The following is a 57671-nucleotide window of genomic DNA, read 5'->3' on the forward strand; positions in this document are numbered from 1 at the left end:
CAAGATCGCCTGGCGAACATCGTCGTTAGTGGTGAAATGGCGTTCACCGGTCAATACCAGCCTTGAGAGCGGCAGACGGCTGGCATCTTGCATCCAACCCACCACTACCCAGCCGCACCACAGGATGGTGCCTAGCACCATCAGCAGGAAAATCATCCCTGCCAGTTGGGTGCCATTGCTGCGACGTGGGCCGTTATCCGCCTCGCGCTCGCGTGCATTCAGAGCCGCTTGCGACATCTCAGTCAGCCAACGCCAGAATGCCCGCAACCAACTGCGAGAAAGTTAATCCGGACTGCCGGGCCGCCATCGGGACCAGACTGTGGCTGGTCATGCCCGGCGAGGTATTCGCCTCCAGCAGGTAGAAGCTGCCATCACTGTCTTGCATGACATCAACACGCCCCCAGCCGCTGCAATCCAGCCCACGGTAAGCCCGCAGTGCCAGCGCAGCCATAGCGGCTTCCTGCTGTGCATCCAGGCCGCTCGGGCAAAAATACTGCGTATCGTCGGAAATATATTTGGCCTGGTAATCGTAAAACACGCCAGCGGGCTGAATACGGATGGAAGGCAGCACCTGATCGCCCAGGATCGCCACGGTGTATTCCGGGCCGCTGAGCCATTTCTCTACCAGCACATCCTCATCATGACGGAAAGCCTCTTCCAGCGCCCCTTCCAGGGCTGCGCGTTCGGTCACTTTGCTCATGCCAACGCTGGAGCCTTCGCGGCTTGGCTTCACAATCAGTGGCAATCCCAAAGCTTCAATGGCGGCCAGCTGGCTTTGCCGATCGTCGCCCAGATACTGACGGCGGCTCAACGCCACGTAAGGTGCCACCGGCAGCCCCATCGACTGCCATACCATTTTGCTGCGCCATTTATCCATGGTCAGCGCCGAGGCCATCACGCCGCTGCCGGTATAAGGCAACTGCAAAAACTCCAGCAGACCTTGCAATGTACCATCTTCACCGCCACGCCCGTGCAGCGCAATGAACACTTTGGTGAACCCCTGCGCTTTCAGCTCGGTGACAGGGAAGTCACGGGTATCGATGCCATGAGCATCAATGCCCGCTTCTCGCAACCCGGCCAGCACGGCCGCGCCAGATTGCAGTGAAACTTCACGTTCTGCGGAGGTACCACCCAGCAATACGGCGACTTTATCAGCCATGATGATCCTCCTCTTTGATCTGTGGTTGCAGTTTTAGTTCAGCCAGCCGGCGCGCGATTTTACCGACATTGCCAGCCCCTTGCACCAGCACCAGGTCGTCGCCTTGCAACAGCTGCGCCAACAGCGTTGGCACGGTATCCGCATCGGACACCAGGATCGGATCCAGTTTGCCGCGATTGCGAATGGTACGGCACAGGCTACGGCTATCAGCGCCAGGGATCGGAGCTTCACCCGCCGGATAGACATCCAGCATCAGCAACACATCAACCTGCGACAACACGTTGGCGAAATCGTCATACAGATCGCGAGTACGGGTATAGCGGTGCGGCTGGAAGATCATCACCACCCGCTTGGTTGGCCAACCGGCACGCGCGGCCTTGATGGTCGCATCCACTTCCGTTGGGTGGTGGCCATAATCGTCCACCAACATGGCACTACCCTGTTTTTCGTTCACCGCCGCCAATGGGAACTCCCCCAGGAAATCGAAGCGACGCCCCGTTCCCTGGAAACCGGCCAGCGCACGCAGAATGGCTTCGTCGGCAATGCCTTCTTCCGTCGCCACGGCAACCGCCGCCGCCGCGTTCAAGGCGTTATGGCGGCCCGGTGCATTCAGGGTGACCGTCATCAACGGCTTATCCTGACGGCTCAGGGTAAAGTGCCCCTGCGGCCCGATCTGGCTATAGCTCTCGATACGCACATCCGCATCCTCGCTAAAGCCGTAAGTGGTGATATGGCGACCCACGCGCGGCAACAACTCACGCACGACCGGATCGTCAATGCACATTACCGCACGACCATAGAACGGCAGGTTATGCAGGAAGGTGATAAACGTCTGCTTCAAATTCTCGAAGTCGCCATGGTATGTATCCATATGGTCGGCTTCGATGTTGGTGACAATCGCCACCATCGGTTGCAAATGCAGGAACGACGCGTCGCTCTCATCCGCTTCCGCAATCAGGTAACGGCTAGAGCCCAAACGCGCGTGGGTACCCGCCGCTTTCACCAGCCCACCGTTAACAAACGTTGGGTCAAGACCGGCTTCGGCGTAAATACTGGACACCATCGCCGTGGTAGTGGTTTTACCGTGCGTACCGGCGATGGCAATGCCATGGCGATAGCGCATCAGCTCGGCCAGCATTTCTGCCCGCTGGATCACCGGAATGCGCGCCTCGCGGGCTGCGACGATCTCCGGGTTGTCTGCCGGGATAGCGGTCGAAACCACTACCACGCTGGCATCCAGCACGTTTTCTGGGCGGTGATGGAAGTAAATCGTTGCCCCAAGCTCACTCAACTGCTGGGTGACCGGGTTCGGCGCCAGGTCGGAACCGCTGATCTGATAACCCTCGTTGGCCAACACCTCGGCGATACCACCCATGCCGGCACCACCGATGCCAACAAAGTGAATGTGCCGGACGCGTCGCATCTCGGGCACGAAAGTACGTAGTTTCGCCAATTGTTGTGTATTCATCACTTCTCTATCTATCAGGTTCGATTTAGCTCAACAGGGGTAACCCCGACGGCCTTACAGGGCTGCACGAATAATTTCTGCCGCCACGCGTTCTGTTGCATCCGGGATCGCCACCGCACGGGCCTTTTCGGCCATCTTCAACAGCGTTGGGCGATCCCAGCTTGCCAGCAGTTCCGCCACGACATCGGCAGTAAACTGCGGTTGTTCGATAATTTTGGCCGCACCGGCCTCTTCCAGAGGGCGCGCGTTCCAGTATTGCTGACGATCTTTGTGCTGGAACGGCACAAAAATGGCCGGTAATCCCGCCGCCGCCACTTCGCTGACGGTCAGCGCGCCAGAACGGCACACCACCACGTCCGCCCAGGCGTAGGCCTCTGCCATATCATCAATAAACTCGGTCACCTTGTGCCCGGTCTGCCCTACCCTCTCGTAGTCCTGCAGTACCGTTGGCAATGCGCCCTTACCTACCTGATGCCAGAGGACTATTCTATCGCCCAGCAGCGCGGCGACTTCAGGAACTGTCTGATTCAGCACGCGCGCACCTTGGCTACCGCCGATAATCAGCACACGGATTGGCCCTTCACGCCCGTTCAGACGCTCGGCAGGTAGCGGCAGCGCCAACACATCGGTACGTACCGGGTTACCCACGACGTCCGCATTCGGAAACGCCCCTGGGAACGCCTGTAACACTTTCTTGGCAATCCTTGAGAGCCAGCGGTTAGTCAGGCCCGCAATGCCGTTCTGCTCATGCAGCACTACCGGGATACCACACTGCCAGGCAGCCAAACCGCCAGGGCCGGAAACGTAACCGCCCATCCCCAGCACCACGTCCGGCTGATAACTACGCATGATCGCCTTAGCCTGACGCACCGCCTGCCAGATACGCACCGGTGCGGTCAACTGAGCCTTTAGGCCTTTGCCACGCAGCCCGGAGATGCGGATAAAATCAATCTCGATCCCGTGCTTTGGCACCAGATCGGCTTCCATTCGGTCTGCGGTGCCGAGCCAGCGAACCTGCCAGCCCTGCGCCATCAGATGATGCGCGACCGCCAGCCCCGGAAACACGTGCCCGCCGGTACCGCCTGCCATCACCATTAAACGCTTAGCTTTACCGCTCATCCGCTACCTCTTCACAAACGCCTGCGCTTTGGTCAGGCGCGTTTCATAATCAATTCGCAGCAACAGCACGATCGCCGTCGACATAATGATCAGGCTCGAGCCGCCGTAACTTATCAGTGGCAAGGTCAAGCCTTTGGTTGGCAACATCCCCGCTGCCGCACCGACGTTCACCAATGCCTGGAAACTGAACCAGACACCGATCGAACATGCCAGAAAACCGGAAAATCGCTGGTCTATCTCCAACGCCCTGCGGCCTATCGACATCGCGCGAAAAGCGACGAAGAATACCATTAACAGGGCCAAAACCACACCGATATAGCCCAGTTCTTCGCCCAAAATGGAGAAGATAAAGTCGGTATGCGCCTCGGGTAAATACTCGAGTTTCTGTACCGAGTTGCCCAGCCCTTGCCCCCAGAACTCGCCGCGGCCAAACGCCATCAGCGACTGGGTTAGCTGGTAACCACTGCCAAACGGATCGGCCCATGGGTTCCAGAACGAAGTCACACGGCGCATACGGTAAGGTTCCGCGATAATCAGCAGCCCCACGGCAAACACGCCCGATCCGATGATCGCCAGGAACTGCCACATCTTTGCCCCGGCCAGAAACAGCATCGCCAGCGTGGTGATAAACAGCACCACCACCGTCCCCAAATCCGGCTGGGCCAGCAGCAGCACCGCTAGCACCACCATCACACCCATTGGCTTACAGAAGCCCCAAAAGTTGCTGCGGACTTCCTCTACCTTGCGCACCAGATAGCTCGCCAGGTAGCAAAACAGCGACAACTTGGATAATTCAGCGGGCTGGATACGCAACGGACCCAGTGAAATCCAGCGTGAAGCCCCGTTTACCGAGCTACCAACCACCAGCACCACCAGCAACAAGACTATCGATAACAGCAGCATGACGTTGCTATAACGCTGCCAAACGGCCATCGGGATACGCAGTGTTACCAACGACAGGCCGAACGCCAGGCCAAGGTAAAGTGCATCACGCTTGGCAAACAGGAACGGATCCTCTGCCAGGCGTTGGCCGATAGGCATCGAGGCCGACGTCACCATCACAAAACCAACAATCGCCAGGCCAAAGGTCAGCCACAGCAGGGTACGGTCATACAGCACCATGCTGCTCGTATCGCTTTCACGCGATCCCATCACCCAGTCTTTCAGCTTGTTGGTCAGGCCGAACGTCGGCACCCGTAGTCTCATCCGCCCAGCTCCTGTGCCAGACGGGCAAACTCGTTGCCACGCACTTCAAAATTACGGAACTGATCCAGGCTGGCACAGGCCGGTGACAACAGCACCATATCGCCTGATGTCACCTGGCGGGCAATGGCTTGCATCGCCTGCTCCATCGTTTCTGTCTGCGTGGCGACTTCCGGACGCAGCTGTGCCAGCTGTGCGCCATCGCGGCCAAAGCAGTACAAGCGCACGTTGTCACCTTGCAGATAGCGCGCCAGCGGCGAGAAGTCCGCAGACTTGCCATCACCGCCCAACAGCAGATGCAGCGTGCCCTTAACCTGCAGGCCGTTCAGCGCCGCCTCGGTGCTGCCGACGTTGGTGGCTTTGGAATCGTTAATCCAGCGCACGCCATTGTGTTCCCACACCAGTTGGAAACGGTGCTCCAGGCCGGTAAAGGTCGTCAGCGCTTTCAGGCTGGACGCACGCGGCAGCTTGACGGCATCGGCCAGGGCCAGGGCCGCCAACGCATTGGTAAAGTTATGGCGACCGGTGAGCTTCATCTCGCTGGTATTGAGGACTTTCTCACCATTCACCCGCAGCCAGATTTCGCCCTGCTGGCGGTTGAGGTGGTAGTCCCCTACGTCGGCACCAAAGCTGACACAGCGCTCATCAGCACCGCGCACCGGCATGGTCAGCGCGTCGTCCGCATTCACTACACAGACTTGGGCATTTTCATAGACGCGCAATTTGGCGGCACGGTATTGCTGCAGGCCAAATGGATAGCGATCCATATGATCTTCGGTCACGTTCAAAATGGTTGCCGCTGCGGCATGCAGGCTGTGAGTGGTTTCCAATTGGAAGCTCGACAGCTCCAGCACGTACAGTTGGCACTCCTGACGCAGCAGGCTCAGCGCTGGCAGGCCGATATTGCCCCCAACGCCCACGGCCCAACCAGCGGCCTTGGCCATTTCGCCCACCAGCGTGGTGACGGTGCTCTTGCCGTTGGAACCGGTGATCGCCACAATTGGCGACTGGGCTTCACGGCAGAACAGCTCAACGTCACCGACGATCTCAACCCCGGCATCGGCGGCAGCGCTCAAAGCCGGAGTCGCTAATGCCATGCCTGGGCTAGCCACAATCAAATCCGCAGACAACAACCATTCCTGGTTCAGAGAACCCAGATGACGTTCAACGCTCTCGGGCAGTTGATCCAGGCCCGGTGGCGAAATACGGGTATCCATAACCCGCGGCGTCACGCCACGGGTCATAAAGAAATCAACGCAGGAAAGGCCGGTAAGGCCCAACCCGATGATGACCACTTTTTTACCCTGATAATCCACCATAATCAGCGCACCTTCAGCGTCGCCAGGCCAATCAGCACCAGCATCAGCGAAATAATCCAGAAGCGCACGATCACCCGTGGTTCTGGCCAGCCTTTCAATTCATAGTGATGGTGGATCGGCGCCATGCGGAAAATACGTTGCCCGCGCAGCTTGAACGATCCCACCTGCAGGATCACCGACAGCGTTTCAACCACGAACACGCCGCCCATGATCAGCAACAAGAACTCCTGGCGCAGCAGCACGGCGATGGTGCCCAACGCGCCGCCCAGTGCCAGTGAACCCACATCACCCATAAACACCTGAGCCGGGTAGGTGTTAAACCACAAGAAACCTAAACCGGCCCCGACGATCGCGGTGCAGACGATGACCAACTCACCGGCATGACGCAGATACGGAATATGCAGGTAGTTGGCGAAGTTCATGTTACCGGTCGCCCAGGCCACCAGCGCAAAGCCCGCCGCTACAAACACGGTTGGCATGATCGCCAGGCCATCCAGCCCATCGGTCAGGTTGACCGCGTTGCTGGTGCCGACAATCACGAAGTAGGCCAACGCCACGTACAGCAAGCCCAACTGCGGCATGATGTCCTTAAAGAACGGCACAACCAGCTCGGTGGCTGGCGTGTCTTTTCCTACGGCATACATGGCAAAGGCCACGACCAGGGCAATCACCGACTGCCAGAAATATTTCCAGCGGGCAATCAACCCCCGAGTATCTTTGCGCACCACTTTGCGATAGTCATCGACAAAGCCGACGATGCCGTAACCCACCAGTACGAACAGCACGCACCACACGTAAGGGTTGGACGGATAGGCCCACATCAGCACCGAAATGGTGATGGAGGTCAGGATCATGATGCCGCCCATGGTCGGCGTGCCGCGCTTGCTAAAGTGCGATTCTGGCCCATCGTTACGCACTACCTGACCAAAGGACATTTCCTGCAGGCGTTTGATCACCTTCGGCCCCATCCACAGGGAAAGGAACAGCGCGGTCAGCAGGCTGACAATGGCCCGGAACGTCAGATAAGAAAAGACGTTGAAGCCTGAGTAATATTTGACCAAATGTTCGGCCAGCCAAACTAACATGGTGCTTTCTCCTGTAACGCGCGTACTACCTGCTCCATTGCGGCACTACGTGAACCTTTGATTAACACGGTAATTACCGCATGTGCTGAGAGTAGTTCCGCTACGCGCGCGGTCACTGCTGTTTTATCCTGATAATGTTCACCGTTACCGGCGGCAGAGCTCAATACCTGGCTCAGCCCACCCACGCTGATGACTTTATCAATACCGGCCAGACGGGCAGCTTCACCCACCTGGCGATGACACTCTTCGGCCTCTGCGCCCAACTCAGCCATATCGCCAACGACCATCACGCGATAACCTGGCATTTCTGCCAACACCTGCGCCGCTGCCGTCATGGAGCCGACGTTGGCGTTGTAGCTGTCATCGAGCAACAGCTTGCCTTGCGCCAAGGCGATCGGGAACAAGCGCCCAGGCACCGCCTGAAGCTGTTGCAAGCCTGCACTCACGGCGGCCAGCGTAGCGCCAACCGACATCGCCAGTGCTGCTGCCGCCAACGCATTCGCCACGTTATGGCGGCCCGGCAATGGCAACTCAATCGCCACCGTGCCGAACGGGCTGTGCAGGGTGAAGTGAGTCACGCTCCCTTTCACCTGGATATCGCTGGCAAAGAAATCCACAGATTCCGCAGCCTGGGGAGAGAAACGCCAGACTGTCTTGCCCTGTAACTGCGCCTGCCAATGCGGCCAGTCGTTGCTATCGGCGTTGAGGATCGCCACGCCATCCGCCGGCAAACCGGCAAAGATTTCGCCCTTGGCCTGCGCAACGCCTGCCAGTGAACCAAAACCTTCCAGATGGGCAGCGGCCAGATTATTCACCAGCGCGCTCTGCGGTTGCGCCAAAGCGGTGGTATAGGCAATCTCACCGATATGGTTGGCACCCAGTTCAACCACCGCAAAATCATGCTGCGGCTCTAAACGCAACAGCGTTAGCGGCACGCCGATCTCGTTATTGTAATTCCCGGCGGTATGCAGCACTTCGCCACATTCACGTAAAATGGCCGCGGTCATCTCTTTCACCGAGGTCTTGCCCGATGAACCGGTCAGCGCCACCACTTTGGCTGGCACCTGCTGACGTACCCAGGCGGCAAACTGCCCCAGTGCCAGACTGGTATCTTTCACCACCAGTTGCGGAGCCTCCACCAATAAGCGCTTACTTACCAGCAAAGCGCCTGCGCCAGCGGCGACAGCATCGGCGGCAAAGTCGTGAGCATCGAAACGCTCGCCTTTCAGGGCCACAAACAGGCAACCTGCAGTGACCTGACGAGTATCCCTCGTCACTTCGGTAATGATGCAGTCGGTGCCGATCAGCTCGGCATCCAATACCGCCGCCAGCGTCTGAAGCGAGACCGGGATCATGCCAGCACCCCCAGCAAACGTGCGACGGTGGTGCGATCGGAGTAATCCAGACGACGGTTACCCACCAGTTGGTAATCCTCGTGACCTTTACCCGCCACCAGTACCACATCCTGCTCTTTGGCTTGCATGATGGCGCTGGTCACGGCTTCGGCGCGCCCGTGGATCACCTGTACATGCCCGGCATCCAGCAGCCCGGCCAGAATATCCTTGATGATGGCCTGCGGTTCTTCGGTGCGCGGATTGTCATCCGTTATCACCACCCGGTCGGCAAACTGTTCGGCAATGCCCCCCATAAGTGGGCGCTTACCTCTATCACGGTCGCCACCGCAGCCAAACACGCACCACAGTTGCCCTTGGCAATGCAGGCGAGCGGCTTCCAGCGCTTTTTCCAGCGCATCCGGAGTGTGGGCATAATCCACCACCACCGTCGGCTTGCCTGGCGCATTGAAGACTTCCATCCGGCCACAGACCGGCTGCAGCTGATTGGCCGTGTTAACCAGTTTCTCAAACGGGTAACCGAGTGACAGCAGCGTTGCCAATGCCAGGATCAGGTTACTGACGTTGAAGGCCCCCATCAGGCGGCTTTCGATCTCGCCGTTGCCCCAGCTTGAGCTGAAGTGGATGGTGGCACCGTTATCGTGATACTCCACCGCGGTGGTTTTCAGCCAGCGGCCATGACAGCCAGGCTGCAAATTGTCCTGCATGGTGACGGCCACCGCGTCTGGCAGTTTGGCCAGCCAACGCTGCCCGACTTCATCGTCGGCGTTGATGATCGCCTGACCAACGTCGTGGCCAGCAAACAGTGACCATTTGGCCGCTTCGTAGCTGGCCATATCGCCGTGATAATCCAGGTGATCGCGGCTCAGGTTGGTGAATACGGCTGCGGCAAAGGGTAAAGCCGCCACGCGGTGTTGCACCAGGCCATGAGAGGAGACTTCCATAGCGGCCAAGGTGGCCCCTTGCTGCGCCAGATCGTTAAGCACGTGCTGCACATCGACCGCAGAACCGGTGGTATTTTCCGTTGGGCAAACCTGGCCTAACAAACCGTTGCCCACGGTGCCCATCACGGCGGCAGTTTCGCCCAACAGTTGGCTCCACTGGGCTAACAGTTGGGTGGTGGTAGTTTTACCGTTGGTCCCCGTCACGCCAATCAAGCGCAGACGTTCGGCAGGCTGATGATAGAAACGCCCGGCTAACGCCGACAGGCGCTGGCCAAGTTGGCTCAGGTAAATCACCGGCACGCCGTGCATTTCGCAAATTTTACCGTCTTCAGCTTCGCCTTCCGCTTCGGCGATAACGGCGGCAACCCCTTGGGCGATGGCTTGCGGAATATAGCGGCGTCCATCCGTTTGATGGCCAACTACGGCGACAAACAGATCCCCGGCAGCCGCAATACGGCTGTCTAATATCATTTCCCGCAGCGCGCGCTCGGGTGCCGTTGGCACCCACGGAGCGAGTAAATCGCGCAAATTACGATCGGCCACCTGAACCCTCTTTGTTATTAATCACTAATTCGCTTTTGTCACCGGTGGGCAACGCATCTGGCTGAACGTTCATGATCCGCAGCGCGCCCCCCATGATGGCACCAAACACCGGCGCGGAAATCGCACCACCGTAGTATTTCCCACCCTGTGGGTCGTTGATGACCACCACCAGAGCAAAACGAGGCTGGCTAGCTGGCGCCACCCCCGCGGTATAAGCGATATATCGGTTGACGTATTTACCATCCGGCCCGACCTTTTTAGCGGTACCGGTTTTAATGGCAATACGATAACCCTTGATGGCGGCTTTCACCCCACCACCGCCCGGCAAGGCGACGCTTTCCATCATGTGCACTACCGTACGCACGGTAGCCTCAGGGAAGACGCGTTCACCGGCAACCGGAGGATCAACCTTGGTGATCGACAATGGGCGATAAACGCCCAGGCTGCCGATCGTGGCATAGACTCGCGCTAACTGTAACGGGGTTACCATTAGCCCGTAGCCGAAAGAGAAGGTGGCCCTCTCTATGTCAGACCACCGTTGTTTTTTTGGGTATAAGCCACTGCTTTCTCCGACCAGCCCCAAATTGGTCGCTTTTCCCAGCCCAAAACGTGAGTAAGTATCTACTAACGCTGAGGACGGCATCGCTAACGCCAGCTTTGAAACACCGACGTTACTCGACTTCTGCAAGATCCCGGTCATGGTCAGTTCCGAATAACGCGCCACATCTTTGATTTCATGGCCGTTAATGCGGTAAGGAACGGTATTGAGCACGCTATTTTCTTTCACTACGCCGCGCTGCAACGCCGTCATTACCACCATCGGTTTCACGGTAGAACCAGGTTCAAAAATATCGGTAATGGCACGGTTACGCATGGTGTCTTTCGGCGTATCGGCCATATTGTTCGGGTTGTACGATGGGCTGTTGGCCATCGCCAATACTTCGCCGGTGTTCACGTCCACCAGCACTGCGGTACCAGACTCCGCTTTGTTGAAGGCGACGGCGTTATTCAATTCACGGTAAACCAGCGCCTGCAGGCGTTCATCGATGCTCAATGCCAGATTGTGCGCCGCCTGGCTGTCTACCGAGGAGATGTCCTCGATCACTCGGCCATAGCGGTCTTTACGTACTGTTCTTTCGCCCGGTTGGCCGGTCAGCCAGCGATCAAAGCTCTTTTCGACTCCTTCGATCCCTTCGCCGTCAATGTTGGTCACGCCGATGATATGAGAAGTAACCTGGCCAGACGGGTAGTAGCGGCGCGATTCCTGGCGCAGGTAGATGCCAGGCAATTTCAGCTTGTGGATGTAATCACCAATCGCCGGGTTAACCTGCCGGGCCAGATAGACAAAACGCCCCTTCGGATTGGCATTGATACGATTGGAGAGCTGATCGAGCGGAATTTGCAACGCGTCGGACAGCGCTTTCCAGCGCGAATCCAGCGTAATACCCCCGCGTTCGTTCAACTCTTTCGGATCGGCCCACACGGCATTCACCGGCACGCTCACCGCCAGCGGTCGGCCATAGCGGTCGCTAATCATGCCGCGAGCGGTGGGAACCGACTGCACGCGTAACGAACGCATGTCGCCTTCTTTCACCAACCGATCCGGATTGATCACCTGCAAATAAGCCACACGCAGCATCAGTCCAACCAGCGCCAACAGAATACAGCCGCACAGCAACGCAAAACGCCAGCTGACAAAGCTGGCCTGATCTTCCTGGCGTTTCAACTTCTTACCGGGACGTACTGCTTTCATGCGTTAGCTAATTGCTCCGTATCGTGACTTCGGCTAAACCACTCATGGCTTGACAATAATAATTTCCTGCGATGGATCAACGTGTTGCATCTGCAGTTTTTCGGTGGCGATACGCTCTACGCGGCTGTGATCGCCAAGGGCATTCTCTTCCAGGATCAGGTTGCGCCATTCGATATCCAGCGCATCTCTCTCCAGCACCAACTGTTCGCGCTCGGCGGTCAGCAGGCGGGTACGGTGCGCGGTGGTCACCACAAACACGGCGGAAACCAGCGCGGCAATCATCAAAATCAGCGGGATCTTGGCGTTACGCAGCAGATCGCCTCCGATGACGCCAACTAAACCGTGGCGCTCATTACCAATCACGCAGGCATCCTCTCGGCAATACGCAGTACGGAACTGCGCGCCCGTGGGTTTTCCGCCACTTCAACATCACCTGGCTTCATTTTGCCCAAGGCTTTCAGCGTACGGCCGCCCATTTCACGCAACTGCGCTTCGGTTAGCGGAATTCCTGCCGGAACCTGGGCACCACGGCTGTGGTGGCGCATAAAGCTTTTGACGATACGGTCTTCCAACGAATGGAAGCTGATGATCGACAGGCGGCCTTCTGGTGCCAACACGGCTAATGCACCGTCCAGCGCACGCTCGATCTCTTCCAGCTCGCTGTTGATGTAGATACGGATCGCCTGGAAACTGCGGGTTGCCGGGTGTTTATGCTTATCACGGAACGGGCTGGCATGGGCGATCAGCTCGGCCAGTTCCTTGGTACGGGTCATCGGCTCTACGCGGTTTCTTTCTACGATGGCGCGGGCGATGCGTTTGGCGAAGCGCTCTTCACCGAAGGTTTTCAGCACCCAGGCAATATCGTCGGCTTCCGCTTTCATCAACCATTCGGCGGCGGATTGGCCGCTTGAAGGGTCCATACGCATATCCAGCGGGCCGTCACGCATAAAGGAAAATCCGCGTTCTGCGTCATCCAACTGAGGGGAAGAAACACCCAAGTCGAGCAATACGCCGTCGATCTTGCCCACCAGTTCCCGTTGCTGCACATAGTCAGCCAAATCGGAAAACGGTCCGTGGATGATAGTAAAACGTGGGTCTGCAATAGATTGAGCTGCGGCAATTGCCTGCGGATCGCGATCGATAGCCAACAAGCGCCCTTCCGGCCCCAGTTGGGACAAGATCAGACGAGAATGACCACCGCGACCAAAAGTACCGTCGATGTAGATGCCGTTACTGCGAATATTGAGACCCTTCACGGCCTCATCCAGCAATACGGTCGTATGTTTATAATTTTCCAGCATGCTTATAGTGACAAGTCCTGTAGCCGCTCAGACAACGGTTCCTGAGTGGATTGTTCCGCGTCAATATCATCCTTGACTTGTTGATACCAGGTCTGTTCATCCCACAGTTCAAACTTGTTGAACTGCCCGACCAGCATCACTTCTTTAGTAAGCCCGGCATGTTGGCGTAGCGTATTGGCTAACAGCAACCGGCCGGCATTATCCATCTGACACTCGCTGGCATGGCCCAACAGCAAGCGCTGGACGCGGCGCTCGGCGGGATTCATGCTCGACAGACGGGACAACTTTTGCTCGATGATTTCCCATTGAGGTAATGGATAAAGCAGCAGGCAGGGCTGATGGAGGTCAATGGTGCAAACCATTTGGCCTTGCGATTCCTCATTCAGTAAATCCCGATAACGGGTTGGTACGGCGAGCCGTCCTTTACTGTCGAGGTTGACCAGCGTTGCCCCACGAAACATACCTGAGCTACCCCCTCGTGACCCTTTTCACCACTTTACACCACAAATTCCCACATAAGGGAGTTTACGGAGGGTATGAAAACCTTGTCAAGCCAGAGCAAGAGCGGTTTGGCAATATTTATAGGCATATTCTGGAGGCTGGCTCACGAAAGGAACGCTATTTATTGCATGAATATAAATTAACATCATGATTAAAGAGGAGAATTTTCTAAGCGGAAAGAGTGTGATTAAAATAAACACAAATTGACGATTAAATAACTCATTATGTCCTTCTGCAATCCAGGTCTCACTTTTCAACATCGCTCTCGGCGGGGACAACCCCACCGCATCCCGCATCGGTCAAGGCTTGGCCGCAAGCCACCTGCCAGCTGGGAAATGCGATAAGCCCTTGAGTTAATAACACTCAGCGAGTATTTCGCTGCCAACGGCGCGCTATTTTACTTCAATTATTCCGTCAAAGAACAACCCAAAGATAAAATAAATGGCGAAGCACTGGCTCAAGCCGCTAATTATGATTCAAATCAAAATGGTAAGATTATTCTCAAAACACCTATTTACAATTCATCTGGATTTTTTTGCCACTTTAGGAATATACGTAAATTTAGTGAGCCTATCGCTAAATCAGCCGCAAAGCCGTCATCTCACCGTCGCCACATAATCATAACGCACTGTTAATAATGATAATTTCTACAACTGCAATTTTAAATTCCTGCTTTACTCACTTTCCCCCCTGTTGTCAGGATAAAAATCACCCAAATGTTAAAAATAAAAATTTTAAGCCACTTATAACAATCAATACAGTCAAGTAGACTACTAAATAGCATAAAGGTCAGTTAATAACACCTAATTAACATTAACAACCAACATATTAACCGATAAATTCAGGGATCGTGTCATGTCTAGAGCCGTTTCACCATGGCGCAGCGCTGCCGCCGATACTTTTGCGCTGGTGGTGTACTGTTTTATCGTCGGGATGGCGATTGAAATACTGATTTCGGGCATGAGCTTTAGCCAATCGCTCTCCTCCCGGGTGGTATCGATCCCCGTCAATATCCTGATCGCCTGGCCCTACGGCCGCTACCGCGATTTCTTTATCGCCACCGCACGCCGCAGCCCACGCGGGCAGTTTTTGCTGCGTAACCTGGCCGATCTGTTGGCTTATGTCAGTTTCCAATCGCCAGTTTACGCAGCCATTCTGTGGAGCGTGGGTGCTGACGGCCAGCAGATCCTGGCCGCGGTGACCAGTAATGCGGTGATCTCAATGGCGATGGGCGTGGTGTACGGCTATTTTCTGGAATATTGCCGCAGGCTGTTTCGCGTGGTGGGTTACGTTTAGGGGCCGAATGACGGCCCCTTGAAGATTACTTGCGGCTCAGGCTACCGCGGCGGAACAGGTTACGGCGAATGCGCGTCATACCCGGCTTGGGTTTACGCGGTTCATCCAGGCTGGCAAGCACCAGTTCCAGCACCCGCTCGGCAACATCACGGTGCCGCTGGGCCACGGCAAGCACTGGGCACTCCAGGAAATCCAATAGCTCATGATCACCAAAGGTGGCAATTGCCAGATCCGCCGGTAAACGCCCACGCTGTTTCAGCGTTACGTCCATCACGCCCTGCAACAGCGAGAATGAGGTGGTAAACAACGCCTGTGGCATCGGATGGGTTTTCAACCATTCAGCGAACAGTACGCCAGCTGCTTCACGTTCATAGCTGTTGGCATACAGATAATCTACCTGCCGCTCATCATCCTGCCAGGCCTGACGGAAACCCTGCTCACGCAAGAAGCTGACCGAAAGCTCAGGCAAAGCCCCCAGATACAACACCGACTTGGCGGGGAAAGTGCGTAACTCCTGCGCCAGGGCAAAGGCGTCTTCCTGATCGGCCCCCACCACGCTGATAAAGTGTTCACGATCCAGAGCGCGATCCAATGCAATAATCGGGAAAGGATCGTTAGCCCAGCGTTGATAGAAAGGATGCTCCGGCGGTAACGCCGTGGAGACGATGATCGCATCGACCTGGCGTTGCAGCAGGTGCTCAATACAGCGCATTTCATTATCCGGCTGATCTTCCGAGCAGGCGATCAACAGTTGATAACCGCGCTGACGCGCCTGGCGTTCCAGGTAGTTGGCGATGCGGGTATAGCTGGTATTTTCCAGATCCGGGATCACCAGGCCGATAGAACGAGTGCGGCCTGCACGCAGCCCTGCCGCTACGGCATTCGGGTGATAATTGTGCTCCCTGACCACGGCCATCACTTTTTCGACGGTTTTATCGCTGACACGATACTGCTTCGCCTTGCCGTTGATGACATAACTGGCCGTAGTGCGCGAAACGCCTGCGAGACGCGCGATTTCATCCAGTTTCACGTTAACCCCTTTAAATGACTCTCAAAATGACAATGGATCCTGTGGCGTTGTTTACCCCACGCTTTCAATGTACGGCTAAGCATGCAGCGAACCGAAAGCGGAAGGGTAATGAGTAACCATGATAGTCACTATGGTTATTCAACCCGTAATGGCGATCTAACAGCAGAAAACACGGCCGAGCAACCGCTTTCGCCCAAAGGTGCCAGCAAATGGGCAAAAAATTAAAAAGAAAGGGCGCAGCAAACCTGCCACGCCCCGGATACAGTGCAGAAAACCCGCTATCAGCGCATAATCTTGTCGCCGCGCGACACGCCAACAATCCCCGAGCGGGCCACTTCGACGATTTCCGCCACTTCACGTACGGCGTTGAGGAAGGCGTCCAGCTTGTCGCTGGTCCCCGCCAACTGCACGGTGTAAAGCGACGAGGTGACATCCACAATCTGGCCACGGAAGATATCCGTGCTGCGTTTCACCTCTTCACGACCGTAGCCGCTAGCCTGCAGCTTCACCAGCATGATTTCACGCTCAACGTGAGCCCCTTGCACCAGCTCACTGACGCGTAAAACGTCAACCAGCTTATGCAACTGCTTCTCTATCTGCTCCAGTACCTTTTCATCACCCACCGTCTGGATCGTCATGCGCGACAAGGTTGGATCATCGGTAGGAGCAACCGTCAGGCTTTCGATGTTGTAGCCACGCTGAGAGAACAGCCCGACGACGCGCGACAACGCACCGGATTCGTTTTCCAGTAATACCGATAAGATACGGCGCTTCATCAGGTTCTCTCCGTTTTGCTTAGCCACATTTCGTCCATGCTTCCACCGCGGATCTGCATTGGATAAACATGTTCAGTCTCGTCGACGGTCACATCGACAAACACCAGACGTTCTTTTTCAGCCAGCGCCTGCGCCAGCTTGCTTTCCAGCTCATCCGGGGTACGAATGGCGATGCCGACATGGCCATAGGCTTCTGCCAGCTTGACGAAGTCCGGCAAGGAATCCATATAGGACTGCGAATGGCGGCCAGAATAGATCATGTCCTGCCACTGCTTCACCATACCCAGGTAGCGGTTATTGAGGTTGACCACCACCACCGGCAGATTGTACTGCAGAGCCGTGGACAGCTCCTGGATATTCATCTGAATGCTGCCGTCACCGGTGACGCACACTACCGTTTCGTCTGGCAGTGCAAGTTTCACCCCAAGGGCGGCTGGCAAACCAAAGCCCATAGTGCCCAGCCCACCAGAGTTGATCCAACGGCGCGGTTTATCGAACGGATAATAGAGTGCGGCAAACATCTGGTGCTGGCCAACGTCGGAGGTGACATAGGCATCGCCCTTGGTCAGGCGGTGCAGCGTTTCGATCACCGCCTGAGGTTTGATGGTGCCACTGTCTTTGTTGTAGCCCAGGCAATCGCGCGCGCGCCACTGCTCAATGGACTGCCACCAGTCACGCAGCGCATCGAAATCCTGCGCTTTGTCTTCATGCGCCAGCAGTTCCAGCATCTGCGTCAGCACCTGTTTGGCATCGCCAACGATAGGAATATCGGCATCCACCGTTTTGGAAATGGAGGTCGGGTCGATATCGATATGCAGCACCGTGGCATCCGGGCAGTATTTGGCCAGGTTGTTGGTAGTGCGATCGTCAAAGCGCACCCCAACGGCAAAAATCACGTCGGAATGATGCATGGTCTTGTTGGCTTCATAGGTGCCGTGCATGCCCAGCATACCGACGCTTTGGCGGTGAGTCCCTGGGAACGCCCCCAACCCCATCAGCGTACAGGTGACCGGCAGGTTCAGCTTTTCCGCCAGTTGCAGCAACTCTTCATGGCACTCCGAATTGATGGCACCGCCGCCCACGTACATGATCGGCTTTTTTGCCGCCAGAATGGTCTGTAGGGCGCGTTTGATCTGCCCGCGGTGGCCTTGCACCGTCGGGTTGTAGGAACGCATGCTGACGTCCTGCGGATACGCGTAAGGCATTCTTACCGCCGGGCCAACGATATCCTTCGGCAGATCGACCACCACAGGGCCAGGGCGGCCGGTAGAAGCCAGGTAAAACGCCTTTTTCAGCACGGAGGGTATGTCTTCGGTACGCTTGACCAGGAAGCTGTGTTTTACCACCGGGCGGGAGATGCCCACCATGTCGCACTCCTGGAAGGCATCGTAGCCAATCAGCGAGCTCGGCACCTGGCCAGATAGCACCACCATCGGGATGGAATCCATATAGGCGGTGGCGATACCGGTAATGGCGTTGGTGGCCCCAGGGCCGGAAGTGACCAGCACTACGCCCACTTCACCAGTCGCTCGTGCATAGCCATCGGCCATATGCACCGCCCCTTGCTCGTGACGCACCAGAATATGATCGATGCCCCCCACCGTGTGCAGGGCATCATAGATATCGAGTACCGCCCCGCCCGGATAGCCGAATACATGCTTAACGCCCTGATCGATCAGCGATCGGACGACCATCTCGGCTCCTGACAATATTTCCATGGGTTTGCCTCCAGGCTTACATAGCTTGTTCTTGTCTGACGCCGGAACGTAGCGCCTGTCCTGTCTGGGGCATGGCCCCAAAAATCTTATGGACGTTTTGGACTCTTAACATAGCGTCAGAATATGGGGCAGGCAAACGGCAAAATGGCTTATCGTGGGCAAGGGTATTGCCATCAGGCTGGAGATGCGCGGCTTGGCAAAACTATGCACTAGCTGAGTGGTTATTCAGCTAGGCATTGTTTTGAGGGTTGAGGTAATTACAGAACTATATCAGGCAAGGGAGACTGCGGATTTTTCGTCCACCTGCGCCCCCTATCATCATTTTTCCTGATACATGGACTCAATTTCATGCTGGTAACGCTGTAGGATCACCTTGCGACGCAGCTTAAGCGTCGGGGTCAGCTCCCCCAACTCCATCGAGAAGGCCGCCGGCAGTAGGGTAAATTTCTTCACCTGTTCAAACAGGGCCAACTCTTTTTGCATCTCCCGCAGACGCTTTTCGAACATTTCGATGATATGGCTGTTGCGCAGCAGCTCGAGCCGATCCTGATATTTCAGATTGACCGATTTGGCATACTCTTCCAACGACTCGAAGCTCGGAACGATCAACGCCGAGACAAATTTGCGTGCATCGGCAACGATCGCGACCTGTTCAATAAACCGGTCCTGCGCCAGGGTCCCTTCCAGCATCTGTGGCGCAATGTATTTGCCGCCGGAGGTCTTCATCAGATCCTTCAGCCGCTCGGTAATAAACAGGTTGCCGCCATCATCGATCATGCCGGCATCGCCGGTTTTCAGCCAGCCGTCAGCGGTAAAGCTATCGGCCGTCTCCAGCGGTTTATTGAAATAGCCGCGCATCACTATTGGCCCACGCACCTGAATTTCATTTTCATCGCCAATGCGCACTTCCACGCCGGGCAGTGGCTTGCCGATCGAACCAAAGCGGAAGTTGTTTTCTTCCCAGCAGGAGACCGTGGCACAGGTTTCCGTCATGCCATAGCCGTATTTGATGTTAATGCCCATCGCCTGGAAGAACAGAATGACGTTGTCATCAAGCTTGGCACCGGCCGCTGGCAAGAAGCGCACCCGCCCCCCCAGGATCCCCCGCAGCTTGCTTAACACCAGCTTGTCAGCCCAGCGGTGAGAGAGGTCGAACAGCTTGCCTAACGGTTTCCCTGCCCTTTCCTGAAGGAACTTGCGTTCACCACAGACGATGGCCCAGTGGAATAAGGCACGCCGCAACCAGGGCGCACGAGCGACCTTTTCATGCACCGCACTGAAGATTTTTTCATAAAAGCGTGGCACTGCGCACATCAGGGTCGGTTTGACATCGGCCATCGCTTCCCGCACCCAGTCGGTATTGGGCAGATAAACATTCTGCGCGCCCGAATGCATGATAAAGAAGCTCCAGGCACGTTCAAACACGTGTGACAATGGCAGGAAGCTGAGGGAAACGTCATCCGCCGTCACCGTCAGGCGATCGTCATGCAGCTGCAGCTGTGCGGCCATATTGCGGTAGTCAAGCATCACGCCTTTCGGCTCCCCGGTGGTGCCTGAGGTGTAGATAAGGGTGAACAAATCCTTCAAATCGCGCTCGGCAATTCTTTGCTGACGCAGGGCATCGAAACGCTCGATATCCGCAAGACGTTCGAAATGATGAAGGTGTTGGGCAATCTCACAGCCGCGCAAATCGGCTGAAGCATCAAAGACAATAATGTGGGTCAGTTGCGGGCATACGCCACGCAGCGCAATCGCGGCATCCAGCTGTGCTTGCTCGCCGACAAACAGAATGCGGATATCGGCATCGTTAATGATAAATGCCGCCTGAGCCGGGGTGTTGGTGGCATAAAGCGGCACGCTGACCGCCCGCAGTTCGAGGATCGCCAAATCGGCCAACGACCAGGCCATGCTGTTGTTGGCAAAAATCGCGATACGTTCCTGTACCTCAACGCCCAGTGCCAGCAAGGCGCAGCCAATATGTTGCATATGCGCCCCAACCTGCGCCCAGGTCAACCGTGTTTCTCCCTGAGGGGACCACTGACGGAAAGCCGTATGTTCTGCACGGTTAGCAATTTGATGCTGTATACGTTCAACCTGATGGTAATGCTGCAAGGTATTGGTCATAGCGCTCTATGCCTGAAATTTATCAACCAGTTAACCGCGACCGGAGCGGAAGCTCTCACATCTCAGCTTACACGTGTTTACTTTTTTTGCGCAGTCTACCTAGTCTCCGGCTGTGGGAAAAGGGATTTCAGCGTAGAAGTGTGAGCCAAAACGCGCTTGTACTCATTTCTCTTGATCTTGGACAAAAGGGAGTGCGAAAGGTTTACACCAAACAGACAAAGTGGGATCGACGACAAGAAGGGAGAAGTGACAGGTTAAAATAGTGGCAGTATCGCTTGGGGCAGAATAGCGTTTCAGTCACTCAAATTAATTAACCCTCGGGTAAATGATATTTCCTACGGAGTCATTACACGGAATAATCTTAGTTTCTCTTGAGCCTATTCTTAATTATTGTTTTGCGCTATCCATTATCAACCCGACGCACTCGAAAGCGCGCTGGGCCAATAAATCACTAATTAGCGCAATACACCCGCTTGGCTAAGAACGGACTTCATCCACTGATGGCCTTCATCACGCTCGGCGGACTCATGCCAGGAAAGATAACAGGTGGCGGTTTTTCTCTCCCAAGGCAGCGGAATTAATTTTAGCTGCAAGGCTTGTGCGTGCTGCTGGGCAAACCAACGAGGAGCGATTGCCACCATCTCGGTCATGGCGACCAGATTCAATACGCTGAACAGGTCGGTACATTGCTGGGTGACATTGCGTTGTAGGGTTTCGTCAAGATAGTAGGGTTTGCTAAAGGAACAAAAACGCTCTAATGCGATGACGGCATGCTGCTCCGCCAGCATCTGTTTCTGGCTAATGGTACCCACCAGGCGCGGGTGAGACTGTGCGGCAACCAGGGTCAATTCATCATCGAATAAGGCAATATCCTGGAACTCGGGATGTTCAAGGCGGCTATAGCCAATAACAAACTCGGTCTCCTGATAGCGTAACTGATGCTCAATGTTAGTGCTCATGTAAGACTTGGTCTGTATCTGCACGTTGGGAGCCATGCTCTTGACGTTGTTGATTATTTTGGCTGTCAGACGAATATCTAGCGGGCTGCAGATAGAAAGCACAAAGAGGCGTTCGCTGCTCAGGGCATCAAAGCCAGCGCCTGGCAGTTCATTTTGTACCAGCTGCAGTGCCTGGCGTACCGGGCCAAAAAGTTGGCGGGCGCGCATGGTAGGCTGAATGCCACGGCCGAAGCGGACAAACAGCTCGTCGTTGAACATGATCTTCAAACGCGACACGGCATTGCTGACCGCCGGCTGCGACATCCCTAAGGAATTTGCCGCCTTGGTAATATTCTGCATCTGCATAACTGCATCAAAAACAGTGAGTAAATTAAGATCCACACTGCGCAAATGAATATCACCGTTTTCTTTCCTCAAGACAGTTCCTGAATTATATTCGGACATATCCAAACTCCACTAAGTCCCATGTAGATAATCTCGCTAGCGCGCAGGGGAATAACGGGAAAAGGCACGCTACGTTATTCCCACACAGCGAAATTAGTTATCCCTTTTGACTACACTTATCAGATAGCAATCGGGCATCATCCTATAAAAATATGTCACAGCGGTGCATATTAGGCATTGTTCGTCGTTAGGTAGCCTTGGCACATCGGTTCGCAACTCGCCGATGGCATACAAACAAAATTGGCAGGCAAAACACCTGAGTTATGGATACCTGTTTGGTACCCTCAACCTCTGGATCAGACCATAAAATGCGTTAATGGACAATCATGCCGTAGCAAAATAGGTCTCTTTAGCGTCACTTAATTGATCGTAGCCGCTCAGTTCAGCGTTAAGAATACGAATTACGAATAGATCAACAACGAAAAATTGACACCATGAATATCAAGCCCGCAACATCAGCATCCCATCAAACCACGTTTGCTGGTTTTTTGCGCCAACGAAAAATTTTAACCTAGTAGTGTTGTTAATCAATGCGACAGTGCCACTTTCAAACCATTTATGCTAATAAACTCCCGATCACCTGCGGATTTAGCGCTGGCCTAGGAGGGTTTTACCGAGTTTCCAACTAGCACCATCCCCGCGGGTGCCACGCTTTTCAATACCCCTGATTTAATCAGGTGTTGACATGCCCCGGCCAATAAAGTATCAAATTAGGCAACGAAACAATTTTAGAGAAGCTGACCGCCATGATCCGTACCCACCGTCTACTAGGCCTACTACTAAACGCATCTTATGTGCGCGGTACGCTGGTGGACGGGGTTCAAAGCTGATTCAGCCCATCATCTGCAAAACCCGCGCTACTGCGCGGGTTTTTTTTTACCCGCTTAGCGTGAAACAAACACGACAAGGAACAACACGATGAGCCAACAAGTCATTATTTTCGATACCACATTGCGTGATGGTGAACAGGCGCTGCAGGCGAGCCTGAGCGTTAAAGAAAAAATCCAGATCGCCATGGCGCTGGAAAGAATGGGTGTCGATGTAATGGAAGTCGGCTTCCCAGTCTCCTCCCCTGGGGACTTCGAGTCGGTACAAACCATTGCCCGCCAGATCAAAAACAGCCGCGTTTGTGGTCTGGCACGCTGTGTTGATAACGACATTGACGTCGCTGCCGAAGCATTACGCGTGGCCGAGGCCTTCCGTATTCACGTCTTCCTGGCCACCTCCACCCTGCATATCGAATCCAAACTGAAGCGCTCTTTCGACCAGGTGCTGGAAATGGCGGTGCGCTCCGTGAAACGCGCCCGTAACTATACCGATGACGTAGAGTTCTCCTGTGAAGACGCTGGCCGAACCCCGATTGATAACCTGTGCCGCGTGGTAGAAGCCGCCATCAACGCCGGTGCCACTACCATTAATATCCCTGATACCGTTGGCTATACCACGCCAAACCAGTTCGGCGGCATCATCACTACGCTGTACGACCGCGTGCCAAATATTGATAAGGCGATTATCTCCGTCCACTGCCACGACGATTTGGGCATGGCCGTGGGTAACTCTATCGCTGCCGTCCAGGCCGGTGCCCGCCAGGTAGAAGGCACCTTGAACGGCATCGGCGAACGCGCCGGTAACTGTTCACTGGAAGAAGTGATCATGGCCATCAAGGTGCGCCAGGACTTTATGCAGGTGCATACCAATATCAATCATCAGGAAATCTACCGTACCAGCCAGTTGGTCAGCCAACTGTGCAATATGCCCATTCCAGCCAACAAGGCCATCGTCGGTTCCAACGCCTTCGCTCACTCCTCCGGTATCCACCAGGACGGCGTGCTGAAAAACCGCGAGAACTACGAAATCATGACCCCGCAGACCATCGGTCTGAAAGATGTCCAGTTGAACCTGACCTCTCGTTCCGGCCGCGCGGCGGTAAAACACCGCATGGAAGAGATGGGCTACAAGGAGCAGGATTACAATCTGGACGTGCTGTACGCAGCTTTCCTGAAGCTGGCCGACAAGAAAGGCCAGGTGTTCGACTACGATCTGGAAGCCCTGGCATTTATCAACAAGCAGCAGGAAGAGCCAGAGCATTTCAGCCTGGAATACTTCAGCGTACAGTCCGGCAGCAGCATTATGGCTACCGCCTCGGTCAAACTGAAATGTGGCGACGAAGAGAAGTCCGAAGCCGCTACGGGCAACGGCCCGGTCGATGCGGTTTACCAAGCCATCAACCGCATTACCGACTACCCGATTGAGCTGGTGAAATACCAACTGACCGCCAAAGGCCAGGGCCGCGACGCGCTGGGCCAGGTCGATATCGTGGTGTCTTACAATGGCCGCCGCTTCCATGGCGTGGGCCTGGCAACCGATATTGTGGAATCTTCTGCCAAGGCGATGATCCACGTATTGAATAATATCTGGCGCTCTCAGCAAGTAGAAAAAGAAAAGCAGCGCTTGCAGCAAACCAAACATCAAAATAATCAGGAAACGGTGTGAACATGACTAAGACTTACCACATTGCCGTCTTGCCCGGAGACGGGATCGGCCCGGAAGTAATGGCCCAGGCCCACAAAGTGTTGGATGCAGTGCGCCAACGCTTTGGTATCCGCATCACTACCAGTGAATATGACGTCGGTGGCATTGCCATCGATCGCCACAGTACCCCATTACCCGCAGCGACCGTTGCCGGCTGCGAGCAGGCCGATGCCATCCTGTTCGGTTCGGTGGGCGGCCCTAAATGGGAACACCTGCCACCGGCAGAGCAGCCGGAGCGCGGTGCGCTGCTGCCGCTGCGTAAGCACTTCAAACTGTTCAGCAACCTGCGCCCTGCCCGCCTGTACCAAGGTCTGGAAGATTTTTGCCCACTGCGTGCCGATATTGCCGCGCGTGGCTTCGACATTCTGTGCGTACGTGAGTTAACCGGCGGCATCTACTTCGGTCAACCCAAAGGCCGTGAAGGCCAGGGCATGCATGAGCGCGCCTTTGATACCGAGGTCTACCACCGCTTTGAGATCGAACGCATCGCCCGTATCGCCTTCGAGTCCGCCCGCAAGCGCCGCAACATCGTCACCTCGATTGATAAAGCCAACGTGTTGCAAAGCTCCATCCTGTGGCGTGAAGTCGTGACTCAGGTCGCCAAGGATTACCCAGATGTGTCGCTGTCGCACATGTATATCGACAACGCCACCATGCAGTTAATCAAAGATCCGTCCCAGTTCGACGTGCTGCTGTGCTCCAACCTGTTCGGCGACATCCTGTCGGACGAATGCGCCATGATCACCGGCTCGATGGGCATGCTGCCTTCCGCCAGCTTGAACGAACAGGGCTTTGGCCTGTACGAACCAGCCGGTGGTTCTGCACCTGACATCGCGGGCAAAAACATTGCCAATCCGATCGCGCAAATTCTGTCTGCCACCCTGCTGCTGCGTTACAGCCTGGGTGCCGATGAAGCTGCAGATGCGATCGAGCGCGCCATTAATCAGGCGTTGGAACAGGGCTACCGTACCGCCGATCTGGCCGGTGCTGGCAAAGCCATCGGCACCAATGAAATGGGCGATATCATTGCCCGCTTCGTGGCTGAGGGGGCGTAAATCATGGCCAAGACCTTATATCAGAAATTATACGATGCCCACGTGGTGCATGAAGCGCCAAACGAGACGCCGCTGCTGTATATCGATCGACATCTGGTGCATGAAGTGACCTCACCGCAGGCCTTCGACGGTCTGCGTGCCATGGGGCGCAAAGTGCGTCAGCCGGGCAAGACCTTTGCCACCATGGATCACAACGTGTCGACCCAGACCAAAGACATCAACGCCAGTGGCGAGATGGCCCGCATTCAGATGCAAGAGCTGATCAAGAACTGCGCAGAGTTCGGCGTCTCACTGTATGACCTGAACCATCCCTTCCAGGGCATTGTCCACGTTATCGGCCCTGAGCAAGGCATGACGCTGCCGGGCATGACCATCGTCTGTGGCGACTCCCATACCGCCACGCACGGCGCCTTTGGCTCGCTGGCGTTCGGTATCGGTACTTCGGAAGTGGAACACGTGCTGGCAACCCAAACCCTGAAGCAGGGCCGCGCCAAGACGATGAAGATTGAAGTCACCGGCGAGGCCGCAGAAGGTATCACCGCCAAAGATATCGTGCTGGCCGTGATCGGCAAAACCGGCAGCGCTGGCGGTACTGGCCACGTCGTTGAATTTTGTGGCAAAGCGATCGAAGCGTTGAGCATGGAAGGCCGCATGACGCTGTGCAACATGGCGATTGAGATGGGTGCCAAAGCTGGCCTGGTTGCGCCAGACGACACCACCTTCAATTACCTGAAAGGCCGCCAGTTCGCTCCTACCGGGGAAAACTGGGAGCAGGCCGTGGCCTACTGGCGCACCATGAAGTCCGACGCCGAAGCCAAATTCGATACCACCATCACCCTGCGGGCGGAAGATATCGCACCACAGGTGACCTGGGGCACCAACCCTGGGCAGGTTATCGCGGTCGATCAGGCGATCCCAACCCCCGATTCCTTTAGCGATCCGGTGGAACGTGCCTCAGCTGAAAAAGCGTTGGCTTATATGGATCTGAAACCCGGCATCAAGCTGACTGACGTCGCAATCGATAAAGTGTTTATCGGCTCTTGCACCAATTCACGCATCGAAGATCTGCGTGCCGCAGCCGCCATTGCCAAAGGCCGTAAAGTGGCCGCAGGCGTGCAGGCAATTGTGGTGCCAGGCTCCGGCCCGGTCAAAGCGCAGGCGGAAGAGGAAGGTCTGGACAAGATCTTTATCGAGGCTGGTTTCGAATGGCGTCTGCCAGGCTGCTCCATGTGCCTGGCGATGAACAACGACCGTCTGAACCCAGGCGAACGCTGTGCCTCAACCAGCAACCGTAACTTCGAAGGGCGTCAGGGCCGCGGTGGGCGTACCCATCTGGTCAGCCCGGCAATGGCTGCCGCTGCTGCCGTTACCGGCCATTTTGCCGACATCCGTGAATTGCATTAAGGAGCACCAGCGTGGCTAAATTTACTCAACATACCGGCTTAGTGGTGCCTCTGGACGCAGCCAACGTCGATACCGACGCCATTATCCCGAAGCAGTTTCTGCAGAAAGTCACCCGCACCGGTTTCGGCCAGCACCTGTTCAACGACTGGCGCTTCCTGGACGACGCGGGCCAGCAGCCAAACCCTGAGTTTGTGCTGAACCTTCCGCGCTATAAAGGGGCCAGCATCCTGTTAGCCCGGGAAAACTTTGGCTGTGGCTCATCCCGTGAGCACGCACCATGGGCACTGACCGATTACGGCTTCAAGGTGGTGATTGCACCAAGCTTTGCGGATATCTTCTACGGCAACTCGTTCAACAACCAGCTGCTGCCGGTCACGCTGAGCGAGCAGGATGTGGATACGCTGTTTAAGCTGGTTGCAGAGCACGAAGGCACGGAGTTCGTGGTCGATCTGGAAAACCAGACGGTGAATGCCGGAGGCAAAAGCTACCCGTTTGAGATCGACAGCTTCCGCCGCCACTGCATGATTAACGGCTTGGACAGCATTGGCCTGACGTTGCAGCACGAAGCGGAGATTTCCCGCTACGAGGCGCAGCAACCGGCGTTTCTGAACTAAACCTCAGCCTCACCTGCCGCCCGGCGGGTGAGGCTTTCATCAACATCACCAATAACCCAGCCACTTCCACCATACTCCCCCGATCAGTGCCCAGATCAGCAGGTTGACCACGCTCATGATAAAGCCGGTTTTCCACCATTCCCCCAGGGTGGCATAGCCCGACCCAAAGATGATCGGCGCGGTACCGGTGGCATAATGTGTTAACGACATCATCAGTGAAGACGAGAAGGCCAGGATCAGGCCAAGCAGAGCCGGTGGTGCACCAAGGGCAATACCTGCGGCAAAGAACGCGGCGAACATGGCGGTCACGTGCGCGGTGGTACTGGCAAAGAAGTAATGCGAATAGAGATAGACGAGCGTTAACAAAATGGTCCCCCCGACCCAGCTCATCCCCATATGATCGATACCCGAGCCTACCGTTTGTGACAGCCAGCCAATCAGACCCAGTTTGCCGAGATAGGTCGCCATCATCACCAAGGCGGCAAACCAGACCACGGTATCCCAGGCCCCTTTGTGCTTCAACACGTCGTCCCAACTGAGTACGCCGGTTGCCAGCAGGATCGCCAGACCAATTACCGCAGCCGTCGTCGGGTTAACTGCCAGTGCAGGGCCAAAAATCATCGCCGGAACCCCGGCCCACATCACCAGCAACAGAGCAAACACGCCCAGCGTGATCTTCTCTGGCAGGGTTATCCGCCCCAGAGTTTGCAGTTTATCCTGCGCAAACAGTGGCGCATCCGGGGTGCTCTTGATTTCCGGTGGATAAAGCCAATAAACCACCAGCGGCATGACGATCAGCGAACAGATTGCCGGTATCAGCGCCGCTACCGCCCACATGCCCCAGGTCAGTTCAAACTCGGAACCGGCCCCTTTGGCGATCAGATTGACAATCAGCGGGTTAGGCGCAGTTGCGGTGATAAACATCGCCGAGGTGATCGGGTTGATGTTGTAGTTCACCAGCGAGAGATAGCGGCCAATCTTGCCGGAGGTATTCAGCTCGGGCTTGGAGCCAAAACTGTCCGCTATCGATTTCATTATCGGGTGGATAATCCCGCCGCCACGGGCGGTATTGCTCGGCGTAACCGGGGCCAGCACGGTTTCCGCCAGGGTTAACGCATAAGCGATCCCCAGCGTTTTTTTGCCAAACAGCGAGATAAAGTAGTAGCCAATGCGCGATCCCAGGCCGGTTTTATTCAGGCTCAGAGAGATCATGATCGAGAAACCGATCAGCCAGATGAGTTGGTTGGAGAACCCACTCAGTGCATCGTCCAGCGCGGCCCCCGGCTTGCCAGGGTTGGTCACTCCGGTCACAGCCACCAGCGCAATGGCAATGATGGATACGGCGCCGATCGGCATCGCCTTGCCGATAATGGCAATGATGGTCCCGATAAACAGGGCCAGCAAATGCCAGGCATTCGGTGCCACCCCTTCTGGAACAGGGATCACAAACCAGATCAGCAAAGCGGCGATAACGGCACAGAGGGAGGGAACGGGTTTGAGCGGCGTTAGTTTATCCATAACATACCCACTTTTATCAACGGGATCGGCATCTTAATAGCAAGATGGATAAGAGCGTGAAGCTCACGCTCTGAGTCCGTTTATCTTAGTGAGAATGGAGCGGTTTTCTCAATGATATGTATCAACTAACCGGGTGTTACAGCTCACACTTCGCGAACTTTGGCACTCATCCACAGCGCCAGGATGGCAAGCAGAGTAATCAGGTAGTAAACCGCATAGTGCCCAAAGTTTTCTACCAGCGCGCCTTGCAGTACACCGGCCAGGATCACCCCGGTCGAAATGCTGTTGGTAAACATGGTGGTCGCGGCACCGGGCCGCCCCGGCATCAAATCCTGAAAATACAACATGCCGATCCCGGCAATAATGCCGATAAACACCGCGTTGAACAGCTGCAATATCATCAGGGCCGACTGGAACTTGAACAACACCAGCCCGGCATAAAACAGCACGCCTGCCGCCACCGCAAACAGCATCATATTGCGTTTGCCAAAGCGTTTGACGTAATAACCCGCCAGCAGCATAGCCGGGATTTCCAGCCCGGCGGCGGTGCCCATCAGCCAACCTGCCAGCCGTTCAGGCAAGCCCAAATCGGCGGTGATGTACAGCGGCATATCGATGATATACATGGTGTTGCAGGTCCACATCAGCATCGAAGCCACAAACAGCAGGCGCACATCGGGATCGCGCCAGGCGCTGATTGGCGCAATAGGCGGAGAATCTACGCTGATCTCAACGTCGGCACGGGGCACCGAAGGCAATATCAGCCACACCAGCAGCACGCTGACGGCAAAAATCAGCGCCGCAATCATAAACATCACGGTAAAGCCGTAGTTCAGTGCCAACATAAATGACAGCGGCGGGCCGATCACCCAGGCCAGTGAAAGCTGAGCACGCATCACCGAACTGAACATCACCACTTCACGTGCCGAGCTGTCCGCATACTCACGCGCCAAGGCAAAAATCTGCGGCATGGCGGTATTGGCAATCGCGGCCAGCAGCACGCCTACGGTGATCAACGTCAGATAATCACGGTTGAATGCAAACAACAGGCTATTGGCCAGCGCCATGGCACAGCACACCAGGATCAGCTTGCGCCGATCGCCACGGGTATCCGAACGCTTGGCCAACAGGAAGCTGACGATGATCCCGGCGATGGCATTCACGGTATAGAACATGCCTACCCATAGCGGCCGCACCTTTACCTCGGTGGTCAGAAACAGGCTTAGCGTGGGGGCTTGCAGCGCTCCAGCAATGCCGGTCAGGAAGGCTATTAGCAGGAAGGCGGCAAAAACGGGATTAAAACGGCGCGGTAACCAGCGTCTGAAATTCATAGCGATATCCCTATCCAGAAATAAAGAAGGCTATGCTACAGAAGGAAAATTGCCGAAGGAAGTAAAGACGGCAGATAAAAATGCCAGTGGGTAACCCCACTGGCTGGTGAAAAGCACCATTACTCAGAAACACTTTTGCGGTGAACGTCAGATACGCTCACGGTATTGCTTGTCGCTCAGCGTGGCGATGTCCCACTGGGTCAAGTGGGCCAGCATCTCCAGCCGCGCCTGTTCAGGGACCACCTGCAGCCAATCGGCCTGCTGGCGGCGGATGGCGGTGAAATAACGCTGATAAAACTGTTTAGTTAACAGAACCGTCATTTGTTATCCCTCCGCTGATTCAACTGCCCTCATTATCGGCGTAATATAGGGAAAGATAAATTGACGACTTGATGCCAGAGAGTTCCTCTTTTATGTCCACCTCACGCCTGCAACAACAGTTCATTCGCCTGTGGCAACGCTGCCATGGCCAAACCACCGAAACCACGCTGCAAGAGTTGGCAGAGGTACTCAGCTGTTCCCGCCGCCATGTTCGTTCGCTGCTGGGAGCCATGCAGCACGAGGGTTGGCTGACCTGGCAGGCCGAGTCCGGCCGGGGTAAACGTTCACAGCTCAGCTTTCACTACACCGGATTGGCACTGCAACAACAGCGCGCCGAGGAACTGCTGGAACAGGATCGCATCGACCAACTGGTCCAACTGGTGGGCGATAAAGACGTAGTACGCCAAATGCTGCTTTCCCAGCTGGGGCGCAGCTTCCGCCAGGGGAAACATATCCTGCGCGTGCTCTACTATCGTCAGCTTTACAACCTGTTACCCGGTTCGGCACTGCGTCGTTCAGAAACCCACCTGGCAAGACAGATTTTCAACGGCCTGACACGGGTAAATGAGGAAAACGGGGAACTTGAGCCCGATCTTTCACATCATTGGCAAACGCTCACCCCTTTACACTGGCGCTTTTATCTTCGCCCGGCGATCCATTTTCATCATGGCCGTGAGCTGGAAATGGAAGATGTTATCTATTCACTCAACCGCCTGATCCCACAACCGCTATTTTCACATATCGACAGGATCGTCTCACCTACGCCCTATGTCATCGATGTATATCTGCACACGCCGGACTATTGGCTGCCCTGGCTGCTGAGCAGCGTACATGCCATGATCCTGCCGCGCGAATGGCAGAACCTGCCGGATTTTGCCCGCCATCCGATTGGCACCGGCCCCTATCGGGTGATACACAACAACCAAAGCCAGATGAAAATTCATGCCTTTGACGACTACTTTGGCTATCGTGCCCTGATCGATGAGGTCAACATTTGGGTATTGCCGGAAATCACCGAAGAGCTGGCGCACTCCGGCGTACAGTTACAAGGGGATGATACCGGCAGGAACGAGCTGGAAAGCCGCCTCGAAGAAGGCTGTTATTTTCTGTTGTTCGACCAGCGTTCGGCACTGGCGGCCGATCCGGCAATCCGCAGTTGGTTAAGCGAACTGATCAACCCTATTGCTCTGCTGAGCCACGCCGGGCCGCTCTACCAACGTTACTGGGCTCCGGCCTATGGCATTCTCCCGCGCTGGTTGCATAATCGTGTGCTGGGGCAGCAGCCCAAGCCTCCGGGCTTAACCGAATTGACCCTGACCTTCTATAACGAACACTCCGAGTTCCACGCAATCAAGCAGGCTATCGCCTCTCTACTAGCCGAACAGGGTATCAAACTCAATGTGCAGGCCGTGGATTATGAAGTCTGGCATAAGGGCAAGGCGCAAAGCGATCTGTGGTTAGGCAGCGCCAACTTCACCCTGCCGCTGGAGTTTTCTCTGTTTGCCACGCTGTACGAATTACCGCTGATACAACATTGTCTGACGGAGGATATCGCGCAGGATGCCGCTCAGTGGCGGGAAAATCGCCTGTCCATGGCCGAGTTTTGCCAGCGCCTGGTCAGCAGCCATCAGTTGCATCCGTTATTCCATCACTGGCTGCAACTGCATGGTCAACGCAGCATGCGCGGGGTACGGATGAATACCCTCGGTTGGTTCGATTTTAAATCTGCGTGGTTTGCGCCACCGGAAGCATAATCGCCTTTCACCCACGCCCCTAAGCCTCTACAATAGCGCCGACTCAACGGGGTGCGGAGAACAAGCCAATTTTTGGCCAACGGTTTTCCGCTGAGAGCACACCCGTCGAACCTGATCCGGTCAATACCGGCGGAGGGATTTGAGCATGGCGCGTTAGCCTTCGTTAACCCAGCCCTCAGATACCTTTGCCCCTTTACTATTAGGAGTGCAAAGTGGTCAAAAAATACCTGCCCTGTTTATTATTGCTAGCGGCGATGCCCGTCCTGGCCAAGCCAACGCTGACGGTCTACACCTACGACTCTTTCGCTGCCGACTGGGGCCCGGGCCCAGCGGTAAAAAAAGCCTTTGAGGCCGAATGTGACTGCGAATTGAAATTCGTGGCGCTGGAAGACGGCGTATCGTTACTCAACCGCCTGAGAATGGAAGGCAAGAACAGCGCCGCCGACGTGGTTTTGGGCCTGGACAACAACCTGCTGCAAGCCGCGCAGCAAACCGATCTGTTCACCGCCAGCCAAGTCGATACTAGCAAGCTCACCGTTCCCGGTGGCTGGCACAACCAGACCTTCGTTCCCTACGACTATGGCTACTTTGCTTTCGTCTACAACAAAGACAAGCTGAAGAACCCGCCGACCAGCCTGAAAGAGTTGGTGAGCAGCGACCGCCCCCTGAAGATCATCTATCAGGATCCGCGCACCAGCACACCTGGCCTTGGCCTGCTGCTCTGGATGCAGAAAGTGTATGGCGACGAAGCACCGCTCGCCTGGCAACAGTTGGCGAAGAAAACCGTCACCGTGACCAAAGGCTGGAGTGAAGCCTACGGCCTGTTCCTGAAAGGGGAAGGCGACATGGTACTGAGCTACACCACCTCCCCCGCCTACCATCTGATCGAAGAGAAAAAAGACCTTTATGCGGCGGCCAGCTTCAGTGAGGGGCACTACCTGCAAATCGAAGTCGCTGGCAAGCTAAAGGCCAGCAAACAGCCAGAACTGGCCGAGCGCTTCATGCAGTTTATGGCCTCCCCGGCCTTCCAGAACACCATTCCTACCGGAAACTGGATGTACCCGGTGATCAAGACGGAACTGCCTGCCGGTTTTGAACAGATGACCGTGCCGCAAACGGCATTACAATTCAGCGCCGAGGAAGTGGCACAACAGCGTGGTAACTGGATCCGGGCATGGCAAACCGCCGTCAGCCACTGATCCCCCGCTGGTTATGGCCGGGGCTGATGGCCGCCGGTCTGATCCTGCTGATCGCGTTGGCGGCCATGGGCTCGCTGTGGCGTCATGCGCCCGAAAGCGATTGGCGTAGCCTGTGGCAGGACAGCTACCTGTGGCACGTGGTGCGCTTTACCTTTTGGCAGGCGCTGCTCTCCGCCGTAATCTCGGTAGTGCCTGCCATCTGGCTGGCCCGGGCGCTGTACCGCAGACGTTTCCCTGGCCGCAACCTGCTGCTGCGCCTGTGCGCCATGACGCTGGTGCTGCCGGTGCTGGTGGCGGTGTTTGGCATGCTGAGCGTCTACGGCAGGCAAGGCTGGCTGGCAACGCTGTGTGGTTGGCTGGGCGTGAACTACAGTTTTTCGCCTTATGGTCTGCAAGGTATCCTGCTGGCGCATCTGTTCTTCAATATGCCGCTGGCCACTCGCCTGCTGCTACAGGCGCTGGAGAACATTCCCACCGAGCAGCGACAACTGGCCGCGCAGCTGGGGATGAACGGCTGGCAGCAGTTCCGCTTTGTGGAATGGCCTGCGTTACACCGCCAGATCTTACCCAGCGGCGCACTGGTATTTATGCTGTGTTTTGCCAGCTTTGCAACCGTGCTGTCGTTGGGCGGCGGGCCGCAGGCTACCACCATAGAACTGGCGATCTATCAGGCCTTGAGTTACGACTACGATCTCAGCCGCGCTGCGCTGCTGGCGCTGATCCAACTGGCCTGCTGCCTGGGGCTGGTGGTGCTCAGCCAGCGTTTGAGCCAGGCTCTACCGGTTGGCCATACCCACGCCCAGCGCTGGCGCGATCCGCAGGACAGCCTGGGGCGGCGCATTAGCGATACGCTATTGATTGCCGCAGCGCTATTGTTGCTGTTGCCTCCGTTGCTGGCGGTGATCATCGACGGTGCCAACCAAACGCTGGTCACCGTGCTGCAACAGCCCATTCTCTGGCAGGCCCTGTTCACCTCACTGCGCATCGCACTTGGGGCGGGTATTTTATGTGTCGTATTGACCATGATGCTGCTGTGGAGCAGCCGTGAACTGAAGCTGCGGCAACGGGCCGCCTGGGGCCAAACGCTGGAACTGAGCGGCATGGTGATCCTGGCGATGCCGGGTATTGTGCTGGCTACCGGTTTCTTCCTGTTGCTAAGCGATACCACTGGGCTGCCGCAGTCGCCGTATGCGCTGGTGATCCTCACCAATGCGTTGATGGCGGTGCCCTACGCGCTGAAAGTGCTGGAAAATCCGATGCGCGATCTGGCCGAGCGTTATAATCCGCTCTGCTTATCGCTGGATATCCACGGCTGGCAGCGGCTGCGCTGGATCGAGCTGAAAGCGTTGCAACGCCCGCTGGCGCAGGCTCTGGCTTTTGCCTGTGTGCTGTCGATTGGCGATTTCGGCGTGGTAGCGCTGTTCGGCAACGAGCAGTTCCGTACTCTGCCTTTTTATCTCTATCAGCAGATTGGCGCATACCGTAGCAACGATGGGGCCGTGACCGCCCTGCTGCTGCTGTTGCTCTGTTTCCTGCTGTTTACCCTGATTGAACGTTTACCGGGCCGCCATGCTGACGCTTGAAAAACTGACCTATCTATATGAACACCTGCCGATGCGTTTTGACCTGCGCATTCAGTCGGGAGAACACGTCGCGGTGCTGGGCCCTAGCGGCGCAGGCAAAAGTACCTTGCTCAGCCTGATCGCGGGTTTCCTGCCAGCGGCCAGCGGCAAACTGTGGCTCAACGGAAGCGATCATACCGCTTCGCCACCGGCCAAACGCCCGGTGTCGATGCTGTTTCAGGAAAACAACCTGTTTGCCCACCTGACGGTCAGGCAAAACATCGGCCTGGGGCTGGATCCTGGCCTGCACCTAACCGCCGCCCAGCAGGAACAACTGGCACAGATTGCCCAGCAGGTCGGGCTGGAAGAACATCTGCAACGCCTGCCGTCGCAGCTTTCCGGCGGGCAGCGGCAACGGGCAGCCTTGGCGCGTTGCCTGATCCGCCAGCAGCCGATCCTGCTGCTCGATGAGCCTTTCTCTGCACTCGATCCGGCACTACGCAGTGAGATGCTGCAACTGCTGCAAAACGTCTGCGACCAGCGCCAACTCACACTGCTGATGGTGTCACACAATCTTGAGGATGCTGCCCGCATCGCGCCGCGTACCTTGCTGGTCGTGGATGGGCGGATTTATTACGACGGCCCGACCCAGGCGCTGGTCAGCGGCAGCGCACCGGAGGCCCAGGTGCTGGGTATTCTGGTTAAACCGTGATCTACCACGCGTTTTTTATGCTGAACCAATAAACCTGTTGTGCGAATTTTGCACCTGTGGTTTTATAAAATTCTGTTTTTTACTATTGATGATAAGGCTCCCTGTGATCGCATCCTCGCTGACCTCGACCCTACTAACAACCGCGCTACCAGCCGCGGTGGTCGTCGTGCGTGTGGTGGTGGTCGTCGGCAACGCGCCGTAGGGTCCGAATCAACGCATCGATTCCCAAACCCCGCCGGCGCAAACCGGGCGGGGTTTCTTGTTTTAGTCCCCCTGCCCAGAAAAGCTAACCGGCCCAGAGAAAAGGATAGGCACATGGCAACTTCGGGCACGCCACACCAAGGCCAACGTATTACCGGCGCACAGCTGATCGTGCATCTGCTGGAGCGTCAGGGTATCACCACTATTGCAGGCATTCCCGGTGGCGCAGCGCTGCCGCTGTACGATGCTCTGAGCCAAAGCACCGTCATCCAGCACGTGCTGGCCCGCCACGAGCAAGGGGCCGGTTTTATGGCGCAGGGCATGGCACGTACCAACGGCAAGGCGGCGGTCTGTATCGCTTCCAGTGGCCCGGGAGCCACCAATCTGGTGACCGCTATTGCCGACGCCAAGCTCGATTCAATCCCGCTGGTGTGTATCACCGGCCAGGTATCATCCTCGATGATCGGCACCGATGCCTTCCAGGAAGTCGATACCTACGGTATCTCTATCCCCATCACCAAATACAACCATCTGGTCCGCGATATCAGCGATCTGCCACAGGTGATCTGCGACGCGTTCCGCATTGCCGAATCCGGCCGTCCAGGCCCGGTGTGGATCGACATCCCGAAAGACGTGCAAACCGCCGAAATTGAGTGGGATTCATTACCGCCAATGGCCGTACCCGACGCCCCACCGGCCTTTGACAGTAAGCTGGTTGAACAGGCTGCGGCCATGATCAATCAGGCCAAGCGGCCTATTCTGTATCTGGGTGGCGGCATTATCTGCGCAGAAGCCCATAAACCGGCGCTGGAAATGGCCGAGCTCTCCAACCTGCCAACCACCATGACGCTGATGGCATTGGGCGCAATGCCGGTAGAACACCCACTGTCATTAGGCATGTTGGGGATGCATGCCGCGCGCAGCACCAACTTTATACTGCAGGAAGCCGATCTACTGATCGTGTTGGGCGCCCGTTTCGACGACCGGGCAATCGGTAAAACCGAGCAATTCTGCCCGAACGCCAAGATTATCCACGTGGACATCGACCGTGCCGAACTGGGCAAGGTAAAACAGGCCAATATTGCCATCCATGCCGACGTCGGCCAGGTGCTGCAACAGCTGTTACCGATGATTGAAGCACAGCCGCGTACCGAATGGATGAACACCGTTAACGATCTGAAGCGTGAATTCCCGATCAACATGCCAAATGTGGCAGACCCATTGAGCCATTACGGGCTGGTTAAGGCCGCGGCACGCTGCGTGGACGAAAGCGCCATTATCACCACCGATGTAGGCCAGCATCAGATGTGGGTAGCCCAGGCTTATCCACTGAGCCGCCCGCGCCAGTGGCTGACCTCCGGCGGTTTGGGCACCATGGGCTTTGGTTTGCCTGCTGCGATTGGTGCAGCCCTGGCAGAGCCTCAGCGCAAGGTGCTGTGTTTCTCCGGTGACGGCAGCCTGATGATGAATATTCAGGAGATGGCGACCGCCGTTGAGCATAATCTGGACGTGAAAATCATCCTGATGAACAACCAGGCCTTGGGGTTGGTACACCAGCAGCAGACGCTGTTCTATCAACAGCATATCTTTGCCGCCACCTATCCAAAGCGTACCGATTTCCTGAAAATTGCCGCCGGTTTTGGCCTGGACACCTGCGATTTGAATGCCGAGCCAGATCCACAGGCTGCGCTGCTGGCAGCGATCCAACGCCCTGGCCCTTGCCTGATCCACGCGCTGATCGATATCAACGAAAAAGTCTACCCAATGGTGCCACCAGGTGCCGCCAACATCGAAATGATTGGAGAATAAGCCATGCAATCACTACAAAAGAATCCACAGGTGATCCTGGAGTTGGAGGTACGGAACCATCCGGGCGTAATGACCCACGTTTGCGGCCTGTTTGCCCGCCGTGCCTTTAACGTGGAAGGTATTTTGTGTATGCCGCTGAAAGATGGGACCCAGAGCCGCATTTGGCTATTGGTGGCCGACGATCAGCGCCTGGTGCAGATGATCAGCCAGGTTGAAAAGCTGGAGGATGTATTACAGGTGAAACGCCATAACGAAGATATGCGGGTGTTTGAGCAGTTGGAGGCGTTCTTCCAATAAGCTTTGGCGGCTGAATGTTAAAGGCCGGGAAGTGGTTAGCCCCCGGCCTTAGCTACGTTTCCGTTATCAGTTCAGTAACTGAAGCACATAACGGATCAGTTCCAGTAACGCGATCAGCGCCCCAAGAACGATGATTGCCTTATCGATATCAATCACCCGTTTTCTCCATAACATGGAGTGAGCCACCGCCGCTTACCCTTACATTGCCTGTCACAGCGCAGCACTCAGTTGTTAGATGGGTGCAGTCTTACTCCGGCCAGAGCGCCGGATAACGGCACCATCCGTACACCCGACCAGGACTTGAATGTGTACATGCGCATACCGAAGTAAAGACAGCAGCAGAGCTAACCTGCTGATTATATCTTAACCAATTCAGGGCGCGACATAACAGATTTCCGATTTCTGCGTTTTTGACATTGAGGACGATCGACGATAAAATCAACTACGTTAGATGGGTGCTGTCTCATCCGGTCAGAGTGACCAACTCCAGCCCGGGAAATAAAAAAACCGACCTCACCAGTCGGTTTTTTTACGCCTGACATCAGCCCGCCAGCACTTTCCACAACAGGTGTCGATATACCGGCATCAACGCCTGCTGATGCATGTAATAGAAACACACCAGCGCCCCTCCCCAGCTAGCAATACAGGCCAACCTCAGCCGCTTCGGCGTTAGCCAGCGCGTCAGCTTATCGGCACTGCGCTTTCCTTCACGCCACCAGCGCCAACTCAGCCAGGCCGCCAGCCAGACCAGCACCACCACGCCAAACAACAGCCATTTGAACAACGCGCTGTTGGCGCTAGCAGGAATATCGATCGCGACTCCCGCCAGAATACCAGGGAAGAAATAGACCGGTGGCCAGGTCAGGCAACCGATGATATTTGGCAGGGCAAATTTGTAGGGAGGAAGATCAAGCATGCCGGCCACCATCGGCACCAGCGGGCGCGTCGGGCCAACAAAGCGACCGATCAAAATGGTAACGATACTGTGCTGATGCAGCGCATGCTCGGTTTTATCCAGCATCGCCTTGTTCTTTTTCAGGAACGACCAGCGGTGCAGCGGCCCCTTGAAGGCCCGGCCGATAAAGTAGGAGATCCAATCCCCCAGCAGACAACCGACAATACCCGCCCCCCAGGCCATATAAAAGTCCACCTGCCCGCTGCCGATCAGTGCGCCAATGCTGGCCATCATCACCGTGCCCGGCAATAGCAAACCGACCAACGCCAGCGACTCCAGGAACGCCACCAACATGACCACCACCAGGGTGAAAGCCAATGACTGGGTGATCAACTGCTGTAAATAGGCTTCCATTAAACCTCTGTTGGTAAGCTAAACGTATGGGCGAAGGATTGTCCGGCGCGGGCCAGGGGGAGTCAATCGTTGAATTGTATGTAGATTTAGCCAATCGGGCCAGTGATAGACAATTACTGTATAAAAACCCATACTATAAACACCTATAGAACATCGATGATCAGGAACTAGTGACATCTCTACAGCAGGGTTTCTTACTCACTCGCCATTGGCGTGATACGCCCGCCGGTACCGAAGTTGAGTTCTGGCTGGCAACCGATAGCGGGCCACAACGGCTACGGCTGGCCCCACAGACCTCCGTGGCATTCATTCCCGCCGAACAGCGTCAGCGGGCCGAGTTGCTGCTGCGTGAAGAGCGTCATGTCGAGCTGAAACCCCTGCCGCTGCAGGATTTCCACTCCCGTCCGGTGATGGGCCTTTATTGCCGCCAGCATCGTCAGTTGATCAAGTTGGAAAAGCTGCTCAAAGAGGGCGGCGTCAACGTATTTGAGGCCGATATCCGCCCGCCAGAACGCTATCTGATGGAGCGCTTTATCACCGCTCCGGTGTGGTTCAACGGTCAACCCGACGGTCATGGCCTGTGGCTCAATGGCCAGATGAAGCCTGCCCCAGACTACCGCCCCACTCTAAAGCTGGTATCACTGGATATCGAAACCACCGCCCATGGCGAGCTTTACTCCATCGCGCTGGAAGGCTGTGGCCAGCGCCAAGTGTATATGCTCGGCCCTGCCAACGGCGGCACTGAGGTGCTGGATTTCGAGCTGGAATATTGCAACAGCCGCCCACAGCTGCTGGAACGCCTGAATCAATGGCTGGAGCAGCACGATCCCGACGCCATTATCGGCTGGAACCTGGTGCAGTTCGATCTGCGGGTACTGCAAAAACACGCCGAGCGGTATCAGATCCCCCTGCGCTTTGGCCGTGGCGGTAACCTGTTGGAGTGGCGCGAGCACGGCTTTAAGCAAAACCACTTCTTCGCCTCGGCCTCCGGGCGATTGATTATCGACGGTATCGAGGCGCTGAAGTCGGCCACCTGGAACTTCCCGTCCTTCAGCCTGGAATATGTGGCGCAAACGCTGCTTGGGGAAGGGAAATCGATCGACAATCCTTACCAGCGGATGGCGGAAATAGACCGCCGTTTTGCCGAAGATAAACCCGCTCTTGCCCGCTATAACCTGAAAGACTGCGAGCTGGTGACGCGCATTTTCGCCAAAACCGAACTGTTGACCTTCCTGCTTGAGCGCGCCACCGTGACCGGCCTGGCGGCCGATCGCAGCGGCGGTTCGGTGGCGGCCTTCAACCACCTTTATATCCCGCGCATGCATCGTCAGGGCTATGTGGCCCCCAACCTTGGGGAGTTGCCGGAAGAGCACAGCCCCGGCGGCTTTGTGATGGATTCACAGCCCGGCCTGTATGATTCGGTGCTGGTACTGGATTACAAAAGCCTGTATCCGTCGATCATCCGCACCTTCCTGATCGATCCCGTCGGGCTGGTAGAAGGCATGCAGCACCCGGATGATGAAAACTCGGTGCCGGGTTTTCGCCAGGCTCGTTTCTCCCGCACCAAACACTGCCTTCCCGAGATTGTTCGCCAGATCTGGCAGGGGCGCGAAGCGGCCAAACGCCACAACAACAAGCCGCTGTCGCAGGCGCTCAAGATCATCATGAATGCCTTCTACGGCGTGCTGGGATCGAGCGGCTGTCGCTTCTTCGATCCCCGGCTGGCTTCTTCGATCACCCTGCGCGGCCATGAGATCATGCGCCAGACGCGAGAGTTGATCGAAGCTAAAGGTTACGAGGTGATCTACGGCGATACGGACTCGACCTTTGTCTGGCTGAAAAAGGCCCACAGTGAACAGCAGGCCGCCGAGATTGGCCGCGAGCTGCTCGATCACGTCAATCAATGGTGGCATCAGCATCTACAACAGCAATATGGGCTGGAAAATGCGCTGGAGCTGGAGTTTGAAACCCACTACTCCCGCTTTTTAATGCCTACCATCCGCGGTGCCGAGCAGGGCAGCAAAAAACGCTACGCAGGGTTGATCAGCAAACCGGACGGCAGTGAAGAGATGGTGTATAAAGGGTTGGAAACGGTACGCACAGACTGGACCCCGCTGGCGCAGCAGTTTCAGCAGCAGCTCTATCAACGCATCTTCAAGCGCCAGCCCTATCAAGACTTTGTGCGCGATTACGTGGCCAAAACGCTGAACGGCGAATTTGACGACCGGCTGGTGTACCGCAAACGCCTGCGGCGCAAGCTGGATGACTATCAACGCAATGTCCCGCCACACGCCCGAGCAGCCCGCCTGGCCGATGACTATAATCGTCAACAGGGGCGGCCGCTGCAATATCAGAACGGTGGCTGGATCAGCTATGTAATGACGCTAGCCGGGCCAGAGCCGTTGGAAACCCGGCAATCCGCGATCGATTACGACCATTATCTCGAACGCCAGCTGCAACCGGTAGCAGACGCTATACTTCCCTTCCTGTACGACGATTTTTCGGCGTTGGTAACCAGGCAGATAGGCCTGTTCTGAGCGGTCAAAGCTGGGGGTAATACCACCCCATGGGGAAACCCTTTCTTTTTACTGGTGTTAGTCGGCATTTGGGAAGATAAAATCATCGGGTTTTACAGGTGACGAATGCGCCGCCTTCCATTACCATAGCGCCCTTCCCAAATTCTGAACCACTATTCACAACATCGTTGTCGCCATGCCGTCACCAGACGTCTGGCGTAACAGGCTATTACCCGCTAAATGAAAATAAAGCTCGCCAACCGGTAACAACGCGGTGGCAGGCAAGATGCCGGGAATAGCAAGCAGTTGAAACAGGTTACCCAGGGCTTATCTGCCGGGTAGCAAGACTTACTTAATAAGAATCGAGCCGACAAACTATGCCTTTTACACTTGGTCAACGCTGGATCAGCGATACGGAAAGCGAATTGGGACTGGGAACCGTGGTAGCACTTGACGTGCGCATGGTCACCCTGCTTTTCCCCGCAACCGGTGAAAACCGCCTCTATGCCAGAAACGACTCGCCAATCACCCGCGTGATGTTTAACCCGGGCGACACCATCAGCAACCACGAAGGCTGGCAGTTGCAGGTGGAGGAAGTCAAAGAGGATAACGGCCTGTTGACCTATATCGGCACGCGTCTGGACACCCAGGAAAGCGGCGTCGCTATGCGTGAAGTGCTGCTGGACAGCAAGCTGACCTTCAGTAAACCGCAAGACCGCCTGTTTGCCGGTCAGATTGACCGCATGGATCGCTTTGCGCTGCGTTTCCGCGCCCGCAAATACCAGAGCGAGCAGTATCGCCTGCCGTTCGCTGGCCTGCGTGGTATGCGCGCCAGCCTGATCCCGCACCAATTGCATATCGCCTACGAGGTCGGCCAGCGCCATGCACCGCGCGTTCTGTTGGCCGATGAAGTGGGCCTAGGTAAAACCATCGAAGCCGGGATGATTATTCATCAGCAACTGCTGGCTGGCCGCGCCGAACGCGTGCTGATCGTGGTACCGGAAACCCTGCAACATCAGTGGCTGGTTGAAATGATGCGTCGCTTCAACCTCTATTTCTCACTGTTTGACGATAGCCGCTATTCCGAAGCGATGCTCGACAGCAGCAACCCGTTCGAAACCGAACAGTTGGTGATCTGCTCGCTGGATTTCGTGCGTCGCAACAAACAGCGCCTTGAGCAGTTGGCCGATGCCCACTGGGATCTGCTGGTGGTAGACGAAGCTCATCATCTGGCCTGGAGCGAAGACGCGCCGAGCCGTGAATATCAGGTGATTGAACAGTTGGCGGAGCACATCCCTGGCGTACTGTTGCTGACGGCAACTCCGGAGCAGCTTGGCCAGCAAAGCCACTTTGCCCGCTTGCGCCTGCTGGATCCCAGCCGTTTCCATGACTACCAGGAGTTTGTCACCGACCAGCAGAAATACCGTCCGGTAGCCGATGCGGTGACGCTGCTGCTGAGCGGCGAGCGTCTGGCAGATGACAAGTTGAACCTGCTGGGTGAGCTGATCGACGAGCAGGACATTGAGCCACTGCTGAAAGCGGCCAACAGCGATACCGACAACAGCGAACAGGCGCGCCAGGAACTGGTCACCATGCTGATGGATCGCCACGGCACCAGCCGCGTGCTGTTCCGTAACACCCGTAACGGCGTAAAAGGCTTCCCACGCCGTCACCTGCACCAGATCAAACTGCCGTTGCCAACGCAATATCAGACGGCGATCAAGGTGTCCGGCATCATGAGCGCCAAGAAAACCGTCGAAGCCCGCGCCCGCGACATGCTCTACCCAGAACAGATTTATCAGGAGTTCGAAGGGGAGAATGCGACCTGGTGGAACTTCGATCCGCGCGTTGAGTGGCTGCTGGATTATCTGGTCGCCAACCGTCATGAGAAAGTGCTGGTGATTTGCGCCCAGGCCGCGACCGCTCTGCAACTGGAGCAGGTGCTGCGCGAGCGCGAAGCGATCCGCGCCGCCGTGTTCCACGAAGGGCTGAGCATTATCGAACGCGATCGCGCCGCCGCCTACTTCGCTTCACAGGAAGAAGGCGCGCAGGTACTGCTGTGCTCCGAAATCGGTTCGGAAGGGCGTAACTTCCAGTTTGCCAGCCAGATGGTGATGTTCGATCTGCCGTTCAACCCGGATCTGCTGGAACAACGTATTGGCCGTCTGGATCGTATTGGCCAGATGCACGACATCCAGATCATGGTGCCGTACCTGGAAAACACCGCTCAGGCCGTGCTGGGCCGCTGGTTCCATGAAGGGCTTGATGCCTTCGAGCACACCTGCCCTACCGGCCGGCCGATTTATGACAGCTGCTACGAGCAACTGATTGGCTACCTGGCCGCCCCTACTGAGCAGGAAGGTCTGGACGAGTTTATCCATGCCTGTAACCAGCAGCACAAACAGTTGAAAACGCAGCTGGAACAGGGCCGTGACCGTCTGCTGGAAATGCACTCCAACGGCGGTGACAAAGCGCAGGCACTGGCGGAAGCCATTGCGGCGCAGGACAATGACGTTAACCTGGTGAGCTTTGCACTCAACCTGTTCGATATCGTCGGTATCAATCAGGAAGACCGCAGCGACAACCTGATCGTCCTGACCCCGTCCGACCATATGCTGGTACCGGACTTCCCTGGGCTACCGCAAGATGGCTGCACCGTGACGTTTGATCGCGAGCAGGCACTGTCGCGTGAAGATGCCCAGTTTGTCAGTTGGGAACACCCGATTATCCGCAACGGGCTGGATCTGATCCTCTCCGGCGACACCGGGAGCTGTGCGGTTTCTCTGTTGAAAAACAAGGCACTGCCGGTGGGCACCCTGCTGGTCGAACTGGTGTATGTGGTTGAGGCCCAGGCCCCTAAACACCTGCAGTTGACCCGCTTCCTACCGCCAACGCCGATCCGCATGTTGATGGATCGCAAGGGAACCAACCTGGCGGCACAGGTCGAGTTCGAAAGCTTTAACCGCCAACTGAACGCGGTCAATCGCCACACCTCCAGCAAGCTGGTCAATGCGGTGCAGCAAGAAGTGCACGTGATGCTGCAACAGGCAGAAAGCCTGGTGGAAGAACAGGCGCGCGCCCTGATCGAACAGGCCAAGCAAGAGGCCGATGACAAGCTGAGCACCGAGCTGGCACGTCTGGAAGCCCTGAAAGCGGTTAACCCGAATATCCGTGATGACGAAGTCGAAGCGCTGGAGTTCAACCGCAAGCAGGTGCTGATTAACCTCAACGAAGCGGGATGGCGGCTGGATGCTATTCGCCTGGTAGTGGTGACACACCAGTGATCCACACAACGGGGAGCCTTGGCTCCCCGGTTTGCCCTTCTCAGCGGAGCTAACATGGAACCTTACAATCCCCCGCAAGATCCGATGCACGTGCTGTATCAGGATGAGCACATCATCGTGGTCAACAAACCTAGCGGACTGCTTTCCGTGCCTGGCCGTGCTCCGGAGAACAAGGACAGCCTGATGACGCGTATCCAGGCAGACTTTCCGGCGGCAGAATCCGTGCATCGCCTGGATATGGCTACCAGCGGGGTGATCGTGGTGGCATTGAACAAGGCCGCCGAGCGTGAGCTAAAACGCCAGTTCCGCGAGCGCGAGCCGAAAAAATGCTATATCGCCCGCGTGTGGGGGCATATGGCACAGGATGAAGGGTTGGTGGATTTACCGCTGATTTGCGACTGGCCGAACCGGCCCTTGCAGAAAGTGTGTTTCGAAACCGGCAAGGCTGCGCAGACCGAATATGTGGTGCTTTCCCGGGACCCGGATGGCAGCACGCGGGTCAAGCTGCTGCCCATCACCGGGCGCTCACACCAATTGCGCGTGCATATGCTGGCATTGGGTCACCCCATTCTCGGCGATGGCTTCTACGCCCCGCCAGAGGCCAAGGCGATGGCACCGCGCCTGCAACTGCACGCACAAGAGTTGCGTATCACCCATCCCGCGTTCCAGACACCGATGCATTTTCGCGTAGAGCCGGATTTCTGAGTTTTTAAGGGCGCCGCACACGGCGCCCTTAACGACAACTACTTGAAGCCCTTCTCGCGTTTGATTAGGTCGTAGGCGGCCTGGATCTCCTGCGCTTTCTGTTTCGCCATCTCCATCATTTCCGGCGGCAATCCCTTGGCGACCAACTTATCCGGGTGATGCTCGCCCATCAGCTTACGATAGGCACGCTTGATGGTGGTGGCATCGTCGCTGCTGTTCACTCCCAGCACCTTGCAGGCATCTTCCAGCGTCGGGCCACGTTGCGCCTGCTGGTAGCCGCCCTGGGAGTATCCCCCTTGCTGCCCCTGCCAACTGCCGCCGCCAAACTGACGCCCTCCTTCGATCATACTGAGGAACTGATCGAACTGAGCGCGGGAAATGCCCAGCTCTTCGGCGATCACATACAGCACCTGGCGTTCATTCGGATGCAATGAACCGTCGGCAAACGCGGCCTGGATTTGAATTTCCAGAAACATCCGAATCAGATCAAAGCGACCAAAACAGATGCTGCGCAACTGCTGCAAGGTTTCACGCAGCGGGAACTGGCTGTGCTTGCCTTCGCGGAACGCTTGCTGCGCCGCGGTACGGGCTTCGCCATGCAGCTGCAGGCGGTCCATAAACAGGCTGGCTATCTGGATATCGGCTTCGGTCACCCGCCCTTTCGATTTGGTCAGATGCCCCATAACCTGAAAGGTAGTGCGAAAAAATAACGTCTGCCGCGTTTGCTGGTCGGTAAAGAAGCCCCGGCTGCGCTTGTTATTACGTGCGGTGTCGATCATATGGCCAACGATCAACCCCAGCACGACACCCCAGAATCCGCCGCCAGCCCAAATGGCGACAATCACTCCGAGCAGTTTTCCCCAATACTGCATATACTCCCCAACTATCAAACCGTAATAAGCTGTGTATCCCTATCGGTACGAGCAAGGGTTAAGGCGATTTTTTCCAAGAATTCGATTATCATACCTGTCATTTATCTCTGCGCCTAACGACGACGCAATCGAACGGCAGGATTTAACACTAGCGCAACGCTGATGAGTGATATAGTCTCTGACCGTTTGCCGGACATGACGCCTCTGATGACGGAACACCAATACCGCGTATGAAAAAAAGTTTCCCAACACTGCTGGCCACGTTGATTTGGACGGCAATTTATAGTCAGCACGCGCTGGCAGATCTGGCCGAGCAATGTATGCTCGGCGTGCCTGTTTACGATAAACCGTTGATCAGCGGCGACCCCAACAGCCTGCCGGTCACCATCATTTCCGATGATTCAGAAGCCAACTATCCGAACAACGCGCTGTTCACTGGCAACGTCAACGTCGAACAGGGCAACAGCACCCTGACGGCGAAGCAGGTTGAGCTGAAGCAGACGCAAAAAGATGGGCTACCGGATCCGATCCGTACCGTTACCGCCACCGGTGACGTGAACTACGCGGATAATCAGATCAAACTGAAAGGCCCTAAAGCCTGGTCAAACCTGAACACCAAAGATACCGACGTCTATCAGGGCGACTATCAGATGGTAGGTCGCCAAGGGCGTGGTGACGCCGACAAGATGAAGATGCGCGGCCAAAACCGCTACACCATCCTGGAAAACGGTACCTTCACCTCTTGCCTGCCTGGCGATAACAGTTGGAGCGTAGTGGGCTCCGAAGTGATCCTCGATCGCGAAGAAGAAGTGGCCGAAGTGTGGAACGCCCGCTTCAAGATTGGCAAGGTGCCGGTGTTCTACAGCCCCTATTTGCAGCTGCCAGTGGGCAATAAACGCCGCTCCGGCTTCCTGATCCCCAATGCCAAATATGGCAGTAATAACGGCTTCGAGTTCATGCTGCCGTATTACTGGAACATTGCGCCAAACTTTGATGCCACCATCACCCCGCATTACATGACGAATCGTGGCCTGCAGTGGCAGAACGAATTCCGTTATCTGCTGCAACCGGGTCTGGGCACCATGGCCTTCGACTGGCTGCCAAGCGATAGGCAGTTCGAAAAAGACCATGGGGATGTCGACGACAGTAAGCGTTGGCTGTTCTACTGGGGCCATAACGGCGTAATGAATCAGGTGTGGCGTTTCAACGTCGACTACACCAAGGTCAGCGACCCTTATTACTTCACCGATCTGGACTCCAAATACGGCTCCACCACCGATGGCTACGCCACGCAGAAGTTCAGCGTCGGTTATGCCGATGAGAACTGGGATGCTACGTTGGCTTCCAAGCAGTTCCAGATCTTCAGCGGGGTGGGCAACCAAAACGCCTACCGTGCACAGCCGCAGTTGGATCTCAACTACTATAAATCGGATATTGGCCCGTTTGATTTCCACACCTACGCCCAGGTTGCCAACTTTACCAGCGTCAACCCAAATAACCCGAAAGCCACTCGTTGGCATGTAGCACCGGCGATCAATCTGCCGTTGGCCAACAGTTGGGGTAGCCTGAATACCGAAGCCAAACTGATGGCGACGCATTTCCAGCAGACCATCCCGAACGGTTTTGCCGCCGACTATGCTAGCCGTAACCCGGGGAGCCCGGTTCCCGATCTGGAAGATTCGGTCAACCGCGTACTGCCGCAGTTCAAGACCGACGGCAAAGTGGTGTTCGAACGCCCAATGGATTGGTCAGAAGGTTTTACCCAAACCATTGAGCCGCGTATGCAGTACCTGTACGTGCCTTATCGCGACCAAAGCAACATCTATACCTATGACTCAACCCTGCTGCAAACCGACTACTCAGGCCTGTTCCGCGACCGTTCCTACAGCGGCCTTGATCGTGTCGCCTCGCAGAACCGCGTAGCAGCCGGTGTCACCTCGCGTATTTATGATGAAGCACTGGTTGAACGTTTTAACGTATCCGTAGGTCAAATCTACTACCTCAGTCGCTCGCGGACCGGGGATCAAAGTAGCAACTTTGATAATAGCGATGATACCGGCAGCGTCGTCTGGGCTGGTGACACCTATTGGAAGATTGACGATCGCTGGGGCCTGCGTGGTGGTGTGCAATACGACACCCGTCTCGATAGCGTCGCGTTAGGCGACGCGGTTGTGGAATATCGTCAGGATCAGAATCGCATGGTGCAGTTGAACTATCGTTATGCCAGCCCGGAATATATTTCGGCAACCCTGCCGGATATCAGCAACCCAGGCTATCAGGACGGTATTTCACAGGTCGGTATGGTGGCCAGTTGGCCGATTGCCGATCGTTGGGCGGTGGTCGGGGCGTATTACTACGATACCCGTGCGAAACAAACCGCCAACCAATTGGTCGGCCTGCGTTATAACACCTGCTGCTGGGCGGTTAACGTGGGTTATGAGCGCAAGATCACCGATTGGGACAACGGCAATCAGGTCAGCAAGTACGATAACAAAGTTTCATTCAACGTCGAGCTGCGCGGTTTGAGCAGCGATCACAGCCTTGGCACCAATGAAATGCTGCGCTCGGGTATTCTGCCTTACCAGCGCGCATTCTGATATTGATTAACGAATTGAAAAAAAACAACTTTCACCCGCATTTGCGGAAACAGATAACGGGAAATGTATGAAGAACTGGAGAACGCTTCTTCTCGGATTGGTGGTTTGTGCCAATACCGCGTTCGCAGCACCGCAACAAATGGATAAAGTCGCCGCCGTCGTCGATAACGGCGTAGTCCTCGAGAGCGACGTGAACGGCCTGATGCAATCGGTGAAACTCAACGCACAGCAGGCTGGCCAGCAATTGCCAGACGACAATACGTTGCGTCACCAGATCCTTGAACGTCTGATTATGGATAACATCCTGCTGCAGATGGCGCAAAAAATGGGGATCACCGTCAGCGATGCCGATCTGGACAAGGCGATCGGCAACATCGCCGCCCAGAACAAGATGAGTCTGGATCAACTGCGTAGCCGCTTGGCGTATGAAGGTCTGAACTACAACACTTACCGTGCGCAGATCCGCAAGGAAATGCTGACCTCGGAAGTGCGTAACAACGAAGTGCGTCGCCGTGTCACCATCCTGCCGCAGGAAGTTGACGCGTTGGCCAAACAGGTCGGCGCACAGAACGGCGGTGAAACCGACATCAACATCAGCCACATCCTGATCCCGCTGCCAGAAAACCCATCGCAGAAGCAGGTTGATGAAGCCGAAGCGCTGGCAAAACGCCTGGCGGGTGAAGCGACCGGCGGTGCCGATTTCGGCAAACTGGCGATCACCTACTCTGCCGACTCACAGGCGCTGAAAGGCGGCCAGATGGGTTGGGGTAAACTGCAGGAAATGCCAACGCTGTTTGCTGAACGTCTGTCCAGTGCCAAAAAAGGCGACGTGGTTGGCCCAATCCGCTCCGGCGTCGGCTTCCATATCCTGAAGGTCAACGATATCCGTGGCGGTACCCAGTCGATTTCCGTGACCGAAGTGCATGCCCGTCATATCCTGCTGAAACCTTCAGTGGTGATGACCGACGATCAGGCACGCGCCAAGCTGCAAGAAGTGGCAGCGGCCATCAAGAGCGGCAAAGCGAAGTTTGAAGACGAAGCCAAACAGCTGTCACAAGATCCAGGCTCTGCCCTGCAGGGCGGCGATCTGGGTTGGGCTTCGCCAGACATGTACGATCCTGCCTTCCGCGATGCGCTGCTGAAGCTGCAAAAAGGCCAGGTCAGCGAGCCGGTACACTCTTCCTTTGGCTGGCATCTGATCCAGTTGATGGATACCCGCCAGGTGGATAAAACCGATGCGGCGCAGAAAGATCGTGCCTACCGCATGCTGTTTAACCGCAAGTTTGCCGAAGAAGCGCAAACCTGGATGCAGGAACAACGTGCCGCTGCTTACGTGAAGATCCTCGATGGAAGCAATGCACCACAATAACCGTATCGTCATCACCCCCGGCGAGCCTGCCGGGGTTGGGCCGGATTTGGTCACCGTACTGGCACAACAGGATTGGCCTGTTGAGCTGGTGGTGTGCGCCGATCCGGCCTTGTTGCTTGAGCGCGCCCGCCAGTTGGCGTTACCGCTCACGCTGCGCGACTACCAGCCAGGCCAGGCTGCGCAGCCACAGCGTGCCGGGACATTAACGGTATTGCCCGTTGCAGCCCCGGCGGCCGTGGTTGCTGGCGAACTTAACGTCGCTAACAGTGCCTATGTGGTAGAAACTCTGGCACGTGCCTGTGACGGTTGCCTGAACGGTGAGTTCGCCGCACTGGTCACTGGCCCGGTCAACAAAAGCATCATCAACGACGCTGGCGTCTCCTTTACCGGCCACACCGAGTTCTTTGCCGATCGCAGCCATTGTGAACGCGTGGTGATGATGCTGGCTACCGAGGAACTGCGCGTCGCTCTGGCAACGACCCATCTGCCGTTACTTGCAGTCCCGGGCGCCATTACCCAACAGAGCCTGTTCGAAGTGATCACCATTCTCGATCGGGATCTGAAAAACCAGTTTGGCATCCCACACCCGCTGATTTACGTCTGTGGGCTAAACCCACACGCGGGGGAAGGCGGCCATATGGGCCGTGAAGAGCTGGATGTGATTATTCCGGCTTTGGACGAGCTGCGCAGCCGCGGTATCCAGCTGATTGGCCCGCTCCCGGCGGATACGCTGTTCCAGCCCAAATATCTGCAACATGCAGATGCGGTGCTGGCGATGTATCACGATCAGGGCTTGCCTGTACTAAAATACCAGGGGTTTGGTCGGGCGGTGAATATCACCCTCGGTTTGCCTTTTATCCGTACCTCGGTCGACCATGGTACCGCGTTGGAACTGGCTGGCAGCGGCACTGCCGATGCAGGCAGCTTCAAAACGGCCCTGGCTCTCGCCATTAAAATGATAATTAACAGCAATGAATAATAGAGTCCACCAAGGGCACTTTGCCCGCAAACGTTTTGGACAGAACTTTTTAACCGATCAGTTTGTCATCGATAGCATTGTCTCAGCCATTCACCCACAGCCGGGCGAAGCGGTAGTCGAAATCGGCCCAGGCCTGGGAGCCTTGACCGAGCCGGTTGGCGCACGGATGGACCGCATGACGGTCATTGAACTTGACCGCGATCTGGCGGCTCGCCTGGCCAACCACCCACAGCTAAAAGACAAGCTGACCATTCATCAGCAAGATGCCATGACGGTGAACTTCGCCGAGCTGGCAGCCGTAGAAGGCCAATCGTTGCGCGTGTTCGGCAACCTGCCGTATAACATTTCGACGCCGCTGATGTTCCACCTTTTCAGCTATACTTCCGCTATCCGCGACATGCATTTTATGCTGCAAAAGGAGGTGGTCAACCGTCTGGTTGCCGGCCCAAACAGCAAGGCATACGGGCGTTTGACCGTGATGGCGCAGTATTATTGTAACGTTATTCCGGTGTTGGAAGTGCCGCCGACGGCGTTCGCACCGCCGCCTAAAGTCGATTCTGCCGTGGTTCGTCTGGTACCACATCTGGTGATGCCCAATATTGTCGGCGATGTGCGCATGCTCAGCCGTGTGACCACCCAGGCATTTAACCAACGCAGAAAAACCATCCGCAACAGCCTGGGCGATCTTTTCACCCCGGAACAGTTGACGGAACTCGGCGTCGATCCGACGCTCAGAGCAGAGAATATTTCTGTAGCGCAGTACTGTAAGCTGGCTAACTGGCTTTCACAACAGCAGGCGCAGCAGCAATAAAGGAGCAGTTGTCATGATTGATTCGCCCCGTGTATGTGTGCAGGTACAGAGTGTGTATGTGGAATCACAATCGATACCTGAGGAAGAACGTTACGTCTTCGCGTATACCGTTACCATCCGTAATCTGGGGCGCTTTGACGTGCAACTGCTGGGCCGTTACTGGCTGATCACCAACAGCAACGGCCGCCAAACCGAGGTTCAGGGCGAGGGGGTGATCGGTGAACAGCCCATTATCCGGCCCGGCAGCGAGTTCCAATATACCAGCGGTGCGATACTCGAAACCCCGCTGGGCACCATGGAAGGCCACTATGAAATGGTTGATCAGCAGGGTCAGCCATTCCGTACCGCCATTCCGGTGTTCCGTTTAGCCATCCCTACGCTGATCCACTAATATGTCGACATATCTTATCGGCGACGTTCATGGCTGTTTCGATGAACTGCAGTCGCTATTAGCTCAGGTTGATTTCGATCCCCTGCAAGACCAACTGTGGCTGACTGGCGACCTGGTCGCCCGTGGCCCTGGCTCGCTCGAAGTGCTGCGCTACCTCCGCTCTCTCGGCCCGGCATTGCGCATGGTTCTGGGTAACCATGACCTGCACCTGCTGGCGGTGTACGCCGGTATCAGCCGTAACAAACCCAAAGACCGCATTACCCCCTTGCTCGAAGCACCTGATGCTGACGAGTTGATCAACTGGCTGCGTCGCCAACCAGTGCTACAGGTGGATGATGAACGCAAACTGATCATGGGCCACGCCGGCATTACCCCACAGTGGGATATCGAGACCGCACAGATGTGTGCCCGTGAAGTGGAAGCGGTACTCAGCAGCGACAGTTATCCGTTATTTCTGGATGCGATGTACGGCGATATGCCCAACAACTGGAGCCCAGAGCTGAGTGGGCTTGCACGCCTACGCTTTAGCACCAATGCCTTGACCCGCATGCGCTATTGCTTCCCTAACGGCCAGTTGGACATGATCTGCAAAGATGCGCCGGGCACCGCTCCCGCTCCGCTGAAACCCTGGTTTGATCTGCCGCGTCTGGTCGACCCCGAGTACAGTATCATCTTCGGTCACTGGGCTTCACTGGAAGGCAGAGGCACGCCGGAAGGCATCATCGGTCTGGATACCGGCTGCTGTTGGGGTGGGGATTTGACCCTGCTACGTTGGGAAGACAAGCGCTACTTTACCCAGCCAAGCAACCGCCGTGATGCGATAGACGGCGCGGATACGCTGGCGGCTTCTTAAAACGACAATGGGCACCCAAGGGTGCCCATTTGATAGCTAACCCGCCTTAGCGGCGTTCCAAAATCTCAAAACAGTAGCCGTGCGAGTTCAGTGCGTCCGCATCGTGGAAGGCGCTGAATGAGGTTTCCCATTCGTCTGGCTCGTAATCCGGGAAGTAGGTATCTCCGCCTACTTCAGCATCGATATGCGTCAGATACATTCGGGAAGCCCGTGGCAGGAACTGGCTATAAATGCTGCCACCGCCCATCACCATCACTTCCTCCACCTCGCCAGCCGCAGCCAAAGCCTCCTCCAGCGAAGTTACCCAGGTCACGCCAGGTTCTTTACCCGGCTGGCTGCTTAATACGATATTATGACGGCCCGGCAAGGGACGGCCAATCGACTCAAAGGTCTTACGGCCCATAATCACCGGTTTGTTTAGCGTGTTACGTTTAAACCACGCCAAATCCTCCGGCAGGTGCCACGGCATGGCATTTTCCATACCAATAACGCGATCCGCCGCCAAAGCAGCAATCAGGCTGATAATCATTGTTTAACCCTGTATAGGCAGCAAAATTGCTCACACTATACGTAAAGCCCCGGCCACCGTCGATAGACGAATCGAGCGATACTCATATATCGGACGGCTCTGAAGATAAACTCTAATAATCCCAGATCCTTAGAAAAATCCCTAAACGCCGGGACGTTTACGATACAGCCACAGACCCGGTACCGACAGGCCGATCGACAAGGCTCCCACAATAAAACAGGCCTTGAGGAAGTTAGAGATCATCACCGACATCAGGGCTTCGCTGTAGCCCAAATGCGAAATTTCCACCACGCTGATCATCGCGGTATAGGCTGAAATACCGGGGAACATCGGGATCACCGCCGCAACGGTGAACACCTTGGGATGCGCCAGCAGCCAGCGTGACCAATAAATGCCGATGATGCCGATCAGAATGGCGGCCAGGAACGAACCCCACTCGATATTCATGCCAAAATGCATCAGCAGCATACGCGATCCATGCCCCAGCGCCCCGAGCAAGGCACAATAGCGCAGCGCTCGTACCGGCACATTGAACACCATGGCAAAGCCGAGCGCGGGTACCGCCGCCAACAGCATGTCCTGTAACAGCGCCCACAGCAGGCTCATGACCACCCCCGTAAATCCCACAGCGACATCGCCATTACCACGCCGATGCAGGTTGCCAACGTCAGCAAACTGGCCATCGCCCAGCGGGCCAGACCGGTATTCACGTGGCCTTTAAACATATCGGCTACCGCGTTGATCAGCGGGAAACCGGGCACCAGCAACAGTACGCTGGCCGCCATCGCCACGCTGGAGGTTTGGTGGAAAAACGGCACGCGTAACAGCAGGCCGGATACCGACGTGGCCACAAAGGCCGTCAGGCAAAAGTTGATCAGCGGATTCATATGGCGAGCGGTCAGCATCTGGCGCACAAACATCGCCAGGCCGCTGGCCATAAAGGTGACCGCAAAAGCATCTGGCCCACCGCCGTTGAGCATGCTGAAACAGCCACAGGACAACCCCACCATCAGCACCACCAGCCAACGCGGGTAGCGTAGCGGGCGGATCTTTTCAAAGCGCCGAGCCACGTCATGGACGTCGGCCAAATGGTGTTCCGCCAGGATCACAATGTGCTGGACCTCGGTCACCATTTGCATGTTGATCCCGCGATCGACGTTCTTCCGCGTGGTGGTCAGGCAGGCTTCATTGCTGATGGTGGTCAGCACCACGGCGTTAGCCGAGATGGAGCTTTCTACACTATCCATACCAAGCGCCAGACCCAGGCGAGTCGAGAGTTGTTCCACCACCATGCTTTCCGCTCCGTGCTGTAGCAACAGCAACGCACACTGAATACACAGACGGGTGATTTCACGCTGTTGCTGGTTTACACCGGGTAGCTCTGCGGTTAATTCCTTTTTCATATCGCTCAATCACTTCCTCTTAATGAAGCCCCATCATATAACCAGAGATTAGTGTAATAGGTTGATGCACGTCAGGAGGAGTGGCGTTATTATCAGCAGAATTAGGCCTTTTTCAGAGACTCGCTCATGCTTGAAACCTCATTGTTTGTCGCCGGTATTGCCACGCTCGGCATGCTTTCCCCCGGGCCAGACTTTTTTCTGGTGATTAAAAATACGGCGCGCTATCCGCGCCTGGCAGCAATGATGACCGCGTTCGGCGTGATCTGCGGCGTGGCAACTCACATGTCTTACTGTGTCGCGGGCCTGGCGGTGGTGATCACCACCACGCCGTGGTTATTCAACGTGCTGAAATACGCCGGTGCGGTGTACCTGATCTGGGTTGGCATTCAAGCCCTGTTATCACGCGGGGGCTGCAAGATGAGCGTCAGCAGCCTGCCTCAACAGCAGGTCAGCCTGAAAAGCGCCTTTGTACAAGGGTACCTGTGTAATCTGCTCAACCCGAAAGCCACGCTGTTCTTCCTGGCGGTGTTTACCCAGGTACTGCAAATCAACTCCGGCCTGGGTGAAAAGCTGTGGTACGCCGGAATTATTTTCGGCCTTTCCGCCGTTTGGTGGCCGGTGCTGGTGTTTTTGATCCAAAGCGGACCGGTGCGCCGTGGGCTGGAGAAAACCCAGAAGGTGGTCGATAAGCTGTTGGGTGGGATGTTAATCGCCTTGGGTATCAAAGTCGCGCTGAGCTAAAAAACCGGCGAGGGTAAAACCCTCGCCAAGCTATTACCCTTTCGCCTCTACGACCTCTTCCTCCGGTGCTTTGCCATCAATACTGCCGCGCCAGCCGTTTTGCTGCACGTGAGATAGGCGCTTCTGATCTTGCTCGATGGCCGAAGACAGCATTTCTTTAGCCCGTTGCAGGCTGGCGACCCGGAACTCGGTGTCTTCGTAGTTCTCCAACGTATCCTCCAGCATCTTCAGGTTATAACGCCGGAAGGTATCCGCCTTTTCACGGGCTTCGTAGGCGTCCAGCCCCAGCAGCTCGAGAGTTTCTCTGCCGATCAGCAACGAGCTTTCAAAGGTTTCCCGTGCGGGTTTCTCCACCCCCAACTGCCGCAGTTGATACCAGTGATCCACATCGCGGGCACGCGCCACCACTTTCAGGTGCGGGAAATGGCGTTTGACCAACGCCGTCAGTTGCAGGTTGGCTTCCACATCGTCGATGGCGTTAATCAGGATTTTGGCATGTTCTGCCCCCGCGGCTTCCAACAGATCGGCTCGCGTCGCATCGCCATAGAACACCTTGGTACCAAATTTGCGCAGCGTTTCGATATGGTCCGGATCGTGATCCAACACCACGGTATGCACGCCGTTAGCCAGCAGCATACGGCCGGCGATCTGGCCAAAACGGCCAAAACCGGCGATGATCACGCTGGCATTCTCTTCGTCGATCACGTCTGCCGGGCGTTCGTCCTGTGGGGCATTCTTGGCCAGGCGAGCGGCAACCACCAGCAGCAATGGCGTAGCGGCCATCGAAAGTGCAACGGCCAACGTCAGCGATTTAGCCCATTCGAGCGGTAATACACCGGCCATCTGTGCCGCAGCAAAGATCACAAAGGCAAACTCACTGCCCTGCCCCAGCAAAATGGCGAATAGCCC

General features: G+C 56.1%; 50 protein-coding genes and 1 riboswitch (2 of these 51 cut by a window edge). Of the genes, 22 read left to right on the top strand and 28 right to left on the bottom strand.

Annotation, left to right across the window (positions count from 1 at the left end; all coding sequences use genetic code 11):
* The 13 genes in view from ftsQ to mraZ are tightly spaced (at most 54 nt apart) and all read right to left on the bottom strand, a layout consistent with a single transcriptional unit that may run on beyond the window.
* On the bottom strand, positions 1–237 hold the 5' portion of the coding sequence (ftsQ, locus tag ACMV5H_RS03520) for a cell division protein FtsQ (protein ID WP_059199741.1). It extends 618 nt beyond the left edge of the window; the window shows 237 of its 855 coding nt (coding positions 1–237); it begins with the start codon at positions 235–237; its stop codon lies beyond the left edge, outside the window.
* Between the two features lies 1 nt (position 238).
* Entirely contained in the window at positions 239–1159 is a 921-nt protein-coding gene (locus ACMV5H_RS03525; RefSeq protein WP_094982150.1) for a D-alanine--D-alanine ligase, read from the bottom strand.
* On the bottom strand, positions 1152–2627 hold the full coding sequence (gene murC / locus ACMV5H_RS03530; RefSeq protein ID WP_024527168.1) for a UDP-N-acetylmuramate--L-alanine ligase: 1476 nt from the start codon (positions 2625–2627) through the stop codon (positions 1152–1154). The genes ACMV5H_RS03525 and murC overlap by 8 nt, the downstream gene beginning before the upstream one ends.
* A 54-nt stretch (positions 2628–2681) precedes the next feature.
* Positions 2682–3746: an undecaprenyldiphospho-muramoylpentapeptide beta-N-acetylglucosaminyltransferase gene (gene murG, locus ACMV5H_RS03535; RefSeq protein WP_059199739.1), complete on the bottom strand. Its 1065-nt coding sequence runs from the start codon at positions 3744–3746 to the stop codon at positions 2682–2684.
* A 3-nt stretch (positions 3747–3749) separates the two neighbouring features.
* On the bottom strand, positions 3750–4952 hold the full coding sequence (gene ftsW / locus ACMV5H_RS03540; protein ID WP_021179324.1) for a cell division protein FtsW: 1203 nt from the start codon (positions 4950–4952) through the stop codon (positions 3750–3752).
* Entirely contained in the window at positions 4949–6268 is a 1320-nt protein-coding gene (gene murD / locus ACMV5H_RS03545; protein WP_209554995.1) for a UDP-N-acetylmuramoyl-L-alanine--D-glutamate ligase, read from the bottom strand. The genes ftsW and murD overlap by 4 nt, the downstream gene beginning before the upstream one ends.
* A 2-nt stretch (positions 6269–6270) precedes the next feature.
* Entirely contained in the window at positions 6271–7353 is a 1083-nt protein-coding gene (gene mraY / locus ACMV5H_RS03550) for a phospho-N-acetylmuramoyl-pentapeptide-transferase (RefSeq protein ID WP_021179322.1), read from the bottom strand.
* A complete protein-coding gene (murF, locus tag ACMV5H_RS03555) occupies positions 7347–8708 on the bottom strand; it encodes a UDP-N-acetylmuramoyl-tripeptide--D-alanyl-D-alanine ligase (RefSeq protein ID WP_059199737.1) in 1362 nt (453 codons plus the stop codon). The genes mraY and murF overlap by 7 nt, the downstream gene beginning before the upstream one ends.
* On the bottom strand, positions 8705–10192 hold the full coding sequence (murE, locus tag ACMV5H_RS03560; RefSeq protein ID WP_059199736.1) for a UDP-N-acetylmuramoyl-L-alanyl-D-glutamate--2,6-diaminopimelate ligase: 1488 nt from the start codon (positions 10190–10192) through the stop codon (positions 8705–8707). The genes murF and murE overlap by 4 nt, the downstream gene beginning before the upstream one ends.
* Positions 10179–11945, bottom strand: a complete 1767-nt coding sequence (locus ACMV5H_RS03565; protein ID WP_115159069.1) for a peptidoglycan glycosyltransferase FtsI — start codon at positions 11943–11945, stop codon at positions 10179–10181. The genes murE and ACMV5H_RS03565 overlap by 14 nt, the downstream gene beginning before the upstream one ends.
* Before the next feature lie 42 nt (positions 11946–11987).
* Positions 11988–12308: a cell division protein FtsL gene (gene ftsL / locus ACMV5H_RS03570; RefSeq protein WP_021179318.1), complete on the bottom strand. Its 321-nt coding sequence runs from the start codon at positions 12306–12308 to the stop codon at positions 11988–11990.
* On the bottom strand, positions 12305–13246 hold the full coding sequence (rsmH, locus tag ACMV5H_RS03575) for a 16S rRNA (cytosine(1402)-N(4))-methyltransferase RsmH (RefSeq protein WP_021179317.1): 942 nt from the start codon (positions 13244–13246) through the stop codon (positions 12305–12307). The genes ftsL and rsmH overlap by 4 nt, the downstream gene beginning before the upstream one ends.
* A 2-nt stretch (positions 13247–13248) precedes the next feature.
* The gene (mraZ, locus tag ACMV5H_RS03580) at positions 13249–13707 is read right to left on the bottom strand and encodes a division/cell wall cluster transcriptional repressor MraZ (protein WP_025120486.1); all 459 of its coding nucleotides are present in this window, start codon (positions 13705–13707) and stop codon (positions 13249–13251) included.
* A gap of 895 nt (positions 13708–14602) precedes the next feature.
* On the opposite strand from mraZ, the gene ACMV5H_RS03585 reads away from it, so the two are divergent.
* Entirely contained in the window at positions 14603–15043 is a 441-nt protein-coding gene (locus ACMV5H_RS03585; RefSeq protein ID WP_021179315.1) for an L-alanine exporter AlaE, read from the top strand.
* A gap of 25 nt (positions 15044–15068) precedes the next feature.
* On the opposite strand, the gene cra is transcribed toward ACMV5H_RS03585, so the two are convergent.
* From cra to leuO, 5 genes are all read right to left on the bottom strand, one after another.
* Positions 15069–16073: a catabolite repressor/activator gene (gene cra / locus ACMV5H_RS03590; protein WP_021179314.1), complete on the bottom strand. Its 1005-nt coding sequence runs from the start codon at positions 16071–16073 to the stop codon at positions 15069–15071.
* A 281-nt stretch (positions 16074–16354) separates the two neighbouring features.
* Positions 16355–16849, bottom strand: coding sequence for an acetolactate synthase small subunit (ilvN, locus tag ACMV5H_RS03595; protein ID WP_021179312.1), 495 nt, complete (start codon positions 16847–16849; stop codon positions 16355–16357).
* A complete protein-coding gene (gene ilvI, locus ACMV5H_RS03600) occupies positions 16849–18567 on the bottom strand; it encodes an acetolactate synthase 3 large subunit (protein WP_039995484.1) in 1719 nt (572 codons plus the stop codon). The genes ilvN (ACMV5H_RS03595) and ilvI overlap by 1 nt, the downstream gene beginning before the upstream one ends.
* Before the next feature lie 318 nt (positions 18568–18885).
* Positions 18886–20691 (bottom strand): AMP-dependent synthetase/ligase, encoded by a 1806-nt coding sequence (locus tag ACMV5H_RS03605; protein ID WP_209528862.1) that lies wholly within the window; start codon positions 20689–20691, stop codon positions 18886–18888.
* A 455-nt stretch (positions 20692–21146) separates the two neighbouring features.
* Positions 21147–22094 carry a transcriptional regulator LeuO gene (gene leuO / locus ACMV5H_RS03610; protein ID WP_059199733.1) on the bottom strand — a complete coding sequence of 316 codons (948 nt, stop codon included), beginning with the start codon at positions 22092–22094 and terminating at the stop codon, positions 21147–21149.
* Between the two features lie 918 nt (positions 22095–23012).
* Here leuO and leuA point away from each other — a divergent pair.
* The 4 genes from leuA to leuD are packed head-to-tail and all read left to right on the top strand — an operon-like array spanning position 23013 to position 27699.
* On the top strand, positions 23013–24587 hold the full coding sequence (leuA, locus tag ACMV5H_RS03615) for a 2-isopropylmalate synthase (RefSeq protein WP_021179308.1): 1575 nt from the start codon (positions 23013–23015) through the stop codon (positions 24585–24587).
* Between the two features lie 2 nt (positions 24588–24589).
* On the top strand, positions 24590–25681 hold the full coding sequence (gene leuB, locus ACMV5H_RS03620) for a 3-isopropylmalate dehydrogenase (RefSeq protein WP_024483539.1): 1092 nt from the start codon (positions 24590–24592) through the stop codon (positions 25679–25681).
* Between the two features lie 3 nt (positions 25682–25684).
* Entirely contained in the window at positions 25685–27085 is a 1401-nt protein-coding gene (gene leuC / locus ACMV5H_RS03625; RefSeq protein WP_021179306.1) for a 3-isopropylmalate dehydratase large subunit, read from the top strand.
* Between the two features lie 11 nt (positions 27086–27096).
* Positions 27097–27699, top strand: coding sequence for a 3-isopropylmalate dehydratase small subunit (leuD, locus tag ACMV5H_RS03630; RefSeq protein ID WP_024483541.1), 603 nt, complete (start codon positions 27097–27099; stop codon positions 27697–27699).
* Between the two features lie 45 nt (positions 27700–27744).
* Here the strand turns inward: leuD and ACMV5H_RS03635 are convergent, their stop codons facing one another.
* The 3 genes from ACMV5H_RS03635 to sgrT form a co-directional block, all read right to left on the bottom strand.
* Positions 27745–29217 carry a DASS family sodium-coupled anion symporter gene (locus ACMV5H_RS03635; protein WP_094982153.1) on the bottom strand — a complete coding sequence of 491 codons (1473 nt, stop codon included), beginning with the start codon at positions 29215–29217 and terminating at the stop codon, positions 27745–27747.
* Positions 29218–29360: 143 nt separating this feature from the next.
* Positions 29361–30548, bottom strand: coding sequence for a sugar efflux transporter (locus ACMV5H_RS03640; protein ID WP_094982154.1), 1188 nt, complete (start codon positions 30546–30548; stop codon positions 29361–29363).
* Between the two features lie 147 nt (positions 30549–30695).
* On the bottom strand, positions 30696–30869 hold the full coding sequence (gene sgrT / locus ACMV5H_RS03645) for a glucose uptake inhibitor SgrT (protein WP_071682170.1): 174 nt from the start codon (positions 30867–30869) through the stop codon (positions 30696–30698).
* Between the two features lie 92 nt (positions 30870–30961).
* Here sgrT and sgrR point away from each other — a divergent pair, with 92 nt between their 5' ends.
* The 7 genes from sgrR (at position 30962) to ilvN (ACMV5H_RS03680) (ending at position 38403) form a co-directional block, all read left to right on the top strand.
* Complete coding sequence (gene sgrR, locus ACMV5H_RS03650; RefSeq protein WP_414821471.1) at positions 30962–32623, top strand: HTH-type transcriptional regulator SgrR; 1662 nt, start codon at positions 30962–30964, stop codon at positions 32621–32623.
* A gap of 37 nt (positions 32624–32660) precedes the next feature.
* Positions 32661–32779: riboswitch (TPP riboswitch) on the top strand.
* A gap of 56 nt (positions 32780–32835) precedes the next feature.
* Complete coding sequence (gene thiB, locus ACMV5H_RS03655; RefSeq protein ID WP_115159063.1) at positions 32836–33822, top strand: thiamine ABC transporter substrate binding subunit; 987 nt, start codon at positions 32836–32838, stop codon at positions 33820–33822.
* Complete coding sequence (thiP, locus tag ACMV5H_RS03660) at positions 33798–35405, top strand: thiamine/thiamine pyrophosphate ABC transporter permease ThiP (protein ID WP_414821472.1); 1608 nt, start codon at positions 33798–33800, stop codon at positions 35403–35405. The genes thiB and thiP overlap by 25 nt, the downstream gene beginning before the upstream one ends.
* Complete coding sequence (gene thiQ / locus ACMV5H_RS03665) at positions 35392–36096, top strand: thiamine ABC transporter ATP-binding protein ThiQ (RefSeq protein WP_115159061.1); 705 nt, start codon at positions 35392–35394, stop codon at positions 36094–36096. The genes thiP and thiQ overlap by 14 nt, the downstream gene beginning before the upstream one ends.
* 88 nt (positions 36097–36184) lie before the next feature.
* A complete protein-coding gene (gene ivbL, locus ACMV5H_RS03670; RefSeq protein ID WP_193569011.1) occupies positions 36185–36298 on the top strand; it encodes an ilvB operon leader peptide IvbL in 114 nt (37 codons plus the stop codon).
* Between the two features lie 113 nt (positions 36299–36411).
* Complete coding sequence (gene ilvB, locus ACMV5H_RS03675) at positions 36412–38106, top strand: acetolactate synthase large subunit (RefSeq protein WP_414821473.1); 1695 nt, start codon at positions 36412–36414, stop codon at positions 38104–38106.
* A 3-nt stretch (positions 38107–38109) separates the two neighbouring features.
* A complete protein-coding gene (gene ilvN / locus ACMV5H_RS03680; protein WP_414821474.1) occupies positions 38110–38403 on the top strand; it encodes an acetolactate synthase small subunit in 294 nt (97 codons plus the stop codon).
* A 66-nt stretch (positions 38404–38469) separates the two neighbouring features.
* Here ilvN (ACMV5H_RS03680) and dinQ read toward each other — a convergent pair whose 3' ends face one another.
* Positions 38470–38577, bottom strand: a complete 108-nt coding sequence (gene dinQ / locus ACMV5H_RS03685; protein WP_102026040.1) for a damage-inducible type I toxin DinQ — start codon at positions 38575–38577, stop codon at positions 38470–38472.
* A gap of 367 nt (positions 38578–38944) precedes the next feature.
* Positions 38945–39712 carry a DedA family protein gene (locus ACMV5H_RS03690; protein ID WP_021179284.1) on the bottom strand — a complete coding sequence of 256 codons (768 nt, stop codon included), beginning with the start codon at positions 39710–39712 and terminating at the stop codon, positions 38945–38947.
* Positions 39713–39882: 170 nt separating this feature from the next.
* On the opposite strand from ACMV5H_RS03690, the gene ACMV5H_RS03695 reads away from it, so the two are divergent.
* From ACMV5H_RS03695 to rluA, 3 genes are all read left to right on the top strand, one after another.
* Positions 39883–42249, top strand: coding sequence for a DNA polymerase II (locus ACMV5H_RS03695; RefSeq protein WP_414821475.1), 2367 nt, complete (start codon positions 39883–39885; stop codon positions 42247–42249).
* Between the two features lie 356 nt (positions 42250–42605).
* A complete protein-coding gene (rapA, locus tag ACMV5H_RS03700; protein ID WP_024483551.1) occupies positions 42606–45512 on the top strand; it encodes an RNA polymerase-associated protein RapA in 2907 nt (968 codons plus the stop codon).
* 54 nt (positions 45513–45566) lie between these two features.
* Complete coding sequence (gene rluA / locus ACMV5H_RS03705; RefSeq protein ID WP_059199722.1) at positions 45567–46217, top strand: bifunctional tRNA pseudouridine(32) synthase/23S rRNA pseudouridine(746) synthase RluA; 651 nt, start codon at positions 45567–45569, stop codon at positions 46215–46217.
* Positions 46218–46255: 38 nt separating this feature from the next.
* Here rluA and djlA read toward each other — a convergent pair whose 3' ends face one another.
* Positions 46256–47089 carry a co-chaperone DjlA gene (gene djlA / locus ACMV5H_RS03710; protein WP_021179279.1) on the bottom strand — a complete coding sequence of 278 codons (834 nt, stop codon included), beginning with the start codon at positions 47087–47089 and terminating at the stop codon, positions 46256–46258.
* Between the two features lie 230 nt (positions 47090–47319).
* Between djlA and lptD the strand changes: the two genes are divergently transcribed.
* The 6 genes from lptD (at position 47320) to apaH (ending at position 54089) form a co-directional block, all read left to right on the top strand.
* Complete coding sequence (gene lptD, locus ACMV5H_RS03715; protein WP_414821476.1) at positions 47320–49686, top strand: LPS assembly protein LptD; 2367 nt, start codon at positions 47320–47322, stop codon at positions 49684–49686.
* 67 nt (positions 49687–49753) lie between these two features.
* On the top strand, positions 49754–51055 hold the full coding sequence (surA, locus tag ACMV5H_RS03720) for a peptidylprolyl isomerase SurA (RefSeq protein ID WP_094982160.1): 1302 nt from the start codon (positions 49754–49756) through the stop codon (positions 51053–51055).
* Complete coding sequence (gene pdxA / locus ACMV5H_RS03725; protein ID WP_179252371.1) at positions 51042–52034, top strand: 4-hydroxythreonine-4-phosphate dehydrogenase PdxA; 993 nt, start codon at positions 51042–51044, stop codon at positions 52032–52034. The genes surA and pdxA overlap by 14 nt, the downstream gene beginning before the upstream one ends.
* The gene (rsmA, locus tag ACMV5H_RS03730; RefSeq protein WP_021179275.1) at positions 52027–52845 is read left to right on the top strand and encodes a 16S rRNA (adenine(1518)-N(6)/adenine(1519)-N(6))-dimethyltransferase RsmA; all 819 of its coding nucleotides are present in this window, start codon (positions 52027–52029) and stop codon (positions 52843–52845) included. The genes pdxA and rsmA overlap by 8 nt, the downstream gene beginning before the upstream one ends.
* Before the next feature lie 13 nt (positions 52846–52858).
* The gene (apaG, locus tag ACMV5H_RS03735) at positions 52859–53236 is read left to right on the top strand and encodes a Co2+/Mg2+ efflux protein ApaG (protein WP_039995481.1); all 378 of its coding nucleotides are present in this window, start codon (positions 52859–52861) and stop codon (positions 53234–53236) included.
* Position 53237: 1 nt separating this feature from the next.
* Complete coding sequence (apaH, locus tag ACMV5H_RS03740) at positions 53238–54089, top strand: bis(5'-nucleosyl)-tetraphosphatase (symmetrical) ApaH (RefSeq protein ID WP_223498872.1); 852 nt, start codon at positions 53238–53240, stop codon at positions 54087–54089.
* A 46-nt stretch (positions 54090–54135) separates the two neighbouring features.
* Here apaH and folA read toward each other — a convergent pair whose 3' ends face one another.
* From folA to ACMV5H_RS03755, 3 genes are all read right to left on the bottom strand, one after another.
* Positions 54136–54618: a type 3 dihydrofolate reductase gene (gene folA / locus ACMV5H_RS03745; RefSeq protein ID WP_024483559.1), complete on the bottom strand. Its 483-nt coding sequence runs from the start codon at positions 54616–54618 to the stop codon at positions 54136–54138.
* 141 nt (positions 54619–54759) lie between these two features.
* Positions 54760–55224, bottom strand: coding sequence for a threonine/serine exporter (locus ACMV5H_RS03750; RefSeq protein ID WP_021179271.1), 465 nt, complete (start codon positions 55222–55224; stop codon positions 54760–54762).
* Complete coding sequence (locus ACMV5H_RS03755) at positions 55221–56021, bottom strand: threonine/serine ThrE exporter family protein (RefSeq protein ID WP_039995480.1); 801 nt, start codon at positions 56019–56021, stop codon at positions 55221–55223. Before ACMV5H_RS03755 ends, ACMV5H_RS03750 begins: the two co-directional genes overlap by 4 nt.
* Positions 56022–56147: 126 nt before the next feature.
* Here ACMV5H_RS03755 and ACMV5H_RS03760 point away from each other — a divergent pair, with 126 nt between their 5' ends.
* Complete coding sequence (locus ACMV5H_RS03760) at positions 56148–56762, top strand: LysE family translocator (RefSeq protein ID WP_414821477.1); 615 nt, start codon at positions 56148–56150, stop codon at positions 56760–56762.
* 33 nt (positions 56763–56795) lie between these two features.
* On the opposite strand, the gene kefC is transcribed toward ACMV5H_RS03760, so the two are convergent.
* A protein-coding gene (kefC, locus tag ACMV5H_RS03765; RefSeq protein ID WP_021179268.1) for a glutathione-regulated potassium-efflux system protein KefC crosses the window boundary here: on the bottom strand, positions 56796–57671 show its end. The gene runs 978 nt beyond the window's last position; only the last 876 of its 1854 coding nucleotides appear in the window; its start codon lies beyond the right edge, outside the window — the gene reads right to left on this strand; it ends in the stop codon at positions 56796–56798.

This window comes from Serratia sp. N21D137 (assembly GCF_047530005.1).
In the GTDB taxonomy this organism is placed as follows: Bacteria; Pseudomonadota; Gammaproteobacteria; order Enterobacterales; family Enterobacteriaceae; genus Chania; species Chania fonticola_B.

What these genes read in the sequence shown, in the direction of transcription:
- leuO (WP_059199733.1), bottom strand. Translation starts at nt 22,094, where the DNA reads ATGTCCGAATATAATTCAGGAACTGTCTTGAGGAAAGAAAACGGTGAT.
- djlA (WP_021179279.1), bottom strand. Translation starts at nt 47,089, where the DNA reads ATGCAGTATTGGGGAAAACTGCTCGGAGTGATTGTCGCCATTTGGGCT.
- mraZ (WP_025120486.1), bottom strand. Translation starts at nt 13,707, where the DNA reads ATGTTTCGTGGGGCAACGCTGGTCAACCTCGACAGTAAAGGACGGCTC.
- ACMV5H_RS03640 (WP_094982154.1), bottom strand. Translation starts at nt 30,548, where the DNA reads ATGAATTTCAGACGCTGGTTACCGCGCCGTTTTAATCCCGTTTTTGCC.
- rsmA (WP_021179275.1), top strand. Translation starts at nt 52,027, where the DNA reads ATGAATAATAGAGTCCACCAAGGGCACTTTGCCCGCAAACGTTTTGGA.
- leuA (WP_021179308.1), top strand. Translation starts at nt 23,013, where the DNA reads ATGAGCCAACAAGTCATTATTTTCGATACCACATTGCGTGATGGTGAA.
- ACMV5H_RS03750 (WP_021179271.1), bottom strand. Translation starts at nt 55,224, where the DNA reads ATGAGCCTGCTGTGGGCGCTGTTACAGGACATGCTGTTGGCGGCGGTA.
- leuB (WP_024483539.1), top strand. Translation starts at nt 24,590, where the DNA reads ATGACTAAGACTTACCACATTGCCGTCTTGCCCGGAGACGGGATCGGC.
- ACMV5H_RS03690 (WP_021179284.1), bottom strand. Translation starts at nt 39,712, where the DNA reads ATGGAAGCCTATTTACAGCAGTTGATCACCCAGTCATTGGCTTTCACC.
- ACMV5H_RS03635 (WP_094982153.1), bottom strand. Translation starts at nt 29,217, where the DNA reads ATGGATAAACTAACGCCGCTCAAACCCGTTCCCTCCCTCTGTGCCGTT.
- ACMV5H_RS03525 (WP_094982150.1), bottom strand. Translation starts at nt 1,159, where the DNA reads ATGGCTGATAAAGTCGCCGTATTGCTGGGTGGTACCTCCGCAGAACGT.
- murG (WP_059199739.1), bottom strand. Translation starts at nt 3,746, where the DNA reads ATGAGCGGTAAAGCTAAGCGTTTAATGGTGATGGCAGGCGGTACCGGC.
- apaH (WP_223498872.1), top strand. Translation starts at nt 53,238, where the DNA reads ATGTCGACATATCTTATCGGCGACGTTCATGGCTGTTTCGATGAACTG.
- thiQ (WP_115159061.1), top strand. Translation starts at nt 35,392, where the DNA reads ATGCTGACGCTTGAAAAACTGACCTATCTATATGAACACCTGCCGATG.
- ACMV5H_RS03755 (WP_039995480.1), bottom strand. Translation starts at nt 56,021, where the DNA reads ATGAAAAAGGAATTAACCGCAGAGCTACCCGGTGTAAACCAGCAACAG.
- murC (WP_024527168.1), bottom strand. Translation starts at nt 2,627, where the DNA reads ATGAATACACAACAATTGGCGAAACTACGTACTTTCGTGCCCGAGATG.
- lptD (WP_414821476.1), top strand. Translation starts at nt 47,320, where the DNA reads ATGAAAAAAAGTTTCCCAACACTGCTGGCCACGTTGATTTGGACGGCA.
- ilvB (WP_414821473.1), top strand. Translation starts at nt 36,412, where the DNA reads ATGGCAACTTCGGGCACGCCACACCAAGGCCAACGTATTACCGGCGCA.
- surA (WP_094982160.1), top strand. Translation starts at nt 49,754, where the DNA reads ATGAAGAACTGGAGAACGCTTCTTCTCGGATTGGTGGTTTGTGCCAAT.
- ACMV5H_RS03585 (WP_021179315.1), top strand. Translation starts at nt 14,603, where the DNA reads ATGTCTAGAGCCGTTTCACCATGGCGCAGCGCTGCCGCCGATACTTTT.
- murD (WP_209554995.1), bottom strand. Translation starts at nt 6,268, where the DNA reads ATGGTGGATTATCAGGGTAAAAAAGTGGTCATCATCGGGTTGGGCCTT.
- ACMV5H_RS03760 (WP_414821477.1), top strand. Translation starts at nt 56,148, where the DNA reads ATGCTTGAAACCTCATTGTTTGTCGCCGGTATTGCCACGCTCGGCATG.
- sgrR (WP_414821471.1), top strand. Translation starts at nt 30,962, where the DNA reads ATGTCCACCTCACGCCTGCAACAACAGTTCATTCGCCTGTGGCAACGC.
- murF (WP_059199737.1), bottom strand. Translation starts at nt 8,708, where the DNA reads ATGATCCCGGTCTCGCTTCAGACGCTGGCGGCGGTATTGGATGCCGAG.
- rsmH (WP_021179317.1), bottom strand. Translation starts at nt 13,246, where the DNA reads ATGCTGGAAAATTATAAACATACGACCGTATTGCTGGATGAGGCCGTG.
- sgrT (WP_071682170.1), bottom strand. Translation starts at nt 30,869, where the DNA reads ATGACGGTTCTGTTAACTAAACAGTTTTATCAGCGTTATTTCACCGCC.
- folA (WP_024483559.1), bottom strand. Translation starts at nt 54,618, where the DNA reads ATGATTATCAGCCTGATTGCTGCTTTGGCGGCGGATCGCGTTATTGGT.
- ftsW (WP_021179324.1), bottom strand. Translation starts at nt 4,952, where the DNA reads ATGAGACTACGGGTGCCGACGTTCGGCCTGACCAACAAGCTGAAAGAC.
- ilvN (WP_021179312.1), bottom strand. Translation starts at nt 16,849, where the DNA reads ATGAAGCGCCGTATCTTATCGGTATTACTGGAAAACGAATCCGGTGCG.
- thiP (WP_414821472.1), top strand. Translation starts at nt 33,798, where the DNA reads ATGGCAAACCGCCGTCAGCCACTGATCCCCCGCTGGTTATGGCCGGGG.
- ACMV5H_RS03605 (WP_209528862.1), bottom strand. Translation starts at nt 20,691, where the DNA reads ATGACCAATACCTTGCAGCATTACCATCAGGTTGAACGTATACAGCAT.
- ACMV5H_RS03565 (WP_115159069.1), bottom strand. Translation starts at nt 11,945, where the DNA reads ATGAAAGCAGTACGTCCCGGTAAGAAGTTGAAACGCCAGGAAGATCAG.
- ilvN (WP_414821474.1), top strand. Translation starts at nt 38,110, where the DNA reads ATGCAATCACTACAAAAGAATCCACAGGTGATCCTGGAGTTGGAGGTA.
- dinQ (WP_102026040.1), bottom strand. Translation starts at nt 38,577, where the DNA reads ATGTTATGGAGAAAACGGGTGATTGATATCGATAAGGCAATCATCGTT.
- rapA (WP_024483551.1), top strand. Translation starts at nt 42,606, where the DNA reads ATGCCTTTTACACTTGGTCAACGCTGGATCAGCGATACGGAAAGCGAA.
- ivbL (WP_193569011.1), top strand. Translation starts at nt 36,185, where the DNA reads ATGATAAGGCTCCCTGTGATCGCATCCTCGCTGACCTCGACCCTACTA.
- ilvI (WP_039995484.1), bottom strand. Translation starts at nt 18,567, where the DNA reads ATGGAAATATTGTCAGGAGCCGAGATGGTCGTCCGATCGCTGATCGAT.
- pdxA (WP_179252371.1), top strand. Translation starts at nt 51,042, where the DNA reads ATGCACCACAATAACCGTATCGTCATCACCCCCGGCGAGCCTGCCGGG.
- apaG (WP_039995481.1), top strand. Translation starts at nt 52,859, where the DNA reads ATGATTGATTCGCCCCGTGTATGTGTGCAGGTACAGAGTGTGTATGTG.
- mraY (WP_021179322.1), bottom strand. Translation starts at nt 7,353, where the DNA reads ATGTTAGTTTGGCTGGCCGAACATTTGGTCAAATATTACTCAGGCTTC.
- rluA (WP_059199722.1), top strand. Translation starts at nt 45,567, where the DNA reads ATGGAACCTTACAATCCCCCGCAAGATCCGATGCACGTGCTGTATCAG.
- leuC (WP_021179306.1), top strand. Translation starts at nt 25,685, where the DNA reads ATGGCCAAGACCTTATATCAGAAATTATACGATGCCCACGTGGTGCAT.